At 61.3% G+C, this 52623-nt stretch carries 44 protein-coding genes (1 of these 44 running past the window's edge); 18 read left to right on the plus strand and 26 right to left on the minus strand.

The window, feature by feature from the left end; genetic code table 11:
- From ACM6HV_RS00800 to mnmH, 3 genes are all read left to right on the plus strand, one after another.
- Positions 1-4269: the final stretch of an autotransporter-associated beta strand repeat-containing protein gene (locus ACM6HV_RS00800; RefSeq protein ID WP_414902970.1), read on the plus strand. 6252 nt of this gene lie to the left of the window's left edge; only the last 4269 of its 10521 coding nucleotides appear in the window; the start codon falls outside the window, past its left edge; its stop codon occupies positions 4267-4269.
- 281 nt (positions 4270-4550) lie between these two features.
- Positions 4551-5585 (plus strand): selenide, water dikinase SelD, encoded by a 1035-nt coding sequence (gene selD / locus ACM6HV_RS00805; RefSeq protein ID WP_041074189.1) that lies wholly within the window; start codon positions 4551-4553, stop codon positions 5583-5585.
- Positions 5585-6688, plus strand: coding sequence for a tRNA 2-selenouridine(34) synthase MnmH (gene mnmH / locus ACM6HV_RS00810; protein WP_414902972.1), 1104 nt, complete (start codon positions 5585-5587; stop codon positions 6686-6688). The genes selD and mnmH overlap by 1 nt, the downstream gene beginning before the upstream one ends.
- A 119-nt stretch (positions 6689-6807) precedes the next feature.
- On the opposite strand, the gene ACM6HV_RS00815 is transcribed toward mnmH, so the two are convergent.
- Positions 6808-7482 (minus strand): histidine phosphatase family protein, encoded by a 675-nt coding sequence (locus ACM6HV_RS00815; protein ID WP_414902974.1) that lies wholly within the window; start codon positions 7480-7482, stop codon positions 6808-6810.
- Between the two features lie 225 nt (positions 7483-7707).
- Here ACM6HV_RS00815 and ACM6HV_RS00820 point away from each other — a divergent pair, with 225 nt between their 5' ends.
- Both ACM6HV_RS00820 and hemB read left to right on the plus strand, forming a co-directional pair.
- Entirely contained in the window at positions 7708-8406 is a 699-nt protein-coding gene (locus tag ACM6HV_RS00820; RefSeq protein WP_047291489.1) for a glutathione S-transferase family protein, read from the plus strand.
- 240 nt (positions 8407-8646) lie between these two features.
- Complete coding sequence (gene hemB / locus ACM6HV_RS00825) at positions 8647-9621, plus strand: porphobilinogen synthase (protein WP_041074196.1); 975 nt, start codon at positions 8647-8649, stop codon at positions 9619-9621.
- A gap of 124 nt (positions 9622-9745) precedes the next feature.
- On the opposite strand, the gene ACM6HV_RS00830 is transcribed toward hemB, so the two are convergent.
- Positions 9746-11281 (minus strand): FAD-dependent oxidoreductase, encoded by a 1536-nt coding sequence (locus tag ACM6HV_RS00830; protein WP_414902977.1) that lies wholly within the window; start codon positions 11279-11281, stop codon positions 9746-9748.
- 209 nt (positions 11282-11490) lie between these two features.
- Positions 11491-13695 carry a TonB-dependent receptor gene (locus ACM6HV_RS00835; protein ID WP_414902979.1) on the minus strand — a complete coding sequence of 735 codons (2205 nt, stop codon included), beginning with the start codon at positions 13693-13695 and terminating at the stop codon, positions 11491-11493.
- Positions 13696-13974: 279 nt separating this feature from the next.
- Here ACM6HV_RS00835 and ACM6HV_RS00840 point away from each other — a divergent pair, with 279 nt between their 5' ends.
- The gene (locus tag ACM6HV_RS00840; RefSeq protein ID WP_145596473.1) at positions 13975-15057 is read left to right on the plus strand and encodes a DUF1615 domain-containing protein; all 1083 of its coding nucleotides are present in this window, start codon (positions 13975-13977) and stop codon (positions 15055-15057) included.
- A 7-nt stretch (positions 15058-15064) separates the two neighbouring features.
- On the opposite strand, the gene ACM6HV_RS00845 is transcribed toward ACM6HV_RS00840, so the two are convergent.
- The 11 genes from ACM6HV_RS00845 to ACM6HV_RS00895 all read right to left on the minus strand — a co-directional run bounded on the left by ACM6HV_RS00845 (position 15065) and on the right by ACM6HV_RS00895 (position 27788).
- Positions 15065-15766 carry an anti-sigma factor domain-containing protein gene (locus tag ACM6HV_RS00845; protein ID WP_414902981.1) on the minus strand — a complete coding sequence of 234 codons (702 nt, stop codon included), beginning with the start codon at positions 15764-15766 and terminating at the stop codon, positions 15065-15067.
- Complete coding sequence (locus ACM6HV_RS00850; protein ID WP_145596476.1) at positions 15763-16296, minus strand: sigma-70 family RNA polymerase sigma factor; 534 nt, start codon at positions 16294-16296, stop codon at positions 15763-15765. The genes ACM6HV_RS00845 and ACM6HV_RS00850 overlap by 4 nt, the downstream gene beginning before the upstream one ends.
- Before the next feature lie 162 nt (positions 16297-16458).
- Positions 16459-16980 (minus strand): DUF3455 domain-containing protein, encoded by a 522-nt coding sequence (locus tag ACM6HV_RS00855; RefSeq protein ID WP_414902983.1) that lies wholly within the window; start codon positions 16978-16980, stop codon positions 16459-16461.
- A 195-nt stretch (positions 16981-17175) separates the two neighbouring features.
- Positions 17176-18780 (minus strand): ABC transporter ATP-binding protein, encoded by a 1605-nt coding sequence (locus ACM6HV_RS00860; RefSeq protein ID WP_414902985.1) that lies wholly within the window; start codon positions 18778-18780, stop codon positions 17176-17178.
- Between the two features lies 1 nt (position 18781).
- Positions 18782-19804 carry an ABC transporter permease gene (locus ACM6HV_RS00865; RefSeq protein ID WP_414902987.1) on the minus strand — a complete coding sequence of 341 codons (1023 nt, stop codon included), beginning with the start codon at positions 19802-19804 and terminating at the stop codon, positions 18782-18784.
- The gene (locus ACM6HV_RS00870; protein WP_145596484.1) at positions 19804-20868 is read right to left on the minus strand and encodes a microcin C ABC transporter permease YejB; all 1065 of its coding nucleotides are present in this window, start codon (positions 20866-20868) and stop codon (positions 19804-19806) included. Before ACM6HV_RS00870 ends, ACM6HV_RS00865 begins: the two co-directional genes overlap by 1 nt.
- Position 20869: 1 nt before the next feature.
- Positions 20870-22735 carry an extracellular solute-binding protein gene (locus ACM6HV_RS00875; protein ID WP_414902990.1) on the minus strand — a complete coding sequence of 622 codons (1866 nt, stop codon included), beginning with the start codon at positions 22733-22735 and terminating at the stop codon, positions 20870-20872.
- A 153-nt stretch (positions 22736-22888) separates the two neighbouring features.
- On the minus strand, positions 22889-25600 hold the full coding sequence (locus tag ACM6HV_RS00880; protein ID WP_414902992.1) for a TonB-dependent receptor: 2712 nt from the start codon (positions 25598-25600) through the stop codon (positions 22889-22891).
- Between the two features lie 207 nt (positions 25601-25807).
- Positions 25808-26209, minus strand: coding sequence for an ExbD/TolR family protein (locus ACM6HV_RS00885; protein WP_003223575.1), 402 nt, complete (start codon positions 26207-26209; stop codon positions 25808-25810).
- Positions 26209-26916 carry a MotA/TolQ/ExbB proton channel family protein gene (locus ACM6HV_RS00890; RefSeq protein WP_007966644.1) on the minus strand — a complete coding sequence of 236 codons (708 nt, stop codon included), beginning with the start codon at positions 26914-26916 and terminating at the stop codon, positions 26209-26211. The genes ACM6HV_RS00885 and ACM6HV_RS00890 overlap by 1 nt, the downstream gene beginning before the upstream one ends.
- A gap of 47 nt (positions 26917-26963) precedes the next feature.
- Complete coding sequence (locus ACM6HV_RS00895) at positions 26964-27788, minus strand: energy transducer TonB (protein ID WP_414902994.1); 825 nt, start codon at positions 27786-27788, stop codon at positions 26964-26966.
- Positions 27789-28870: 1082 nt separating this feature from the next.
- Between ACM6HV_RS00895 and ACM6HV_RS00900 the strand changes: the two genes are divergently transcribed.
- The gene (locus ACM6HV_RS00900; RefSeq protein WP_041074054.1) at positions 28871-29494 is read left to right on the plus strand and encodes a glutathione S-transferase N-terminal domain-containing protein; all 624 of its coding nucleotides are present in this window, start codon (positions 28871-28873) and stop codon (positions 29492-29494) included.
- 92 nt (positions 29495-29586) lie between these two features.
- Here ACM6HV_RS00900 and ACM6HV_RS00905 read toward each other — a convergent pair whose 3' ends face one another.
- Positions 29587-30027, minus strand: a complete 441-nt coding sequence (locus ACM6HV_RS00905; protein ID WP_041074056.1) for a CBS domain-containing protein — start codon at positions 30025-30027, stop codon at positions 29587-29589.
- Between the two features lie 329 nt (positions 30028-30356).
- Between ACM6HV_RS00905 and ACM6HV_RS00910 the strand changes: the two genes are divergently transcribed.
- Positions 30357-32717: a DNA polymerase II gene (locus tag ACM6HV_RS00910; protein WP_414902997.1), complete on the plus strand. Its 2361-nt coding sequence runs from the start codon at positions 30357-30359 to the stop codon at positions 32715-32717.
- Here the strand turns inward: ACM6HV_RS00910 and ACM6HV_RS00915 are convergent.
- From ACM6HV_RS00915 to ACM6HV_RS00925, 3 genes are all read right to left on the minus strand, one after another.
- A complete protein-coding gene (locus ACM6HV_RS00915) occupies positions 32682-33152 on the minus strand; it encodes a DUF1810 domain-containing protein (protein WP_414902999.1) in 471 nt (156 codons plus the stop codon). The two genes, ACM6HV_RS00910 and ACM6HV_RS00915, sit on opposite strands and share 36 nt — an antisense overlap.
- A gap of 28 nt (positions 33153-33180) precedes the next feature.
- Complete coding sequence (locus ACM6HV_RS00920) at positions 33181-34002, minus strand: aldo/keto reductase (RefSeq protein ID WP_414903001.1); 822 nt, start codon at positions 34000-34002, stop codon at positions 33181-33183.
- Positions 34003-34208: 206 nt separating this feature from the next.
- Positions 34209-35357, minus strand: coding sequence for an aldose epimerase family protein (locus ACM6HV_RS00925; protein ID WP_414903003.1), 1149 nt, complete (start codon positions 35355-35357; stop codon positions 34209-34211).
- Between the two features lie 359 nt (positions 35358-35716).
- Here ACM6HV_RS00925 and ACM6HV_RS00930 point away from each other — a divergent pair, with 359 nt between their 5' ends.
- From ACM6HV_RS00930 to ACM6HV_RS00940, 3 genes are all read left to right on the plus strand, one after another.
- A complete protein-coding gene (locus tag ACM6HV_RS00930) occupies positions 35717-36466 on the plus strand; it encodes a hypothetical protein (RefSeq protein ID WP_414903005.1) in 750 nt (249 codons plus the stop codon).
- 175 nt (positions 36467-36641) lie between these two features.
- A complete protein-coding gene (locus tag ACM6HV_RS00935) occupies positions 36642-37856 on the plus strand; it encodes an MFS transporter (RefSeq protein ID WP_414903007.1) in 1215 nt (404 codons plus the stop codon).
- Between the two features lie 208 nt (positions 37857-38064).
- Positions 38065-38850, plus strand: coding sequence for a sulfite exporter TauE/SafE family protein (locus tag ACM6HV_RS00940; protein ID WP_414903009.1), 786 nt, complete (start codon positions 38065-38067; stop codon positions 38848-38850).
- 80 nt (positions 38851-38930) lie between these two features.
- On the opposite strand, the gene ACM6HV_RS00945 is transcribed toward ACM6HV_RS00940, so the two are convergent.
- Positions 38931-39404, minus strand: a complete 474-nt coding sequence (locus ACM6HV_RS00945; protein ID WP_414903011.1) for a GNAT family N-acetyltransferase — start codon at positions 39402-39404, stop codon at positions 38931-38933.
- A gap of 209 nt (positions 39405-39613) precedes the next feature.
- On the opposite strand from ACM6HV_RS00945, the gene ACM6HV_RS00950 reads away from it, so the two are divergent.
- The gene (locus tag ACM6HV_RS00950; protein ID WP_414903013.1) at positions 39614-40186 is read left to right on the plus strand and encodes a DUF4174 domain-containing protein; all 573 of its coding nucleotides are present in this window, start codon (positions 39614-39616) and stop codon (positions 40184-40186) included.
- A 136-nt stretch (positions 40187-40322) separates the two neighbouring features.
- Here ACM6HV_RS00950 and ampC read toward each other — a convergent pair whose 3' ends face one another.
- Positions 40323-41489 (minus strand): class C beta-lactamase, encoded by a 1167-nt coding sequence (gene ampC, locus ACM6HV_RS00955; RefSeq protein WP_414903015.1) that lies wholly within the window; start codon positions 41487-41489, stop codon positions 40323-40325.
- Positions 41490-41649: 160 nt separating this feature from the next.
- Here ampC and ACM6HV_RS00960 point away from each other — a divergent pair, with 160 nt between their 5' ends.
- Positions 41650-42522: a LysR family transcriptional regulator gene (locus tag ACM6HV_RS00960; RefSeq protein WP_414903017.1), complete on the plus strand. Its 873-nt coding sequence runs from the start codon at positions 41650-41652 to the stop codon at positions 42520-42522.
- A gap of 130 nt (positions 42523-42652) precedes the next feature.
- Here the strand turns inward: ACM6HV_RS00960 and gudD are convergent, their stop codons facing one another.
- Together gudD and ACM6HV_RS00970 are read right to left on the minus strand one after the other, a co-directional pair.
- Complete coding sequence (gudD, locus tag ACM6HV_RS00965; protein WP_414903019.1) at positions 42653-43996, minus strand: glucarate dehydratase; 1344 nt, start codon at positions 43994-43996, stop codon at positions 42653-42655.
- Positions 43997-44030: 34 nt separating this feature from the next.
- Complete coding sequence (locus tag ACM6HV_RS00970; RefSeq protein WP_414903021.1) at positions 44031-45377, minus strand: MFS transporter; 1347 nt, start codon at positions 45375-45377, stop codon at positions 44031-44033.
- 368 nt (positions 45378-45745) lie between these two features.
- Here ACM6HV_RS00970 and ACM6HV_RS00975 point away from each other — a divergent pair, with 368 nt between their 5' ends.
- Together ACM6HV_RS00975 and ACM6HV_RS00980 are read left to right on the plus strand one after the other, a co-directional pair.
- Complete coding sequence (locus ACM6HV_RS00975; protein WP_145596511.1) at positions 45746-46459, plus strand: FadR/GntR family transcriptional regulator; 714 nt, start codon at positions 45746-45748, stop codon at positions 46457-46459.
- Between the two features lie 92 nt (positions 46460-46551).
- Positions 46552-46782, plus strand: a complete 231-nt coding sequence (locus tag ACM6HV_RS00980; RefSeq protein WP_414903024.1) for a hypothetical protein — start codon at positions 46552-46554, stop codon at positions 46780-46782.
- A gap of 216 nt (positions 46783-46998) precedes the next feature.
- Here ACM6HV_RS00980 and yegQ read toward each other — a convergent pair whose 3' ends face one another.
- Positions 46999-48342, minus strand: coding sequence for a tRNA 5-hydroxyuridine modification protein YegQ (gene yegQ / locus ACM6HV_RS00985; RefSeq protein WP_414903026.1), 1344 nt, complete (start codon positions 48340-48342; stop codon positions 46999-47001).
- Positions 48343-48591: 249 nt separating this feature from the next.
- Between yegQ and ACM6HV_RS00990 the strand changes: the two genes are divergently transcribed.
- Positions 48592-49653, plus strand: coding sequence for an AI-2E family transporter (locus ACM6HV_RS00990; protein WP_041074089.1), 1062 nt, complete (start codon positions 48592-48594; stop codon positions 49651-49653).
- Here the strand turns inward: ACM6HV_RS00990 and ACM6HV_RS00995 are convergent.
- The 3 genes from ACM6HV_RS00995 to ACM6HV_RS01005 form a co-directional block, all read right to left on the minus strand.
- Complete coding sequence (locus ACM6HV_RS00995) at positions 49650-49832, minus strand: hypothetical protein (RefSeq protein ID WP_041074091.1); 183 nt, start codon at positions 49830-49832, stop codon at positions 49650-49652. The two genes, ACM6HV_RS00990 and ACM6HV_RS00995, sit on opposite strands and share 4 nt — an antisense overlap.
- Positions 49833-49934: 102 nt before the next feature.
- Positions 49935-50129 (minus strand): hypothetical protein, encoded by a 195-nt coding sequence (locus ACM6HV_RS01000; RefSeq protein ID WP_025108897.1) that lies wholly within the window; start codon positions 50127-50129, stop codon positions 49935-49937.
- A gap of 229 nt (positions 50130-50358) precedes the next feature.
- Positions 50359-50709 (minus strand): hypothetical protein, encoded by a 351-nt coding sequence (locus tag ACM6HV_RS01005; protein WP_007965394.1) that lies wholly within the window; start codon positions 50707-50709, stop codon positions 50359-50361.
- Positions 50710-50966: 257 nt separating this feature from the next.
- Between ACM6HV_RS01005 and ACM6HV_RS01010 the strand changes: the two genes are divergently transcribed.
- Entirely contained in the window at positions 50967-51785 is an 819-nt protein-coding gene (locus ACM6HV_RS01010) for a shikimate 5-dehydrogenase (protein ID WP_414903030.1), read from the plus strand.
- A 215-nt stretch (positions 51786-52000) separates the two neighbouring features.
- The gene (locus ACM6HV_RS01015; protein WP_414903032.1) at positions 52001-52519 is read left to right on the plus strand and encodes a cupin domain-containing protein; all 519 of its coding nucleotides are present in this window, start codon (positions 52001-52003) and stop codon (positions 52517-52519) included.
- Positions 52520-52623: the final 104 nt, after the last annotated feature.

Raw genomic sequence — 52623 nt, forward strand, 5'->3', positions numbered from 1 at the left:
GAATTGGACAAACTTGGCAGCGGCACGCTGACCCTGACCGGCCTCAACAGCCTGACCGGCAACACCACGGTCAACGCTGGTACCTTGAGCGTCAACGGTTCGCTGGACAGCGCTAGTGTGCTGGTCAACAGCGGCGGCACCCTGACTGGCGGCGGCTCACTGGGCGGTGCCGTGACCGTGGCCGATGGCGGTCACCTGGCCGGCGCCACCGGCAGCACCCTGTCGGTGAACTCGCTGGTGTTCAACGCCAATTCCAACTTCGATGTCGGCCTCGGTGTGCCGGTTTCCGGTGGCGGCAATGCGCTGGTCAACGTCGGTGGCAACCTGACCCTCGACGGCACCCTCAACGTCAGCGACATCGGCGGTTTTGGCAGCGGCGTGTACCGGTTGATCAACTACACCGGCGGCCTGACCGACAACGGCATGCTGATCGGCACGGTGCCGGGCAGCGTCACCCCGGGGGATCTGACCCTGCAAACCGCGCTGGCCAACCAGATCAATTTGCTGGTCACCGCACCGGGCGTCACCGTGCAGTTCTGGGACGGCAACCAACTCGTCGCCAACGGTTCGGTCGATGGCGGCAGCGGCACCTGGGGCACCGGCACCACCAACTGGACCGACGTCAACGGCACCACCAATCAGGCCTGGACCAATAATTTCGCAGTGTTCCAGGGCACAGCCGGCACGGTCACCGTCAACGGCGCGCAAACCATCACCGGCCTGCAATTCGTCACCGATGGCTACACCCTGCAAAACGGCACGGCCGGTGCGCTGAACCTGGTCAACGGTTCGCTGGGTAACGCCACGGTGCGAGTCGATCCGAACGCCACCGCGACCGTTGGCGTAGCGCTCAACGGCAGCGGCACCCTCGGCAAATACGACAGCGGTACGCTGGTGCTCAATGCCGCCAACGGCTACACCGGAGGCACCGCGCTCAACGGCGGCAAGATTGTCGTCGGTAATAACGCGGCGCTGGGCACTGGCGTCTTGACTGCCGCAGACGGCACCGCACTGGACAGCAACGCGGCCGTCACGCTGGGCAACGATGTGGTGGTGAACGGTGGCCTGAGCGTCGCTGGCAGCAACGCCTTGACCCTCGACGGTGTGGTCAGCGGTGCAGGCAGCCTGATCAAGTCCGGCGCTTCGAGCCTGACCCTCAACGGCAGCAACACCTACAGCGGCGGCACGCAACTCGCTGGCGGTACGCTGGTGCTGGGCAACAACAGCGCCATCAGCAGCGGTGCATTGAGCGTGACCGGCAACGGCAGCCTCGACAGCACCTCGGCGCTGCAACTGGCCAATGCCGTCAACCTTGGTGGGCAACTGACCCTGGCCGGCAACCAGAACACCACGTTGCTCGGCGCCATCACCGGCACTGGCAGTCTGGTGAAAAACGGCAACGGCGATCTGCTGCTTCGCGGCGCCAACACCTACAGCGGCGGCACCACGCTGAACGCTGGCACGACCACTGGCGACACCAGCAGCCTGCAAGGCGCGATCGTCAACAACGCGGCGCTGACCTTCGCGCAAAACGCCGACGGCAGTTACACCGGCAACCTCACCGGCAGCGGCACGCTGAACAAAACCGGTACCGGCCAGTTGCTCCTGACCGGCAACAATACCTTCACCGGCAACACCTCGGTGCAGGCCGGCGACCTGATCGTCAACGGTGTGCTCAACAGCGCCAACGTCAACGTCGCCAGCGGTGCGCAAATCGGCGGCAGCGGGCAACTGGGTGGCAACGTGCAACTGGCCAGCGGTGCAACGCTGAGCGGTGGCGGCTCGGCCACGCCGTTGTCGGTCGGTGCGCTGGCGCTGTCCTCGGGGACCAACCTGGACTTCAGCCTCGGCTCGGCCGCCAGTTCGACCACGGTGGTCAACGTCGCCGGCAACCTGACCCTCGACGGTACGCTGAATATCAGCAACGCCGGCGGCTTCGGCACTGGGGTCTATCAACTGTTCCGCTACGGTGGCAGCCTGACCGACAACGGTCTGGTCTACGGCAGCCTGCCGGTGTCGGCGGCCAACCTGACCCTGCAAACCGCGATCGCCAATCAGGTCAACCTGCTGGTGCAGGGCACACCGGGTGAAGTGCAGTTCTGGAACGGCGGCACCACCAATCCTGACGGCAGCATCGGCGGCGGCAGTGGCGTGTGGGGCCCGGGCACCAACTGGACCGATCCGAGCGGCACGCAGGCGCTGGCGGCCAATGGTCAGTTCGCGGTGTTTGGCGGTCAGCCAGGTGTGGTCACCGTGCAGGGCAATCAAAATTTCACCGGCCTGCAATTCCTCGTCGGTGGCTACAGCCTGGTGCCGGATGCCGGTGACACGCTGACCCCGGTCAATGGTCCTGGCGGCACGCCCGCACCGATCCGCGTGAATGCCGGTGCCAGCGCCCAAATCGATGTGCCGCTGATCGGCACTGGCGGGATCGAAAAACTCGATTCCGGCACGCTGGTGCTGACCGGTGCCAATACTTACAGCGGCGGCACCACCGTCAGTGGCGGTACGCTGATCGGTAACACCACCAGTCTGCAAGGCAACATCACCGACAATGCCACGCTGGTGTTCCAGCAGAATACCAATGGCCAGTTCAACGGCGTCCTCAGCGGACTCGGGGCGATGGCCAAACGCGGCGCCGGCACGTTGCTGCTGACCGGCAATCAACCGTTCAGTGGCACCGTCTCGGTCGATCAAGGCCTGCTGCAAGTTGGCAGCCGTGCGGCCCGGGCTTCGCTGGGGGCACAAGTCACGGTCGCCAACGGCGCAGGCCTGAGCGGTAACGGCAGCGTCGGTTCGGTGGTCAACCACGGTGTGGTGGCTTCCGGTGGTGCTGACGGCACCTTGAGCGTGGCCGGCAACCTGACCAACAGCAGTGATGGTGTGCTGGCGCTGACGGTCAGCTCGCCAACCGCGACACCGTTGGCGGTGGGTGGTACGGCAGCCTTGGGTGGCGGTCTGGTGGTCAACAGTCTCGCGCCGTTCACCGGTAATACCACTTACTCGCTGATCACCGCGGGCGGTGGTGTAACTGGCACCTTCAGTGCCGCCGATCTGCCGCAGTACGCGTTCCTCGACAGCTCGCTGGTCTACGGTGCCGATTCGGTCACCCTGGCCGTCAGCCGCAACGGCAACTCGTTCGCCGACGTCGCCGCCACGGGCAACCAGCGCGGCACCGCCACGGCACTGTCCAATAACGGTGCGGCTGGCGCGGCGTTGCAGAACCAGATCGTCAACCTCAGCGTGGCCGGTGCGCGCAATGCGTTCGACAGCCTCTCCGGGGAAATCCACGCCAGCACCGCCAGCGCCATGCTTGAGGACTCGCGCTTCATCCGCGAGGCGGTCAACGACCGCATGCGCCAGCCATCGTGCAGCGCCGCGGATGATCCACGCAAAACCCTGGCACCGAGCGACACGCAACTGAGCAGCAACGGCTGCCACGGGGAAATGATCGGCTGGATCCGGGCCATCGGTGCCTGGGGCGACATGGGCGGCGACAGCAACACAGCCAAAGTCGATCGCAACCTCGGCGGTTTCATGCTCGGCACCGACAAGGCGCTGGATGACAACTGGCGTGCCGGGATGGCTGCCGGCTACACCCGCAGCAATCTCAACGCGCATGATCGCAACTCGGACGCCAAGGTCGACAGCTACCACTTGGCCGGTTATCTGAACTCGCAATTCGATGCACTGGCGGTGCGCCTCGGAGCGGCTTACAGCTGGCACAGCATCGAGACCAAACGCGACGTCAGCGTCGGCAGCTACAACGATCGTCTGAAGGCCGATTACGACGCACGCAGTGCGCAGGTGTTCGGTGAAGTGGGTTACGCGATCAACGCGGCAGGCGTTGCCATCGAACCGTTCGCCGGGCTGGCCTACGTCAATTACGACAGCGACACCGGCAAGGAAAAAGGGGGAGTGGGGCGCCTGAAGGCCGACGCCGATCAGGACATCACCTACTCGACCCTCGGCGTGCGCGTCGGCAAGTTGGTGACCCTGGCCAACGGCAGCCAGCTGACACCACGCGCGGCCATCGGTTGGCGGCACGCTTACGGCGACACCAAACCTGACGCCGACCTGACCTTCATCGACGGCGGCGCCTCGTTCAGCACCCAGGGCGTACCGATTGCCAAGGACAGCGCACTGCTCGAAGCCGGCATCGACTTCCAGGTCACCCCGACCGGCAAGCTGGGCATCGGCTACTCGGGCCAGGTGTCGAGCGACAACAACGACAGCGCGTTCAACATCAGCTTCAGCCAAAGCTTCTGAATCATGGTCGAAGTACTTTAGCCGCCCGAAAGGGCGGTTTTTTTTGGGAGGCAGAATAGAGCGGCTTTATATGTCCGGCGATGAAGTGGCGGTGACCGCTCGATAGCCTTCGCGAGCAGGCTCGCTCCCACATTGGCTCTCTGTCACCCACCGACTCTGTGTCCACTGGAGATCCCGTGTGGGAGCGAGCCTGCTCGCGAAGAGGGCCAGACAGTCAGCGCAAAAATCTGCCGGCTCGCGCTCTGCTAGAATCCGCCCCATCAACTGCCAGAGACTCTCCCATGAGCGAGCCGATTCGCCTGACCCAATACAGCCACGGTGCCGGTTGTGGCTGCAAGATTTCCCCGCAGGTGCTGGAAGTGATTCTGGCCGGTAGCGGTGCGCAGAACCTTGACCCGAAACTGTGGGTGGGCAATGCCTCGCGTGATGACGCGGCGGTGTACGAGATCGATGCCGAACGCGGTGTGGTGTCGACCACTGACTTCTTCATGCCGATTGTCGACGACCCGTTCGATTTCGGCCGGATCGCCGCGACCAACGCGATCAGCGACATCTATGCCATGGGCGGCGATCCGCTGATGGCGATTGCGATCCTCGGCTGGCCGGTGAATGTGCTGGCGCCGGAAGTGGCGCGGGAAGTGATTCGCGGCGGGCGTGCTGTGTGCGACGCCGCAGGTATTCCGCTGGCCGGCGGGCATTCGATCGATGCGCCGGAGCCGATCTTCGGCCTGGCGGTAACCGGTCTGGTGGAAAAGCGCCACATGAAGCGCAACGACACTGCCACCGCCGGTTGCCTGCTGTACCTGACCAAGCCGCTGGGCATCGGCATCCTCACCACCGCCGAGAAGAAGGGCAAATTGCGCCCCGGCGACATTGGTGTGGCCCGCGACTGGATGTGCACCCTGAACAAACCCGGCAGCCGCTTCGGCAAACTGGCCGGCGTCACCGCAATGACCGACGTCACCGGTTTCGGCCTGCTCGGGCACCTGGTGGAAATGGCCGATGGCAGCCACCTGACCGCTCGCATCGGCTACAACCACGTGCCGCGTCTGGACAGCGTCGAGTACTACCTCGAACAAGGCTGCGTGCCCGGTGGCACCCTGCGTAACTTCGACAGCTATTCGAGCAAGCTCGGCCGTCTGCAGGAGTTGCACAAACGCGTGCTGTGCGACCCGCAGACCAGCGGTGGTCTGCTGATTGCGGTCACCCCTGAGGGTAACGACGAGTTCCTCGCCGTGGCTGCCGAACTGGGCCTGGACCTGGCGCCGATTGGCGAGCTGGTTGAGCGACAGACCCACGCAGTCGAGGTGATCTGATGTACCGCGACTGCACCGATTACCGCGACATTTTCCTCAACGACCGGCCGATGATGGACGCCCGCGCCCCGGTCGAATTTGCCCACGGCGCGTTTCCCGGCGTGGTCAACCTGCCGCTGATGAACGACCGCGAGCGCGAGCAAGTGGGCACTTGCTACAAGCAACATGGACAACAAGCCGCCATCGCTCTGGGTGAGCGGCTGGTGTCTGCCGAGGTCCGGGAGCAGCGTATTCAGGGTTGGGTCGAGTTTGCCCAGGCGCACCCCGACGGCTACCTGTATTGCTTTCGCGGCGGCTTGCGTTCGCAGATCGTCCAGCAATGGATCAAGGAGGAGGGCGGGATCGATTACCCGCGTGTCGGCGGCGGCTACAAGGCCATGCGCACGTTCCTGCTGGAGACGATCGATCAGGCCGTGGCCGAGTGCGATCTGGTGTTGCTGGGCGGGATGACCGGTACCGGCAAGACCGAACTGCTGGTGCAGTTACGCAATGGTCTGGATCTGGAAGGCCACGCCAATCATCGGGGATCGAGTTTCGGCAAACGCGCCACCGGGCAACCGACCAATATCGATTTCGAAAACCGTCTGGCCGTTGATGTGTTGAAAAAACGCGCCGGCGGCGTCCAGCAGTTTGTGCTGGAAGACGAGAGCCGGGTAGTCGGCAGTTGTGCCTTGCCACTGCCGTTGTACCGAGGCATGCAAGTGGCGCCGATGGTCTGGCTGGAAGACAGCCTGGAACAGCGGGTCGAGCGGATTCTGCAGGACTATGTGATCAACCTGCACGCCGAGTTCGTCGCCGTGCACGGCGAGCAGGGCTTTGCGCTGTATGCCGAGCGGTTGATTGCAAGTTTGAACAATATCCAGCGCCGGCTGGGCGGCGAGCGCCATCAGCGGATGTTCCTGCAGATGGAAGAGGCCTTGGCCGAGCAGGCGCGCAGCGGATCGGTCGAGCAGTTCCGTGACTGGATCAGCGTGTTGCTGCGTGAATACTACGACCCGATGTATGCGTTCCAGCGGGAGAAGAAGGGCGGGCGGATCGAGTTTGCCGGGGAGCGCGGGGCGGTGCTGGAGTATTTGCGTGAGCGAGCCAGCCAGAAAGATTGAGGTTGTAGCGGCTGGCCTCTTCGCGAGCAAGCTCGCTCCCACAGGGTATTTGTATTCAACGCGGATCAAATGTGGGAGCGAGCTTGCTCGCGAAGGGGCCGGGTCAGGCCACACAACACTCAAGTCGGGCACGTCGCCTTGCCGTTATCCAGCCCCTGCTTGTAGCTGTGACTCTGCAGGCTGGCCTTGCCGTTGTGCCAGGTCAGGGTCAGCACATACAACGAATCGAAATCGCCTGAGGCCCAGTCATCGGTGATCGTCTGCTTTTCGCCGACCGCGTTGCCCGCGACCTTGTTGATCAGCTCCGGCAGATAACCGTGGGACCACGCGGTGTAGATCGTCGCGTTGTGGTACTTGTCTTCGGTCAGTTCCCGCGCCAGGTCGCTGGTATCGTTGGCAGAGAATTCGATGTTCACCGGCAGGCCGAGCTTGATCGCGGCGGGGCTGATGGTCATCAGCGGGCGAATGTAGCTGTAGGAGTTGTCCAGCTCGCCTTCCTCGACATTGCGTGTCGGGTCGGCAGCGAACACGTAATCGGCCTTGCCGAATTTTTCCGGCAGCAGGGTCGACAGCTCGATCGCCCGGTTCAGGCCCTGGCAGTTGAGCTGGCCGAGGCCGCCTGCGGGCTTTTCCGCGTGGCGCAGGAAAACCAGGGTCTGGGTGCCGTCTACCGGCTGGGCGCGAATCTGGCTCGATTCGAGCGACAAGGTCAGCGCACTGACCGCCAACAGGGAGGGCAGGGCCACGCAGGCGCGATGTTTGAAGCGTTTGGCGAAACTCATGAGGTTCGTCATTGAGTACAGGATTCTTCAGCAAATTCGGTTGGGGCTGACCAACCCTTGCACCACGGGCTCCCTGCACCGGGTGTTGTCCATGTCGTGTGTCGCGCTTCCGTTACGAAGGGCATAGCTCAGAGTCCTCTGAGACCGGTTTGGTTCATGCACATTACCCGCAGGATGTTACGGTTCGTGTAGCTCCTACATTATGATCAGTGCTTTCCATGTGACTGGATGTTTCCCATGACCGATCTGTCCGCGTTCCCGATCACCCAGAAATGGCCGGCGCAGTACCCCGACTGGATTCAGCTCTATTCCCTGCCGACCCCCAACGGCGTCAAGGTCTCGATCATGCTCGAAGAGATCGGCCTGCCGTACGAGCCGCACCGTGTGGGCTTCGACACGCAGGATCAGATGTCACCGGAATTCCTCTCGCTGAACCCCAACAACAAGATCCCGGCGATCCTCGATCCGCACGGCCCCGAGGACCAACCGCTGGCGCTGTTCGAGTCCGGCGCGATCCTGATCTACCTCGCCGACAAGAGCGGCCAGTTGCTGGCGCAGGAGGGCGCGCTGCGTTACGAGACGATTCAGTGGCTGATGTTCCAGATGGGCGGTATCGGCCCGATGTTCGGCCAGCTCGGTTTCTTCAACAAATTCGCCGGCAAGGACTACGAGGACAAGCGTCCGCGTGACCGTTATGTTGAGGAGAGCAGACGCCTGCTCAACGTGCTCGACAAACGTCTGCAAGGTCGCGACTGGATCATGGGCGAGCGCTACACCATCGCCGACATCGCCACGTTCCCGTGGGTGCGTAACCTGATCGGCTTCTATGAGGCCGGGGATCTGGTGGGGATCAGCAATTTCCCGAATGTGACCCGGGTGCTGGAGCGCTTTCTGGCTCGCCCGGCGGTCGTTCGAGGCCTGACCATTCCCTCGTAATCAACACCAATCCCTGTAGGAGCTGCCGCAGGCTGCGATCTGTTGATCTGGTTTTCTAAAAACAAAGTCAAAAGATCGCAGCCTGCGGCAGCTCCTACAGGGGAATGTGGGTTGTCTGACGGATTATTGCACCGCCGGTAATGCTGTCTTGATTGATCCAGGTTTGTACCTGCGCCCAGCGAAGGCATAAGCTTCGCCCCCTACGACTTTCGTCTCATCTTCCGATTTCAGGAAAGCCTCATGTCCAGCCAGTTCCCCGAAGCACGTCCCCGCCGTCTGCGCCGCAATGCGAGCCTGCGCAGCCTGTTCCAGGAAACCGAGTTCAGCCTGAATGATCTGGTGCTGCCGATTTTCGTCGAAGAAGAGATCGACGACTTCGTGCCGATCAAGAGCATGCCGGGGGTGATGCGCATTCCCGAACGCAAGCTGGCCAGCGAAATCGAGCGTTATGCCCGTGCCGGGATCAAGTCGGTGATGACCTTTGGTGTGTCCCATCACCTGGACGCCAATGGCAGCGACACCTGGCGTGAAGACGGCCTGGTCTCGCGCATGTCGCGAATTGCCAAGGACGCAGTGCCGGAAATGATCGTGATGTCCGACACCTGCTTCTGTGAATACACCGATCACGGCCATTGCGGTGTGATGCACAACCACGAAGTCGACAACGACCAGACCCTGATCAACCTCGGCAAGCAAGCCGTGGCGGCGGCGCGTGCCGGTGCTGACGTGATCGCGCCGTCGGCAGCGATGGACGGTCAGGTGCGGGCGATCCGCCAGGCGCTGGACGCCGCCGGTTTCACCCAGATTCCGATCATGGCCTACTCGACCAAATTCGCCTCGGCGCTGTATGGCCCGTTCCGCGAGGCCGGCGGCAGCGCGCTGAAGGGGGATCGCAAAAGCTATCAGATGAACCCGATGAACCGCCGCGAAGCCCTGCGCGAATCGCTGCTCGACGAGCAGGAAGGCGCCGATGCGCTGATGGTCAAACCGGCCGGTGCGTACCTCGACATCATCCGCGACATCCGTGAAGCCTCGAACCTGCCACTGTCGGCTTATCAGGTCAGCGGTGAGTACGCGATGATCAAGTTCGGCGCACAGGCCGGTGCAATTGATGAGGACCGCGTGGTGCGCGAGAGCCTGGGCGCGATCAAGCGCGCGGGGGCGGACCTGATCTTCACCTACTTTGCGATGGATCTGGCGCTGGCCGGGATCTGACGCCCAACATTTAGCCCCTGTGGGAGCGAGCCTGCTCGCGAAAGCGGTCTTTCAGCAGACATCCATGTTGACTGACACGACGCATTCGCGAGCAGGCTCGCTCCCACATTTGATTTGTACTGAGTCAGGGGCAGTTAAAGTAGGGGCGGATCCCGTGATCCCGGAAATACCGCTCGATCACCTTCGGATCCGCGCTGTTGTCGGCAATCGCCACATAGGTATCCGGGCGCAGCAGATAAAACCCGTTACGCCCCAACCCCGCCGTGTCAAACGCCGGCCGCCAGTCGAACACGTGCAGTGGCAGATGGTGTTCATTGCACCAGGCGATCATCTCGTCGCTGGTGTCGCCGTACACATGCACCTGCCAGCAGGGCTGGCGTAGCGGCTCGTAATTATCGCCCTCACCATCATGCGCCCACGGCAAGCGGTCGCCGCCGTGCACGTGGCCGGCGCTGCCCTGGCTCAGCGGCATGCCGCGGTAGTTGAGGGTGACTTGCGAGACGGTGCGAAAGAGGAACTCGCGGCTGGCCTCGAACGTGGCTATTTTCGGGATCAGAAACGGTGCGAGGCGCGTGCGCAGCAGATCGGCGATACGCCCCTCGGCGGTGACGAAAGTGAACACTTTGTCGGTGGTCGACACCAATCGGCGGGCGAAGGCGATGCGCTCGGTTTCGTAAGTGTCGAGCAGTTGCGCCGTGGCGCTGCCGTTGAGCACGGCGGCGAGTTTCCACGCCAGGTTGATTGCATCGCCAATCCCGGTGTTCATGCCCTGGCCGCCGGCGGGGCTGTGCACGTGCGCCGCGTCACCGAGCAGAAACGCCCGACCGCTGCGAAAGTGCTCGGCCACGCGGTGATGCACACGGTAGGTGGAGAACCAGTTGACCTCGTCGATGTGTACGTTCAGGTGTTCGATGGCGCGGCGGCTGACGTCGGCGAATTGCAGGGTTTCGGCGCGATCGGCACGTTCATCGCGCACCGTGCCGATCAATCGCGCACGGCCTTCGCCGGCCAACGGGAAGACGGCGAGAAAATCCGCTTCGTCCAGATCCAGGTGCAAATCGCCGTTAAGCGCCGGGCCGCTGGCCTGCACATCCGCGACGTAAAAAATCTGCTGATAGGTGCCGCCCGGGAAACCGCTGTCGAGGGTTTTGCGCACCACCGAACGCGCGCCATCGCAGCCCGCGAGAAAGCATGCCTGACAGATTTCCTGCTGCCCGTCGGGCAAGCGCAGATGCGCGGTGAGGCCGTCGCCGAGTTCTTCAAAACTTTCGAGTTCGGTGTTGCGCTCAACCACCACGTCATAGTCTTCGAGGCGTTCGAGCAGCAGCCGTTCGTGCTGGTCCTGGGGGAAGATTTCGATGAACGAGTAGGGCGTCAGGCCTTCGCCGATGCGCTGCAGCGGCAACTGCGCAACCGGTTTGCCCTTGACCCAGAAATGCGCCGCCGCGACCTTGTGCCCGTTGCGCACCACGGTGTCGGCCAGATCCAGCTGGCGATACAACTCCAGCGTGCGCGCCTGCACCGCCAGCGCCCGCGAGGTGGTGCCGGGCGCGGTGGTCTTGTCGATGATGCGCACGCGCACGCCCAGTTTGCTCAGCCACAGGGCCAGCACCAGACCGGTCGGGCCGGCGCCGATGATCAGTACGTCGCTGCGGTGCATGAGCCTGTCCTCCGTTGGCTGTGGAGCAAGTATGGATCAGATGGAAAGGCTAGCCAGTGCCGGCCTCTTCGCGAGCAGGCTCGCTCCCACAGTAGAACGCATTCCGATGTGGGAGCGAGCCTGCTCGCGAAAAGGCCTTTTCAGGCACCCAAAAACCAAAAAGGCCCCACAGCGCTGAAGCTGCGGGGCCTTTTCAATTTGGCAGCGTTTTAGAAATCGATTGTCCCCGACAACTTCGCCACCCGCGGCTCTCCTTGAGTCAGATAACCACCCTGCGCCGATTCCCAATACTTCTTGTTGGCCAGGTTCTCGACGCCCAGGCGCAACGTCACGTCTTTCTGCGAGACCTTGAACGCGTAACGCGCACCGGCATCGAAGCGGTTCCAGGTTGGCAGGCTAAGGTTGTTGGCCGCGTCGGCGTACTGGCCGCCGGTGCGCAGCATCCGCGCATTCAGCGCCACGCCTTGCAGGCCCGGTACATCCCAGTCGGCGCCAGCGTTGAACTGGAAGCTCGGCACGCCAATGGCACGGTTGCCGTCGTTGGCGCCGTTCTGGGTGTTGCGCAGTTCGGTGTCCATCAGGGTCAGGCCGCTGATCAGGCGCAGGCCGTTGATCGGCTCGCCGAACACGTTCATTTCTACGCCTTTGTTGATCTGCTCACCTTCTCGCACATAAGTGCAGGTGGTGGCGCTGTTGATTTCGCAGTAACCGTCGCTCGGCTGCTCGATGCGGTACACGCCCAGGCTCGCGCCGTAAGTGCCCATGTCGACCTTGACCCCGGCCTCGGTCTGCTTGGAGCGTGCCGGTGCGTAGACTTCGTTGCCGTTGGTCACGCGCAAACCGCCGGTGCTGGTCGGCGAAGTCGGGCCTTGCGCCAGACCTTCGATGTGGTTGGCGTAGAACGACACGTGCTCCCACGGTTTGAAGACAATGCCGTAGACCGGTGTGGTGATCGATTCGTCGTAGCTCGACTTGCGGCTGCCGCTGCCGTAACTGGCGTAGTTGTAGCCTTGCACCACCAGTTGCTGACGACGCAGGCCAGCGGTGATCAGCAGGCGATCATCGAAGAAACCGAGGGTGTCGGAGAGCGCGAGGCTGCGGTTGAAGGTCTTGCCGACGATGCCCGGATCGCTGAGGTCGCCACCGGAAAAGTTGCCGACCGGCGACGGCGTTTCCACCGGGTGGTAGATATTGTTGGCGTACTGGGTCAGGTCGAAATCGTAGGCGCTGCGCTGTTCGGCCCACAGGCCGCTCAAACCGAAATTGAGCTTGTGGCTGACCGCGCCGGTGTTGAATTTGCCGTTCAGGCCGGCCATCAGGCTGGTGTTGTCCTCGTCGTGGGGGATGAACGAGCCGGTGGTGTACGAGGCGCCGTTGTTGCCCACCAGCGTGGTCGAGTTGTAGCGTCCGACTTCGCGGGTGTGCTTGGCGCCGCCAGCAACAAAAGCGGTCCAGTTGTCGTTCAGGTCGTATTCAGCTCGGAGCATGCCGAAGGTGTCTTCGATGTCGGTGTAGCCCCACTTTGGCGCGTAGTTGGTGTCGGCCGACGGCGCGTCCGGAATGTGCGTGGCGGTGCCGAGGTTGACTGAGTTGCGGCCACCGTTGACGCGTTCTTTCTGGTAGGCGAAGTCACCGGAAAGGCGCAGCGCGTCACCGCGATAATCGAGGCCGATGGCGAACAGTTTCGAACGCTGGTTTTCGTGGTCGATGCCGGTGTCGCCTTCGCGCTGGGACAGGTTGACCCGCGCGCCAAAGCGGTTGTCTTCGCCGAAACGCTGGCCGATATCGAGGTGCTGACCGATCCGGCCTTCACTGTTGATGTCGGTGGTGTAGCGGCGCAGCGGCTCGTCGCCGGCACGCTTGGGCTGCAGGTTGACGCCACCGCCGATGCCGGAGCCGGTCGGCGTCACGCCGTTGATGAAGGCGTTCGGGCCTTTGAACACTTCCACGCGCTCCAGGGCGTCGCTGGAAATGATCTGCCGGGGCAGCACGCCGTACAGGCCGTTATAGGAAATGTCGTCACCGTTCAGCGGCAGGCCGCGGATCATGAACACCTGCGCCTGGTTGGAGTAGCCCGAAGCCTGACGCACGGAGGCATCGTTAAGCAGGACGTCGGCGACGTTTTCCGCTTGCTGGTCTTGAATCAGCTGTTCGGTGTACGACGCGGCGCTGAACGGCACGTCCATCATGTCCTGATTGCCGAGCACGCCGAGTTGACCACCACGGGCGACCTGACCACCGGTGTAGACCGAGGGCAGGGCGTTCGGCGTCGGTGCCTGGGCGTTGACGTTGACATTGTCGAGCACCAGCGCCTTGCCGTTTTCATCGGCAGCGTGGGCGGTGACCGTCAGGGAGCACAGCAGGGCGAGAAGCGTCGGGCGGAACGGGACAGCGAGGCGAACTGAAGCGGGCATGTGTTCGTACCTGGAGGCGCAGGGCCAGTAAGAAAAAACAGGGCGGCGCGGGGAACTCCTTGCGCAAATACGACTCCAGGTGCAAATGATAGGAGTTCGCAGTAACGTTTTGCAATCAGTTTGTCATCAATCCGGAAAACACATTCCCCTGTAGGAGCTGCCGCAGGCTGCGATCTTTTGACTTGGTTTTTAAAAGACAAGATCAAAAGATCGCAGCCTGCGGCAGCGCCTACACGGATTGTGTATGGTGTCCGGGCTTAATGGACTGGATGGAGCAACATGCGATTACTCATTACCCTCGCTGCGCTGCTGGCGCTCGCCGGTTGCGCCGGCCAGCGCAGTCAGGAGCCGGCGCCGCGTGCGCCGGCTGAAGTGAAGGCCGAAATCGTGCGGCTGATGCCGGCCAAAGTGCCCGACCGCGAGGGCTGGGCCACCGACATCTACGCCGCGTTCGCCGCTCAGCACATCAGCCCGACCACACAGAATCTCTGTTCAGTGCTGGCCGTGGCCGAGCAGGAATCGACCTATCAGGTCGACCCGACGGTGCCGGGGCTGGGCAAGATTGCCCGCGACGAAATCGACCGTCGTGCCGCCAAAGTGCATATCCCCGGCCTGTTGGTCAGCGGCGCACTGCAAGTGCGCTCCACCAACGGCAAGACCTACAGCGAACGCTTGAACGCGGCGCGCAGTGAAAAAGAACTCAGCGCCATTTTTGACGACTTCATCGGCAGGGTGCCGATGGGCCGCACCTTGTTCGGCGGCTTCAACCCGGTACACACCGCCGGACCGATGCAGGTCAGCATCGAATTCGCCGAGCAGCACGCCAAGGACTATCCATACCCGGTAGACGGCACAATCCGCCACGAAGTGTTCACCCGCCGAGGCGGCATGTACTTCGGCATCGCGCATTTGCTTGGCTACCCGGTGAGTTACCGCGAGCCGCTGTATCGCTTCGCCGACTTCAACGCCGGTTGGTACGCCAGCCGCAATGCCGCGTTCCAGAACGCCGTCAGCCGAGCCTCGGGCATCCCGCTGGCGCTGGATGGCGACTTGATTCGCTACGACTCGATCATGCCCGGCAGCACCGAACTGGCGGTGCGCACCCTCGGCAAGTCGCTGGGCCTGCGCAACCCGACGATTCGCGATCAACTGGAGAAGGGCAAGACCCTGGAATTCGAAGAAACCAAACTCTACCAGCGCGTGTTCGAACTGGCCGAGAAGGCTGAAGGCAAGACCTTGCCACGTGCCGTGTTGCCGGGGATCGTCCTGCAGAGCCCGAAAATCACCCGCAAACTGACCACAGCGTGGTTCGCCAAACGCGTGGATGAGCGCTACAAGCGCTGCATGGCCAAGGCCGGTTGACGCCGGTTCAAAGCACTTTGACGGCTCGGCCAATGGCTTGAATCGGCCCGGTCGGTTTACCGATCGGCGAGCCATTGGCGCCTTCCAGCGTCAGCTCGAACAGCTGATTCGGTTGCAGCGGCGGCAGCTTGTCCAGCGGCACCGACAGCGCCTGGCCCGGCTTGACCAGCCCCAGCGACACCGGCCCTTGCCAGCCGTCAGCCTTGGTCCAGAACTCCAGCGCCTTGTCCGCCGGCACTTCGACCACGCCCAGCGGGATCAGCTGAATTTCCCGCGGATTGCTGGCCTGGATCACCCAGCCCGGTGCCTTGTCCTGCGGCGCGACCAGCACCACCAGATAATTGGGTTTCGGTGTGGTCTGGGTCAGCAGAATCGAGCCCAGGATCAGCGTCGCGGCCAGTCCGACCGCACTCAGCCCGCGCCACAGCGGCAGCAGATTCCACCATGAGGTGGGCGCCGGAGCCGGTGTTTTTCGTGAGAGTTGCTCGACACTGCGCTCGATACGCGGCCACAAGTGCGACGATGGCTGCTGCGTCCCGGCGAGATCGGTCAGGTCGAGCAAACGCCGCTCCCAGGCGTCCACCGCCGCTTGCAGTTCGGGCTCGTGGGGCAAGCGCCGTTGCACCGCTTCACGCTCCGGCGCCGACAGGGTGCCGAGCACGTATTCACTGGCCAGTTCATCGCGTTCCTGCGCCGATTCAGTGGTCATCCCATGCACTCCCGCAAAGCGTTGAGGCTGCGTTTGATCCAGGCTTTGACCGTGCCCAGCGGCGTGTCCAGGCGCGCGGAAATCTGTGCATGACTGTAGCCGTCGACATAGGCGTGGAGAATGCAGCTTCGCCGCTGCGGGTCGAGTTGTTCCAGACAACGATGGATCCGCGCCGAATGGCCCTGCACATCGAAGGCGTCCTCGTCAGGCTCGGCATCGTGTTCTTCGTTGAACGGCGTCTCCCGGCTTTGATCACGCAGCTGGTTCAACGCCAGATGTCGGGTCACGCTGAACATCCAGCCGCGCGCTGAACCGCGCGCCGGATCAAATTGTGCCGCACCGTTCCAGATCTTGATGAACGCCTCATGCACGATGTCTTCGGCCAGCGCCGTGTCACGTACCAGTCGCTTGGCCACGCCGAGCAGGCGCGGGCCTTCCTGCACGTACAAATCGCGCAGGGCCGACTGCTCGCCGCGGGCACAGGCAGCGAGACGGGCGTCGTAATCGAATTCAGATTCGGGTAAGGACATCTGGTGCAATCTAGTTCACATTCCGCAAACATCCAGAGAGTGCATTAGCTGTGTGGGAGCGAGCCTGCTCGCGAAGGCGTCGTATCAGTCAACTTAACCTTCATTGATATACCGCCTTCGCGAGCAGGCTCGCTCCCACCTTTGATTTCAGTGATCCAAAGATCAGTTCGCCGCCCAGAAAATGTAGTCGGCCTGATACTTCACCACTTCCTGCTTGCCCTTGTTCGCTGCTGTGCATTCACTGCCCGGTGCCACGCCGCCCTTGAGCGCGACACGCTGGATGTAACTCACGCCACTCATCGCGCCTTTGCCTTCGGCGGGGTTGGCCTTGACCAGTTGATAGGGCAGGTTACCCGGGCTCGACGGGGCGACGGCCAATTGCGTGCCGGTGACTTTCGAACCGTCCTTGGCCTGCCAGGTGGCTGGCGGGCCGAAGTAGGTGCCGACCTGCTGGCCGCTGCGATCGTTGAGCACCGCTTTCGGGCCGACGAAGGTCCATTCGGTCTGCCCAGCCGCGTTGGGCTTGTCGCGGCATTCATAGGTGATTTCGCCGACGCCGGTGGTTTCCATGGCGATCTTGTGGCCTTCCGGGACTTTGATCGCGTCGGGATAGCTGCTCTGGGCGAAGGTTGCCGAGGACAGGGCGAGCAAACCGGTGAGGCCAATCAGTTGAGTGATGTTCATCTGTGTTATCTCCGAAAGGGGTAAACCGCTGACAGCCGAAGAGGGCTGCTACAGGAACTACCCGTGACGGAGGCGTTTGGATGCAGTGCCCGAAAAATATTCTCCAGCCCCCACCAATCCCCTGTAGGAGCTGCGCAGGCTGCGATCTTTTGCTCTTGAAAAACAACATCAAAAGATCGCAGCCTGCGGCAGCTCCTACACAAGCTCGGCAGTTTTACGCGGGACGCTCAGGCCGGAGGCTTTCAGCAGTTCCTGGGTGTAGGGATGCTGCGGCGCAGCAAAGATCTCCCGCGACGCCCCTTGCTCGACCACCTGGCCATCCTTGATCACCAGCAAGTCATGAGCCAGCGCCTGCACCACCGCCAAGTCATGGCTGATGAACAGATAGGTCAGCCCATGCTTGATCTGCAATTGTCGCAACAGCTCCACCACTTGTTTCTGCACCGTGCGATCCAGCGCCGAGGTCGGTTCGTCGAGCAGGATCAGCGCCGGCTCCAGCACCAGCGCGCGGGCGATGGAGATGCGCTGACGCTGGCCGCCGGAAAACTCGTGGGGGTAGCGATGACGGCTCTTGGGGTCAAGGCCGACTTCTTCGAGTACGCGAATCACCGCCGCCTCGCGCTCGGCTTCGGTGCCGATGCCGTGAGTCAGCAGGCCTTCGGCAATGATCTGCTGCACCGACATGCGCGGGCTCAGGCTGCCGAACGGGTCTTGGAACACCACCTGAATCTGCCGCCGCAACGGGCGCATCAAGCGCTGATTGAGCAGGCTCAGTTGCTTGTTGCCGAAGCGGATCTCGCCCTCGGATTCCACCAGCCGCAGGATCGCCTGGCCCAGCGTGGATTTGCCCGAACCGGATTCGCCGACAATCCCCAACGTTTTGCCGCGTTGCAGGCGGAAGCTGACGCCGTCCACCGCTTTGATGTACGCCTGCGAACGACTGAACAGCGCCTTGGGCAGTGGAAACCAGACCTTCAGATTATCGACCTCCAGCAGATTGTGTTGATACGCACTCGGCACCGGTACACCGCTGGGTTCCGCTTCGATCAACAAGCGGCTGTAAGGATGTTGCGGGGTGCGAAACAGCGTCTCGCAGTCGGCCTGTTCGACGATTTCACCGTGGCGCATCACGCACACCCGTTGCGCGATGCGCCGTACCAGATTCAGATCGTGACTGATCAGCAACAGTGACATGCCCAGGCGTTGTTGCAGTTCGATCAACAGCTCAAGAATTTTCTGCTGCACGGTCACGTCCAGCGCCGTGGTCGGTTCATCGGCGATCAGCAGTTCCGGCTCGTTGGCCAGCGCCATGGCGATCATCACCCGTTGCCGTTGTCCGCCCGACAGCTGATGCGGATAGGCTTTCAAACGCTGCAAAGGCTGGCGAATACCGACCAGTTCCAGCAGTTCCAGCGTCCGCTCACGTGCCGCGCGACCCTTCAGGCCTTTATGAATCTCCAGCACTTCACTGACTTGCTTTTCCACCGTGTGCAACGGGTTCAGCGAGGTCATCGGCTCCTGGAAAATCATCGCAATCCGGTTGCCGCGTAAACCGCGCAGGTGTTGCTCGCTGGCCTGCAGCAAGTTCACCCCGTTGTAAGTAATCGAACCGCTGCTGCTGACGCTTTTACCCGGCAGCAAACGCAGGATCGAATGCGCCGTGACCGACTTGCCCGAGCCGGACTCGCCGACCAGCGCCAGACATTCACCCCGGCGAATGTCGAGGTTCAAACCGTGCACCACGGCCTGCTCGCCAAAGGCTACGCGCAGGTCGCGAATCTCGATCAAATGGTTTTGCATGTCAGTTCCTCGGATCAAACGCGTCTCGGCAAGCCTCACCGATGAACACCAACAACGACAGAATCAGCGCCAAGGCAAAAAACGCCGTCAGGCCCAGCCACGGCGCTTGCAGATTGCGCTTGGCCTGGCCAATCAGTTCGCCCAGTGAGGCGGTGCCCGCCGGCATGCCGAAGCCAAGAAAATCCAGCGCGGTGAGGGTGGCGATGGCGCCGGTCAGAATGAATGGCAAATAGGTCAGGGTGGAGGTCATTGCGTTGGGCAGGATGTGCCGGCACATCAGCTCACTGTCGGTCAGCCCCAGCGCCCGCGCGGCTTTGACGTATTCCAGATTGCGTCCACGCAGGAACTCGGCGCGCACCACGTCCACCAGCGCCAGCCAGGAGAACAGCGCCATGATCCCCAGCAGCCACCAGAAACTCGGCGAGACAAACCCGGACAAAATGATCAGCAGATACAGCACCGGCAGTCCCGACCAGATCTCCAGCAGCCGTTGCCCGAGCAAATCCACCCAACCGCCGTAATAACCCTGCAACGCGCCGGCAACGATACCGACCAACGCACTGATGCCGGTGAGGATCAGCGCAAACAGGATCGAAATCCGTGTACCGAAAATCACCCGCGCCAACACGTCCCGCGCCTGATCGTCGGTGCCCAGCCAGTTGCTGGAAGAGGGTGGGCTGGGTGCCGGTTCAGTCAGGTCGTAATTGACGGTGTCGTAGCTGAACGGAATCGGCGGAAACAGCATCCAGCCGCCCTGATCCTCGATCAGCCCGTGCACGTAAGCGCTGGCGTAATCCGGCTGGAACGGCAGCTCGCCGCCGAAATCGGTTTCCAGGTAATCGCTGAGGATCGGGAAGTACAAAGCGCCGTGGTAGCGGATCACCAAGGGTTTGTCGTTGGCAATCAGTTCGCCGCCAAGGCAGATCAGGCACAGGCCAATGAACAGCCACAGCGACCAGCGCCCACGGCGGTTGGCCTTGAACTGCGCGACCCGGCGCTGACCCAGAGGAGAGAGTGTGAACATCAGGCAGTCCTCGCCGAGAAGTCGATGCGCGGGTCGAGCAGGGTGTAGCTGAGGTCGCCGATCAGCTTGATCAACAGGCCGAACAGGGTGAACAGGAACAACGCGCCGAACACCACCGGATAGTCCCGCGACACCGCCGCTTCGTAACTCATGCGCCCGAGGCCATCGAGGTTGAAAAGGGTTTCGATCAGCAAGGAGCCAGCGAAAAACACTTCGATCAGCGCCGACGGCACACCGGCCACCACCAGCAGCATGGCGTTGCGAAACACGTGGCCGTAAAGCACGCGGCGTTCGGTCAAACCCTTGGCCCGTGCGGTAATCACGTACTGGCGGCTGATCTCGTTGAGGAAGCTGTTTTTGGTGAGGATGGTCAGGGTGGCGAAGCCACCGATGACCAGCGCCGTGACCGGCAACACCAGGTGCCAGAGGTAGTCGCCGACCTTGCCCAAGGTGCTGAGGCTGTCGAAGTTATCCGACACCAGCCCCTGCACCGGGAACCAGTTGACGTAGCTGCCGCCGGCGAACACCACGATCAGCAGAATCGCAAACAGAAACGCCGGCATCGCGTAGCCGATGATGATCGCGGTGCTGCTCCAGACATCGAATGCGCTGCCGTTGCTGATCGCTTTGCGAATGCCCAGCGGGATCGAAATCAGGTAGGTGATCAGCGTCGCCCACAAGCCGAGCGACAACGACACCGGCAGTTTCTGCAGGATCAGATCGGTGACCTTGGCACCGCGAAAGAAACTGCTGCCCAGATCCAGCTGCGCGTAGTTTTTCAGCATCAGCCACAGGCGTTCGTGCATCGGTTTGTCGAAGCCGTAGTGGTGTTTGATTTCCTCGATCAGCGCCGGGTCCAGCCCGCGACTGCTGCGCCCGGCACCACCCGTCGCGGCGACTTCGCCACCACCGCCTATGCTGTGCCCGCCGAAACCTTGCAGACGCGCGATGGCTTGTTCCACCGGGCCGCCCGGCGCGGCCTGCACGATAAGGAAATTGACCACCAGGATGCACAGCAGCGTGGGGATGATCAGCAGCAAACGTCGACTCAGATAACGCAGCATGTCACTGGCCCCCCGCGAGCTGGGTGTGCATCTGTTGCGTGGTCAACGGCTTGGCCGAGACCTCCCACCAGGTGTTGAGGCCTTCGTCGTAAGCCGGTTGCACCGACGGCATGCCGAAGCGGTTCTGATACACCGTCGGCGTGCCTTTGGAGTAGTAGTTGGGAATCATGTAGTAACCCCATTGCAGCACCCGGTCGAGGGCGCGGGCGTAATGCACCATGGCATCGCGGGTGTCGGCCTTGACCAGCCCGTCGATCAGTTGATCGACCGCCGGGTTGGCCAGCACCATTGAGTTCGAACTGCCGACCTGCGTGGCACTTTGCGAGGCGTACAGGCTGTACAGTTCGCGGCCGGGGGAGACGATCGGATCGCCACTGCGCGGGAAACTGGTGACGATCATGTCGTAGTCGCGGGCGTTGAGCCGATTGACGTATTGCGCCGAATCAATCCGGCGCAGATTGAGGGTGATGCCGATCTGCGCGAGGGTGCGTTTGAACGGCAGCAGCATGCGATCAAAACCGCCCTGACCGTCGAGGAAGGTGAACGCCAGCGGCTCGCCAGCGGCGTTGACCAGTCGGCTGTGTTGCGGCGTCCAGCCCGCCTCGGCGAGCAGCTTCAGCGCCTGCACCTGCTTGTCGCGTATGTAACCGCTGCCGTCGGTTTTCGGCGCCTGATAGACCTCGGTGAACACCTCGTCCGGGATCTGCCCGCGCAACGGTTCGAGGATCTTCAATTCCTCGGCGTCGGGCAGGGCGGTGGCGGCCATTTCACTTTTGGGCCAGAAGCTGTTCTGACGCACGTAGAAGCCGCGCATCATCTGCTTGTTGGTCCATTCGAAATCCCACAGCAGGCTGATCGCCTGACGCACGCGGCGATCCTGAAAGGTCGGGTTTTGCAGGTTGAACACGAAGCCTTGGGCGGCGGTGGGTTTTTCCGGAGCGAGGATCGCCTGCTGCAAGCGACCGTCACGCAGTGCCGGACTGTCGTAACCCACCACATAACCGGACGAGGAAAACTCGCGGTTGTAGTCGAACGCCCCGGCCTGCAGCAGTTGGCGAGCGACGTCGGTGTCGCCGTAGAAATTCACCGTGAGCGTGTCGAAGTTGTACATCCCGCGACTGACCGGCAGGTCCTTGCCCCACCAGTCCGGGTCGCGCTGGAAACTGATGCTGCGCCCGGCGTCGACCTTGCTCACGCGATACGGGCCGCTGCCCAGCGGCGGTTCGAAGCCGCCGCCGTTGGCGAAATCGCGCGTCTTCCACCAGTGTTCGGGCACCACGCGCAGCGTCGCCAGGTCCAGCGCCAGGGTGCGGTTGAGGTTGTTCTTGAAGGTGAAACGCACCTGCCGTGGACCTTCGATCAGCACGTCCTGCACGTCGGCGTACTGCTGGCGATAACTGAGGCTGCCCTTGGTCATCAGCAGGTTGAAGGTGTAGCGCACGTCTTCGGCGGTGATCGGCGTACCGTCGGCGAAGCGGGCCTTGGGGTTGAGGGTGAAGCGCACCCAGAGCCCCTCGGGATCGCGTTCCATTTGTTGCGCGACCAGTGCGTAAACGGTGTAGGGCTCGTCGAGCGAACGGAACGCCAGCGGCGCATACACCCAGTCGTTGACCTGCACCACGGAAATGCCTTGATCGGCATACGGGGTGATGTAGTTGTACTGGCCGATTTCCATCGACGCGCGACTGAGCGAACCGCCCTTGGGCGCGTCGGGATCGACGAAATCGAAATGCTGGAAACCCGCCGGATACTTCGGCGCCTCGCCGTACACCGTCAGTGCGTAGCTACCGGTGGCCATTGCTGAGGTGCCGGTGCATAGCAGCGCACTGCCCAAAAGCAGGCCCGCCATGTTGAGCAAAAAACTCATGAGGTCACTCCTGAAAATCCCTGAAAGTCCACGGACCCAATGTGGGAGCGAGCCTGCTCGCGAAGGCGTCTTGTCAGCCGACATCTCTCTTGCTGATCCACCGCTTTCGCGAGCAGGCTCGCTCCCACAGGGGGAGATGTGTTTTGTTTCCGGTTAGAAGTGATACGTCATGCGCGCAAACAGCGTGCGGCCCAGCGGGTCGGTGTAGCGCGGGTCATAGCCGCTCTGGAAGTTGTAGGCCTGGTTGGAGAACGGTGGGTTGCGGTCGAACATGTTCTTCATCCCGGCATCGACATCCAGCACCTTGTTGAAGGTGTATCCGGCCGACAGGTCCCACACCGAATACGACGCGACGCGCGCATGGGTATCGCGGTCGTAGTCGTTGTAACCGGTGGTGAAACGGTTGGTCAGCGACGCCCTTGCGGCGCCGAAGGTCCAGCTGCCGGTGAGGTTGTGCTTCCAGCGCGCGATCACGCCGTCCCCTTCGAAGTCGCCGACCTTGTCGGTGAACGGGCCTTTGATGGTGCTCTGGAAGTCGTACTCGTCAACGTAGGTGCCTTGCAGGCCTAGACCGAACTGACCGTACGGGGTGTTCGGGAAGCGGTAATCCAGCGATACATCGACACCGTTGGTTTCGACGATGCCGAGGTTGGCGTTGCCGGTGACGATGTAGTTGAGCGTGCCGTCGGCGTTGCGCACGAAGCGATCCGGGTAGCTGCCGGCCTGATCGAACACGGTGGACTCGGGGAACGGCTGGATCTGGTTGGAGATGTGAATCCACCAGAAATCCAGACCCACCGACAGGTTGCTGACCGGTTGATAGACGAAGCCCAGCGTCACGTTGCGCGCTTTCTCCGGAGCCAGATCTTCATTGCCGCCGATCTGATTGAGGAACTGCTGACCGCAATCGCGCCCGCCGTTGCCGCCCGGTTGCACGACGCCGCTGGTGCACAGCACCGGGTCGTTGTAGTAGCCCTGGGTGTAGGTGATGCTGCGCGGCGAATACAGCTCGTACAGCGACGGCGCCCGGAAACCTTCGCTGTACGCGCCACGCACCACCAGCTCTTTGAGCGGCTGATAACGGAACGAGTATTTCGGGTTGGTGGTGCTGCCGAAGTCGCTGTATTTGTCGTGACGCACAGCGGCGGACAGTTCGAGGCTGTCGAGCACCGGCACGTTGATTTCGGCGTACGCGGCTTTCACGCTGCGGTCGCCCTCGACGCTGCCGGCCGGGTCGATACCGAGGCTCTGGATGTCGCCGGCAAACGGCTCGAAATCCTGATGGAATTTCTCTTTGCGGTACTCGCCACCCAGCGCCAGACCGGCCGGCCCGGCACCGAACCAGTCACCGATTTCGCGGCTGACCCGCCCGTCAAAACCGGCCACGCGGCCAACGGCGGTGGAGTAGGCGCCGTGGTACATCGCGGCGTCGATGTACTGCTGACCGGCGGCGGATTGCGGGCCGAACGGGTTGAGCAGACCACTGGCCAGACCGTTGATCATCGCCTGATCGCTGACATAGCCGCTGGTGACGCTGGAGACGATTTTGTTCTGGTTGTACGAGGCGCCGACGTTGTAATCCCAGCCGCCGACCAAGCCGTCGAAGCTCAGCAGAAAGCGCTGGCTGGTGTTCTGGTCTTTCGATTCCCGTGGGCCGGCGGCGGTTTCGCGCCAGTTCACATCGACCGGTTGCGTCGGGTCGAGGGCGAAGCCCGTCGGGCCAGGCGTGATGCCGTTGCCGGGGTAGTACGGCGACGAGGAATCCAGGCTCAGGCCGGTGAGCGGGGCCGGGCCGACCGCCGTGGCGTTGTTGTTGCGTGACCAGAAGTATTCGAGGTTGACGTTGTGATCGTCGCCCAGTTTGCCGGTGGTCTTGCCGAAGAACGAGGTCTTTTCGGTTTGCGGAATCAGGTCGATGTATTCGCGGGTGCTGAAGCGGCACAGGCCATCGCGCGCGACCAGGTTCGGCCCGTTGCAATTGCTGTTGGCCAACGGGTTGGTGGCGTTGCCGTTCTGGCTGTAGTTGCCGGGGAACGCGGTGCCGGAGGTCTGATCGAGGCCACGACCAGGATCGTAGTCGCGGGCGAAGGAGCGGTCGTTGGCGTCGAGGTTCTGCTGCTTGTTGTAGTTGAACACGCCGAGCACGTTGAAGCGGTCTTCTTCCAGATCGCCATAGCCCCAACTGGCGCTCATGTCTTTGGTGGCACCGCCGCCGCTGTGGGTCGGGGTTTCGCCACCGAGGGTGAGCTGGCCGTCGGTCAGGGATTTTTTGGTGATGAAGTTGATCACACCGCCGATGGCGTCGGTGCCGTACAGGGCTGATGCGCCGTCGCGCAGAACCTCCACGCGCTCGATGGCGGCAAACGGGATCATGTTCAGATCCACCGCGCCACCGGCCGAGTTGGTGCCCGACAATGCGTTGTTGGCCAAGCGTCGGCCGTTGAGCAGCACCAGCGTTTTGTTCGCGCCGATGCCGCGCATGTCGGCAAACGAAGCGCCACCGGTGGCGGCGCCGACCGAGCCTGCGCTGTTGTTGATCGACTGGCTGCCGGTGATCCGCTGCACCAGTTCGGCGGTGGTGGTCACGCCCTGTTTGCGCAGCTCATCGGCTTTCAGAATGGTGATCGGCACGGCCGTTTCCGCATCGACCCGGCGAATCGCCGAGCCGGTCACTTCCACCCGTTGCAGTTGTGTGGTCGGTGCCACCACTGCGGCTGCAGCGGGGACGGCGGCGTTGTCGTCCTCGGCGGCTTGCACGGTCCCGGCGCCCATCCCCATGGCCACCAGGTACAACGGAACAAAACGGTGACGAGAAATCGTTGCCACCAAAGGTTTGAGCGTGAAGCGTGGAGTGTTCATCAGCATGGTTGTTTCCGACTTGATCAGACGTTATCGAATTGGCCTTGTGAGCCCCTCATTGCTCCGCTTTCGGTGATACCGCATGCGGAAAGCCACTTTCTTCAAGCAAGCCGATCCCCTCCGAAGACGTCTGGCGTTTTTCGGTCGGCTGATTGCGACGGGAAGCGGTTCGCGGTGTCGGGCGCGTTTCTCAACGCGCGCCCGACACCGCACTCAGTGGGTGGTCATCACCGAAATCTTGCTGATGCCCGAGCGTTCGATGGACGCCATGGCCTTGGCCACCTGGCCGTAATTGACGTTGGCGTCGGCCTGCAGCTGCACGCGCACCTCGGCATCCTTGGCCTTGACCTCCTTGAGGCTGGCCTCCAGCGATTCCGGCGCCAGTTCGGTTTTCGCCAGGTAGAACTTGCCGTCCTGATCGACGCTGACCACCACTGGGTCTTTCTTTTCGGCGGGGGCGACGGCGTCGGTTTTCGGCAGGTTGACCTTGATCGCGTTGGTCATCAGCGGCGCGGTGACGATGAACACCACCAGCAGCACGAGCATCACGTCCACCAACGGCGTGACGTTCATTTCGCTGAGCACTTCATCGCTGTCTTGAGTGGAAAAGGACATCAGCTGGCCTCCCGCACGGCCGCAGTGGTTTTGCTGGCGATGGCCTGGCGGCTGATGGAAAACGCGCTGCGCGAGGCGAGGGCGTCGAAGTCGTGGGCGAAGTCGTCCATGTCTGCCGAGGCGAGTTTCAGGCGGCGCAGAAAGAAGTTGTAAATCAGCACCGCAGGGACCGCGACGGCGATCCCGACGCCGGTGGCGATCAGCGCGTGACCGATCGGCCCGGCGACCGCTTCAAGGCTCGCCGAACCGGTTTCGCCAATGCTTTGCAGGGCTTCCATGATCCCCCACACGGTGCCGAACAGACCAATGAACGGCGCGGTGCTGCCGATACTGGCGAGGATCGCCTGGCCGTTTTCCAGCGAGCGGCGTTCTTTCTGGATCTGCTGGCGCAGGTTGCGTTCCAGGCGATCGGAACGGTTGATGGTGTGCGCCAGTTGTTGCGTGGTCCGCGGCGATTCTTCCACCAGCAAGGCTTCGAAACCGCTGCTGGCGATGCGCGCCAGCGAGCCCGGATACTGGCTGGCATGTTCGGCGGCAGTCAGCAGATCCGGCGCGCCCCAGAAGGCTTTGCTGAATTGTTTGTTCTGGGCTTTCTGGCGCAGGTATTGCGCCGACTTGACCAGCAGGATCGCCCAGCTGACCACGGAAAACAGCACCAGGCCCCAGAGCACACCGGGGACAATCATCGAAGACAGTGAATTGTTCATCGCTACACCTCGCTTGCATTAAGTCGGTTATGAGTTGGGTTGCGCCGTTATTGCGGCAATTTGAAATCGATGGTCTGGGTGGCGAAGCCGTCAATCGGCGTGTCACCACGTTTGGCCGGAATGAACTTCCAGTTCTTTACCGCCGCGACGGCGGCGTCATCCAGTTGCGGCTTGCCGCTGGACTTGGTGACCGTTACCGAACCGGCACGTCCGTTGGCCAACACCTGAATGCGCAGCACCACGCTGCCTTCCCAGTTGCGCCGCAGCGCCAGTGACGGGTATTCCGGCGGCGGGTTGCCGAGGCTGGCAAGGCCGGAAATCGCGGCCGATTCCTTGACCGGACCCGGCGCGGCGGCTGGGGCCGGTGGCGCACTCGGCGTGGTTGGCGCTGCCGGGGCGGCGGGTTGTGCCGGGGCGGGCGGGGCTTTTGGCGGCTCGACTTTCTTCACCGGTTTGGGCTTCTCGAGCGGTTTCGGTTTTTCGATCGGCTTGGGTTTCTCCACCGGTTTGGGCGGTGGCTTGACCGCGTCTTCGTCCTCCACCGGTTGTTCCGGCTCCGGAGGTGGAGGGGGCGGCGGTGGCGGTGGTGGTTCCGGTGTGGGCGGTGCCGGTGGCGTCGGGCTGGTCAGCTCGACGGTCATTTCCGGAATCTGCGGCGGCGTCGGCAGGGGTTCGGGCCGGGTCTGCTGGAAAAACCACCAGGCACCGCCGTGTATCAGCGCCGACACCGCCACCAGCAACAGCATGTGCTGTTTGTTCAACCCGCCGGGCTGCGAAGTGTTGGCCGTGAAGGCCGGTCTGCCCGGTGGTGGCGGGACTGGCGCGTCCCGTAACGGCCCCGGCAGGGTTCTGTGCTTTACCGCATCGTTCATTAAAGCTCCCTCGGGTTGATGAAGGGCAATAAGGTGCCGTCCGAACATTTCGGTGATGTTCGAGTGGGTGGGTGTAACTTTCTTTTGGGTGTACGCAAGCTGATAGTTGAACTATCTATTGAATAGGCTTGTGCAGGCTTACTGGCTTAACGCCAATGACTTCGTTTGTTCATTCGCCATTCCCTGGTGTTGTTCTGTATCGGTACGGATTGTTTCAATGGTCGTGATTCATTTTGCAACCGCTGTGCCAAATATTGCTGAAATGTAGCGCGGTTATTTCATGGCTGTTACCCATGTCGCATTTATATAAGTTTTACAGAGTGTCCCGGTTTTCTTTAGTGCATGACTGTCCGCGGCCCCGAACGCCGGGGCTTTTTTGCAGGCGAGTCAGACCGGGCGCTGTATCGGCCGGATTAGCCAGATAGAGCCGCTGAGCTCGAGTCCTCCAGGGCGCTTGATGGTGCGCGACGGACTGATTTGGTGCGGGTCAATGTTTTAGCGGGTCACGGCGCATGTTCCTTGTTTTTGTTTAAATGAAATCAGTATTTCGGATCTGCGTTAGTTGCGTGTGCAGGAACGCTTTTGGTGCAATTAAAAAATCAGTTGAAATTATTGTTCGACAATTCGGCAATCGTTGATTGACGCAGTGCTTGCGCAATAACTTCATGGGTCTTATTTAAAAAATAAATACTACGCTGCCGTCGGCACATTACTCAGCGCCAACACAGTGGTCGGTTGTCAGGTTCAGGTAATGACGTAAATGCGCGGATGGCCGGTGCTGTTCAGGTGAACTCGACATTGCGCGGATGGATATAAACAGGCCGTGAAGCGGCAGAACGATTGAAGATTCACGCAGTGACCTCCTTGTTGCCAGTTCGGATACGCGAACTTTTGGTCCGGTATCGCACCTTACAAGAACGCGGATAGCGTTCGATGATTGCTCTTGGTGCGGGATGGGCACCGCCAGCGCAGTTTTGCGGGGTTTGAATTCGCAAGTCGCGAATGCATGGGAAAAACGTGCCAAAGCCGATACACCCGCTATAAATAGGGCTACACAGATCCGTCGAGATCGAGGAGGGGGCATGTATCAACTGTACGGACATCGCAATTCGGGTGCTGCAGCCATCGAAGCAGCGCTGGAGTTATGCCAGATCGCCTATCGCTTCATCGATATCGAAGCTTCGAGCGAGGCGGCCGAAGCCCTGGCGCGCCTCAATCCACTGAAACAGGTGCCGACCCTGCAGTTGCCCGATGGCAGTGCGATCACCGAGAGTGTGGCGATTCTGATTCACCTGGGCCTGCGCTTTCCCGGATTCGGCCTGTTGCCGGCCGAGGCCACTGATCGCGATCAGGCGATTCGCGGCATGGTCTACATCGCAAGCAATTGCTACGCGGCCATCGGCGTCATCGATTACCCCGAACGCTGGCTGGTGATGCCGGACGAAGCCTCACGACAGAATCTGATGGCCGGTGCCCGCGAGCGCTTGCACTGGAGTTGGGAAGTGTTTGCCGACCAGTTTTCCGCCGAGTTGTACCTGGACGACGAGACGCCCGGCGCCCTGGACGTGCTGGCAGCGGTGGTGACGCGCTGGTCGGGGAGTCGCGAGCACCTGCGCCAGACCCGCCCCGGGTTCTACGCGTGGTTGCAGCGCATTGACCGGCACCCGGTGCTGGCGCCGGTGTTTGCCCGGCATTGGCCGGTTTAAGAGTGTAAAGATCAAAAGATCGCAGCCTCTGGCAGCTCCTACACTGTTCTCTGTAGGAGCTGCCGGAGGCTGCGATCTTTTGATCTTGGGGATTATTCCCCGCGAATGTACTGCTCCAGCTGCTTGATCAGCTCGGCCTGTTCGGCAATCGCCTCTTTCACCAGGTCGCCGATCGACAGCAAGCCGATCAGTTTGCCGTTCTCCACCACCGGCAAGTGGCGCAGGCGTCTGTCGGACATGATGCCCAGGCAGGTGTCGACGGTCTGGTGGGTGTCCACGGTGATGACATCCTTGACCATGATGTCGCGCACCGGTGTACCGACCGAGGAGCGCCCGTGCAGTACCAGTTTGCGCGCGTAATCACGCTCACTGATGATGCCGACCACTTTTTCGTCTTCCACCACCAACAGGGCCCCGACGTTTTTTTCGGCCATCTTCATCAGCGCTTCGAGCACCATGTGATCGGGTTTGATCTGATGCACTTCCTGATTTTTCTGATCTTTGAGCTTGAGCAGTTGGGCGACGGTCTTCATGGTGGTTACTCAGGTGTTGTCGTTGTTCTCCAAGCATCGTAGACGCTGGCGTGCAGGGCAAGGTGGCAAAGCGGCAGATAGCACGCAAAAAACGTCATTTGCCGGTTTTTTCGGGCTTACCTCTAACCCGTGGCGAGGGAGCTTGCTCCCGCTGGACTGCGTAGCAGGCCCAAACCCTGAGAATTCGGTTTGCCTGATGCACGGCATTGCCTGGTTTTGCGACTGCTGCGCAGCCGAGCGGGAGCAAGCTCCCTCGCCACAGGGGATGGGGTTATCCCCTGAATGGCAGCGTAGAATGCCCCTCTGATTCAATTTCTGAGGTTGCAGTGGTGGATTTACAGCAGGGCTTCGTCCTGACCCGGCATTGGCGCGATACCCCGGCCGGCACCGAAGTCGAGTTCTGGCTGGCGACCGACGCCGGGCCGCGCCGTGTGCGTCTGGCGCCGCAGACGTCAGTGGCGTTTATCCCCGCTGCACAACGCGAAGCGGCCGAACGTCTGCTGCACGATGAAAAGAATGTCGAACTGCGCCCGCTGGCCCTGCAGGATTTCGAACATCGCCCGGTGCTGGGCCTGTATTGCCAGCAACACGGTCAATTGATGCGCCTGGAAACCGCGCTCAACCGCGCTGGGGTCGACGTCTTTGAAGCCGACGTGCGTCCGCCGGAACGCTACCTGATGGAGCGCTTCATCACCGCGCCGGTGCTGTTCAGTGGCAGTGCCGATGACGACGGCGTCTTGCTCAATGCCCAACTGAAACCCGAACCCAACTACCGACCGCAACTGCGGCTGGTCTCGCTGGATATCGAAACCACCGAAACCGGCGAGCTGTATTCCATTGCCCTGGAAGGCTGCGGCCAGCGTCAGGTGTACATGCTCGGCGCACCGAACGGTGATGCGAGCATGGTCGACTTCGACCTTGAATACTGCGACTCACGCACCGTCCTTCTCAAAAAGCTCAACGACTGGTTCGCCCGGCATGACCCCGACGCGATCATCGGCTGGAATGTCGTGCAGTTCGACCTGCGCATCCTCCACGAACACGCGCGGCGCCTCGGCGTGCCGCTGAAAATCGGCCGTGGCGGCGAAGAGATGCAGTGGCGCGAACACGGCAGCCGCACGCACTACTTTGCCTCGGCAGCAGGGCGGCTGATCATCGATGGCATCGAATCGCTGCGTTCGGCGACCTGGAGTTTCCCTTCGTTCAGCCTGGAAAACGTCGCCCAGACCCTGCTTGGCGAGGGCAAGGCGATCGACAACCCATACCAGCGCATGGACGAAATCAACCGCATGTTCGCCGAGGACAAACCGGCGCTGGCCAAGTACAACCTCAAGGACTGCGAACTGGTCACGCGGATCTTCGCCAAGACCGAGCTGCTGACGTTTCTCCTGGAACGCGCCAGCGTCACTGGCCTGCCGGCGGACCGCAGCGGCGGCTCGGTGGCGGCGTTCACCCACTTGTATATGCCGCTGATGCATCGCCAGGGTTTCGTAGCGCCCAACCTGGGCACCAATCCGCCGCAGGCCAGCCCGGGCGGCTTCGTCATGGATTCACAGCCGGGGCTGTACGAGTCGGTGCTGGTGCTTGATTACAAGAGCCTGTACCCATCGATCATCCGCACCTTTCTGATCGACCCGGTGGGGCTGATCGAAGGTTTGCAGCACCCGGACGATGCCGATTCGGTTCCGGGTTTTCGCGGCGCGCGTTTCTCGCGCACCCGACATTGCTTGCCGTCGATTGTCGCGCGGGTCGCCGAAGGTCGCGAGACCGCCAAACGCGAGCACAACGCGCCACTGTCGCAGGCGCTGAAGATCATCATGAACGCGTTCTACGGCGTGCTCGGTTCCAGCGGCTGCCGGTTTTTCGATACGCGCCTGGCATCATCAATCACCCTGCGCGGCCACGAGATCATGCTGCGCACGCGCCAGCTCATCGAAGCGCAGGGCCATGCGGTGATCTACGGCGATACCGACTCAACCTTCGTCTGGCTGCGTCGCGCGCACGGTCAGGAGGAGGCGGCGCAGATCGGCCAGGCGCTGGTCAAGCACGTCAACGACTGGTGGCGCGAGCACGTGCGGGAAGCATACGGCCTGCAAAGCGCCCTCGAATTGCAGTACGAAACCCACTACAAACGCTTTCTGATGCCGACCATTCGCGGCGCCGAGGAGGGCAGCAAGAAACGCTACGCCGGACTGGTGACCCGCGCCGACGGCAGTGAAGAAATGGTCTACAAAGGCCTGGAGACCGTGCGCACCGACTGGTCGCTGCTGGCCCGACAGTTTCAGCAGGAACTCTACGAACGGATCTTCCAGCGCAAGCCGTATCAGGATTACGTGCGCGATTACGTGCGCAAAACCCTGGCCGGCGAGTTCGATGAACGACTGGTCTACCGCAAGCGCCTGCGCCGCACCCTCGACGACTACGAACGCAACGTGCCGCCGCATGTGCGGGCGGCGCGGCTGGCCGATGATTACAACGCGCAGCAGGGTCGCCCGCGGCAGTACCAGAATGGCGGCTGGATCAGTTACGTCATCACCCTGGCCGGGCCGGAACCGCTGGAAGTGCGCCGCGCCGCGATCGACTACGACCACTACATCACTCGCCAACTGCAACCGGTGGCGGATGCAATTCTGCCGTTCGTCGATGACGATTTTTCAACCCTGATCGGGGGGCAACTGGGCTTGTTTTGAGTCCAGTAGCTGCAACGTCCATTCGTCGAGGATGCCGTGGAAGTAGCGCTCCAGGGCCTGAGCGAACGGGCAGTCGTCGGCACTGAACTGCGCAAACAGGGTCATCGAGGAGTGGAATTTCAGGTCGTCAGGATGGCCGAAAATCTCGGCAATCGAGCGCTGGCGGATGTTCAGCACCAGTTGCGTGCAGGTGCGCAGCCGTGCGCCAAGCAGGTCGTGGGCCAGATAGGCCTGCGCCTCTTCGGCTGACTGAATGGCGAAGCGTCGAGACATCTCGCTGCCACCCAGCCCGGCGAACTGCGGGAACACAAACCACATCCAGTGACTGCGTTTGCGCCCCTCATCGAGTTCGCGCTGAACCCGTTCGAACACCGGATCCTGCGCCTGGACGAAACGCTGCAGATTGAACGGATCGTACTGATCAGTGCTTCTCATGACGAAGCCCTCGCCAACGGCCAGCGACTCAGACCATCGCCAGCCGTTGCTTGCGTTGTGGCGCTTTGAATACCTGATCCAGCGCCGCCAGATCCCCGGCATCCAGTTGCAACTGCGCCGCTTGTGCATTGAGTTGCACGTGTTCCGGTCGCACAGCCTTGGGAATCGCAATCACACCATCCTGACGCAGAATCCACGCCAGTGAAACCTGTGCCGGGGTCACCTTGTGACGAGTGGCAATCGTGTTCAGCACCGGTTCAGCCAGCATCGCACCGCCCTGACCGATCGGGCAGTACGCCATCAACGGCATGCGTTGCTGTTGGCACCATGGCAGCAAGTCGAATTCGACGCCGCGCTCTTCCAGGTTGTATAACACCTGATTGGTGGCGCAGGCCGGATTGGCCAGCTCTTCGAGGTCATCGACGTCGAAGTTCGACACGCCCCAACGGCCGATCTTGCCGTCCTCGCGCAGGCGTTCGAAGGCTTCGACGGTTTCTTCCAGCGGATACTGGCCGCGCCAGTGCAGCAGATAGAGGTCGATGTAATCGGTGTCGAGCCGGCGCAGACTGCGCTCGCAGGCTTGCGGAATGCCTTTGCGGCTGGCGTTGTGCGGATAGACCTTGCTCACCAGAAACACCTGATCGCGCAGGCCGGCGATGGCTTCGCCGACGACAGATTCGGCACCGCCTTCGGCGTACATTTCTGCGGTATCGATAAGGGTCATGCCCAGTTCGATGCCTTGGCGCAGCGCGGACACTTCACGCGAGTGCGCCGAGCGGTCTTCGCCCATGCGCCAGGTGCCCTGGCCGATCACTGGAACCTGCACGCCTGCCAGTTCAAGGGTACGCATTCAAACCTCCTGTGCTGATGGTCATACCTTAGTGGGCAGCAGGATAGCGCAGGGGTTCCAATGGATGGGGATGAACCTGTGGCGAGGGCGCTTGCTCCCGCTGGGGCGCGAAGCGGCCCTCGCTTTTCATTCAGTTGGAAAGCAGGGGCCTGCTGCGCAGTCCAGCGGGAGCAAGCTCCCTCGCCACAGGAGATGCGTGAGGTCAGTTATTTTGTGGTGAATTTCAAGACGACGCTTTGTGTATAAGCCTGCCCCGGATCGAGACGCGTACTTGGGAAGTCCGGCTGATTCGGCGCATCCGGATAGTGCTGCGTTTCCAGGGTAAACGCGCCCCAGTGCGGATAGACCTTGCCGCCCTTGCCTTTGACTGTGCCGTCGAGGAAGTTGCTGGTGTAGAACTGCACGCCCGGCTCGCTGGTGAACAGCTGCAGATGCCGTCCGGATTGCGGATCGCTGACCTCGGCGGCGACTTTGCTCACATCACCTTTTGTGTCCAGCACCCAGTTGAAATCAAAGCCGCCCTGTTTCGGTTCGGCGAATTTCAGCTGCGGGTGATCAGCCTTGATGTGGGTGCCGATGGCAGTGGGCTGGGTGAAATCCATCGGCGTGCCGGCCACGGGCGCCAGTTCGCCGGTCGGGATCAGTTTGCCGGTGACCGGGGTGTAATGGCTGGCGTGCAAGGTGGCAACCTGCTTGAGGATGTCGCCATTGCCGGCGCCGGCGAGGTTGAAGTAGCTGTGGTTGGTCAGGTTCAGCACCGTCGGTTTATCGGTGCTGGCCTTGTAGTCGATGCGCAACTCGTTGCTGTCGGTCAGGCGGTAGGTCACTTCGGTGGTGAGATTGCCGGGGAAGCCCATTTCACCGTCCGCCGACAGATAGGTGAGGGTCACGCCGACGGAATCCTTGTCCTTGGTTTCCTGCGCTTTCCAGACTTTCTTGTCGAAACCCTGGGTGCCGCCATGCAAGGCGTTGGACTTGTCGTTCTGCGGCACTTGATAGCGCTTGCCGTCGAGTTCGAATGCACCCTCGGCCAGGCGATTGCCGAAACGGCCGATGGTCGCGCCGAAATACGCCGTGCCTTTCTGGTAACCCTGCACGTCGTCGAAACCGAGCACCACGTCAGCGGCTTTGCCGTGCTTGTCTGGCACCAGCAGCGATTGCAGGGTGGCGCCGTAGGTGATGACGGTCGCCTGCATGCCATGGCTGTTGCGCAGGATGTACTGCTCGACGGGCGTGCCGTCATTGGTTTTGCCAAAGGCTTTGTGTTCGGCGGTCAGGCCGGCTGCGTTGGCGGAGAGGGTGGCGATCATCAGGGACAGTCCGAGGCCGGAGAGCAGGTGACGGGATTGAAGCATGGTTGACCTTCCTTTTTGTTGTTGTTTTGAAAACACCACAATTCCCCTGTAGGAGCTGCCGAAGGCTCGGGCCGCGTTCGGACGATCTTTTGACTTTTGTTTTTCAGGATCAAGATCAAAAGATCGCAGCCTTCGGCAGCTCCTACACGGAACTAGTCAATCTATTTACGCGTGTGGAAAAGATTTATAGCTGATTGAACGTGTATTTCAACAATAAAGACTGACTAATTAGCTTGGCGCTCATTCGCCGCCAATCAACCGGGCAGATCCGCCACTGCACTTTTTTGCAATTGCCGGCTCTATCCTTGGCCAGGATGCGGCGACGCCCGCCGCACGGGAATGTGCCTGTTCGAGAATTCATGCCGAGAGTTTTTCATCAGATCGCCCGATTTGTTCACCGCCCGTGCCTGTTGCTGGCCTGTCTGTCATCGCTGTTTGTCAGCGGTTGCACGCATCAGGACGGCAATGGGTTCATCGCTCAGATGCGTGACGGTCAACCGCAGGAATTCCTGCAGACCAGCGTCGACCGCATGGCCACGCTGGCGATGCGCGACAACCTCAACAGTCTTTATCGGTTGATGGGCAAGCTGTATTTGCGCAACCCGGAAGAACTGCGCAAATCGGGGTTCCTCGACATCAACACCGCGGTGAAACAGGTGCGCCTGGCGGTCGAGCAGCAGCAACCGTTGCCGGTGCTGGGCGGGCGCAAGGATCTGGCGGCGCTCAGCTATGCGATGAGTCCGGAGTTTCTTGGGGATCGGGTCGGCGCCTTTATCTATGCCATCGGCAGCATGCTGGTCACCGCCCACGGCAACCGCGTCGAGTTCTACATGACCGACGCAATCAACCCGACCTTCGTCCACAACGCCGCGCGCAACATCGAGAAAGCCACGTGGATCCTGGCCCAGCGCCAGAACAAGGAAGGCCAGCCACTGCTGTTCTCCAATGAAATCTCGGAGGAGGGCAGCAACCTGAGTTTCGCCACCGAGTTCGGCAAGATCGTCGCGCGGCTCGACTTGCTGACGCAGATGCTCGATGAGCGTTACCGGCGTATTGGCCTGAATTACGCGCAGAGCTTGCTGTTCCTGAATTTCCTCCCGGTGCAGTAAGTGCGGAGATCCAATGTGGGAGCGAGCCTGCTCGCGAAAGCGATCTGCCAGGCGCTGAATCTCTGATAGATCCACCGCATTCGCGAGCAGGCTCGCTCCCACATTGATCAAATTGTGAGTTGGATTTTGTATACAATCAATCGCTACTATTGATCCAAAGGGAGCTGCACCTGTCATGACCGACTCCGCAAGCACCGACTTCAACCGCATCGACCGCGTCGCTCGTACAGAAAAACTGCCGTACGCCGCGTTACTGGCGTTCGCCATGACCGGCTTCATCGCCATCCTCACCGAAACTCTGCCGGCCGGGCTGCTGCCGCAGATCGGCGCCGGGCTCGGCGTCAGTGAAGTGCTCGCCGGGCAACTGGTGACGCTGTATGCGCTGGGTTCGATTGTCGCGGCGATTCCGTTGACCGTGGCCACCCAGGGCTGGCCACGGCGCCGGGTGCTGCTGATGACGGTCGGCGGTTTCCTGCTGTTCAACACCGTGACCACGTTCTCCAGCCATTACGGCCTGACCCTCGCGTCGCGGTTTCTCGCCGGGATGGCCGCAGGGCTGTCGTGGGGCATCATGGCCGGGTACGCCCGCGGGATCGTGCCGGTGCACCAGCAGGGGCGGGCGCTGGCAATCGCGATGCTGGGCACCCCGGTGGCGCTGTCGCTGGGTACCCCGGCGGGGACGTGGCTGGGTAACCTGATCGGCTGGCGCGCGTCGTTCGGGATCATGTCGGCGCTGGCATTGGTGCTGGCGGCGTGGATTGTGCTGGCGGTGCCTGATCGTCCGGGCCAGGCCAGTGCCGAACGCCTGCCGTTGCTGCAGTCATTGCGCCTGCCGGGCGTGCGGCCGGTGCTGTTCGTGGTGCTGACCTGGATGCTCGGGCACAACATTCTCTACACCTACATTGCGCCTTTCCTGATGCAGGCCGGGCTGGCCGAGCGTGTCGATCTGGTGCTGCTGGTGTTTGGTCTGTGTTCGCTGGTCGGAATCTGGATCATCGGCGTGCTGGTGGATCGCTGGCTGCGCTGGCTGACCCTGATCAGCCTCGCGGTGTTTGCCGTGACTGCACTGGTGCTGGCGTTGATGTCTGCGTCGCCGTGGCTGATCTACACCTGCATGGCGGTGTGGGGCCTGTCATTCGGCGGCTCGGCAACGTTGCTGCTGACGGCTGCGGCGGATTCGGCTGGCGAGCATGTGGACGTGGTGCAGGCAATGCTCACCACGTCCTGGAACGTGGCAATTGCCGGCGGCGGCCTGTTTGGCGGGTTGCTGCTGGATCGGGCGGGAGCGATGTCGTTTCCGTGGGCGCTGTTGATCCTGTCGCTGATTGCGCTGGCGACGGTGTGGATCAACCGGCATCACAGTTTCAAACCGGGCCGCCGCGTGCACTGAACCACACCTCCACTGTAGGAGCTGCCGGAGGCTGCGATCTTTTGATTTTGTCTTTTAATCAAGATCAAAAGATCGCAGCCTCCGGCAGCTCCTACAGTGTTAGATGTAGGAATCTGGCATAACGATAGACCGCATTGATATATGTGGTTATATGAAAAATCGCTATGCTGCGGGCCAGATTTTTCCTGTCGTTTTTCTGGACGTCTTAATGGAATTGGCAAATTTCGGCCTGGTCATCGCCGGGCTGGTGGTGGGTTTTATTGTCGGCATGACCGGTGTCGGCGGCGGTTCGTTGATGACGCCGATCCTGCTGTGGTTCGGTATCAACCCGGCAACCGCGGTGGGTACTGACCTGTTGTACGCGGCCATCACCAAATCCAGTGGCGTGCTGGTTCACAAGAAGAACAACAACATCGACTGGGCCATCACCGGTTGGCTGACCCTTGGCAGCGTGCCGGCAGTCGCCCTGACCTTGTGGTTTCTCAGCAGTCTGCACACCGCGCCCGAGGCGATGAACGCGATCATCAAGCAAGCCTTGGGCTGGGTGTTGTTCGCCACCGCGCTGGCGATTCTGTTCAAGAAGCGCCTGCTGGAATTCGCCCATAACCGCGCGGGCGGCAACTACAACCCGAGCGGCGCGCGCCTGAACGTAATGACCTTGATCACCGGTCTGATTCTCGGCACCATGGTCGCCCTGACCTCGATCGGCGCCGGCGCCCTCGGCACGGTCGCGTTGTTCATTCTCTATCCACTGCTGCCAACCCGGCGTCTGGTCGGCACCGAAATTGCCCACGCCGTGCCGCTGACCCTGGTTGCAGGTCTGGGCCATGCGAGCATGGGCAACATGGATTGGGGCGTGCTGGGTTTTCTGCTGATGGGTTCGTTGCCAGGCATCTGGCTCGGCAGCCACCTGACCGGGCGCATTTCCGATGAATTGCTGCGCCCGTGCCTGGCGACCATGCTGCTGTTGATCGGCTACAAACTGGCGTTCTGATGTAGGAGCTGCCGCAGGCTGCGATCTTTTGATCTTCGTTTTTACAATCAAGATCAAAAGATCGCAGCCTGCGGCAGCTCCTACACTGGGGTATGAAGGATGTTGAATTTCATGACGGTCACCGGCAAATCCTCGTAGACCAGATCCTCGACCACCTCCCAACCCAACCTCGCATACAGCGATTGCGCAGCGTCGGTGTACAGATACAACTCAGTCACTCCAAGCGTCGCCGCTTCGGCGACGATCCTGTTGACCAGTTGCGAAGCAATCCCGCGCCCGCGTTCTTCGGCCTTCACATAAACCCCCGCCAGCCACGGCGTCAGTTGCGGGCGGATCTTCATGTCGCTGTCGATCAACAGCGCGCCACCGAGCAATCGGCCGTCTTCAATGGCCACCACCACGCTGGGAACCGCACCCTTGCCGCAGGCGGCGCGCATCCGCTCGGTGCGGGCTTCAAGGGTATCGCCGTCGCGGAATTCGCCCCATTCCTTGAAATTGAGTTCGGCCAGTTCCTCAATCAAATGCGGGTGATCACACAGGTAGCCGATGTGCATGGGCTGAACTCCTTTTCATGGGCGGAACAGCCAGCCTAATGCGCGCATAAAAGGTAATCAAATCCGCGTCACGATTACGCCGATGCGGTTGCGCAATGACGCGGCTGACCTAAGCTTCTGACAAGGCGAAACATATTTGCCGGGCACAGGTCCGGAACAATCGCCGAGATGCGCAATCATTAGAGCGTGGATATCAAAAGGAGATGCGCATGCTCATCAGGTCACTGACCCTGACACTCTTGCTGGCGATTGCCGGTCCCTTGTTCGCCGCTGACAACGATTCGCCCATAGCCGGGGATATGGGACGGGCCCGACCGTTGATCGTGATCGCACAAAGCACCGTCGACCCCGTGTGGGTGGGACTGAAAAAGTCGCTGGAAGATCCGGCGAACAAGAAAGGTTTGACTGACCGCAACATCAAGGTCTACACCATCCTCAATATGGCCGGTCAGCTCGACGGCAAGGACCTTGGCCAGCAGGACACCATGGCCCTGTTGCGCTCGCTGAAACTCGGTGCAGGGGCGTACCCGAAAGTGTTCTTGTTGGGCAAGGATGGCGAGACCAAACTCTCGGCCTCGGGCGATGAAGCGAAATCGGTGGACCTGAAGAAAATCTTCGACACCGTTGATGCGCTGCCGGCGAGCGAGAAAGAAATCAGCGCACCGACGGTCGCTGAAACCAAGGCCACCACAGCCGAGCCGGCAGCCAAGAAAGGCGAGAAGGGCGCCAAGGCGAGCAAACCGGCGAAACCGAGCAAGCCACCGGAAATGCCGGATGATTGATGGCATGGCCTGAATCAAAAAATGGGCGACCTCTACAGGTCGCCCATTTTTATTGCCCGCCAAAAAGATCGCAGCCTGCGGCAGCGCCTACATGGGGCCGGTGCAGGAGCTGCCGCAGGCGGCGATCATTTGATTTTCAGTCGGTCAAAGCGCTGAGGATCGTGTGAGCAATCTTCACCCGCTCCGGAATCGGAAAGTTCTTGTTCGCCAGAATCACCACACCGACATCCTTCGACGGCACAAACGCCACGTAACTGCCAAAGCCACCCGTAGACCCGGTCTTGTTCAGCAGCACATTATCCGCCTGCGGTTGCGGCGGGTTGAGCCACTTCACCTTATGCGGCTGCATGGCCATTTCCGTACTGTTACCGGCCAGCAAGCGGTCGAGGCTGATCGGGTAACGGTACATCTCCCAACCCAGGCCCTGAGTCATGTCACCGACGCTGTAGTAACCGGTGTGGGTGTTGGCGATGGCTTGTTGCAGTGGAGTATCGAGGCTTGCCGGTTTCAGGTTGGCCTGAACGTAACGCAGCATGTCGGCGGCGCTGGTTTTCACGCCATAGGCTTGCGCATCCATCGCGCCCGGGGTGACGCGCACCGGTTGGTTGTTCTTGTCGTAGCCCTGTGCATACAGGCTCATTTGCGCTTTCGGCACTTGCAGATAGGTGTGTTGCAGGCCCAGTTTCGGCAGCAGGGTTTCACTCATCGCCTGATCATAGGGCTGGCCAAGAGTCTTGGCGGCCAGATAGCCGAACAGGCCCAGGCTCGGGTTGGAGTAAAGACGCTGGCTACCGGCCGGGAAGCTCGGTTTCCACTGTTGGTAATAGTCGAGCATCTTGTCCGCCGAATCCCACTGGTCAGGGAATTGCAGCGGCAGGCCACCAGCGCTGTAGGTGCCCAGTTGCAGCACGCTGATGCCATCGAAGGCGCTGCCCTTGAGCTCTGGCCAGATCTGGCTGGCCGTGGTCGACAGTTCCAGTTTGCCCGTCGCCTGCGCATAGCCCGCCAGGGTCGCGGCGAAGGTTTTGCTCACCGAGCCGATTTCGAACAGGGTGTTTTCGCTGACTTTCTGCCCGGTATCCTTGGCGGCGACGCCGTAATTAAAGTAATGCGGTTGGCCGTGGACGGTGACAGCCACGGCCAGGCCCGGAACCTGTTGTTGCTGCATCACCGGGGCGACGGCTTTATTTACCAGGGCTTGCAATTGCTCGTCGCTGGGTGTGGCGGCCATGCACGTGGTAGCAGCGAAAATCACGCCAAATGCGCTGCAGATATTGACTTTGCTCGGGTTGATGAAGGACATGTGTGACCCACTCTCCATGAGTGTTGAGGGTGATATCCCGCTACACTGCGGGCGATCTTCTTGTTGGGCGACTGATCAGCGCCGTCAATTTAGGCAGTCCGGCGATGATCGACAAACGATGAAATCTCGCATGAGCCATTAGAAAAATTTGGGAATTGGCATGATTCGACCTCAATTGCCGCTCAATGCACTGCGCGCTTTTGAAGCTTCTGCGCGTCATTTGAGCTTCACCCGCGCCGCCGTGGAGTTATGCGTGACCCAGGCGGCGGTGAGCCATCAGGTCAAAAGCCTTGAGGCGCAACTCAACGTCACCCTGTTCAAACGCCTGCCCCGTGGGCTGATGCTGACCAGTGAAGGGGAGACCCTGTTGCCCGTTCTGACCACTTCGTTCGATCACATCGCGCAGTTGCTTGAGCGGCTGGCCGGCGGTCAGTATCGGGAAATGCTGACCGTGGGAGCCGTCGGAACCTTTGCGGTCGGTTGGCTGCTGCCACGGCTGGCAGACTTCCAGGCGAAACATCCGCTCATAGATTTGCGGCTGTCGACTCACAACAACCGGGTCGATGTCGCCGCCGAAGGCCTGGATTACGCGATTCGTTTCGGTGCCGGGGCGTGGCATGGCATCGAGGCCACGCGCTTGCTTGAGGCGCCACTGTCGGTGTTGTGCGTGCCGGAAATTGCCCGGCAGTTGCAATCCCCGGGTGACCTGTTGCAGCAGCGTTTGCTGCGCTCGTATCGCACCGATGAATGGCCGCAGTGGTTTCACGCCGCCGGTCTGGTGACCCACGCCGCGCCGCCGCAGAGCATCGTGTTTGACTCGTCGCTGGCGATGATGGAGGCCGCGCTGCAGGGCAGCGGCGTAGCGCTGGCACCGCCGCTGATGTTCGCCCGGCAATTGGCGGCGGATGTGATTCGTCAGCCGTTTGCGATTGAAATCACCACCGGCAGTTATTGGCTGACGCGCCTGCAGTCACGGCCGGAGACGGTGGCGATGACGGCGTTCAAACAGTGGCTGGTACACCTCTCGGCTTGAAACAAATCCCCCTGTGGGAGCGAGCCTGCTCGCGAAAGCGGTGTGTCAGACGACAAAAATGTTGGCTGTTTTACCGCATTCGCGAGCAGGCTCGCTCCCACAGGGACGGCAGTGGACTGCAGATCACTGTTCAACGCACCAGACACGGCCGCTTGTTATCGAACGTCCACCCCGGAATCAAAAACTGCATCGCCACGCTGTCATCCCGCGCGCCGAGGCCCATGCCTTTATACAGCTCATGAGCCTTGGCCACTTGGTCCATGTCCAGCTCCACGCCCAGCCCCGGTTTCTGCGGCACTTGCACGCAACCGTCGACAATTTGCAGCGGTGCCTGGGTCAGGCGCTGGCCGTCCTGCCAGATCCAGTGCGTGTCGATGGCGGTGATGTCGCCCGGTGCCGCGGCCGCGACATGGGTGAACATCGCCAAAGAGATATCGAAGTGGTTGTTGGAGTGCGAGCCCCAGGTCAGTCCCCACTCGTGGCACAGTTGCGCGACACGCACCGAGCCTTGCATGGTCCAGAAGTGCGGGTCGGCCAGCGGGATATCCACCGACTGCAGCTGAATGGCGTGGCCCATCTCGCGCCAGTCGGTGGCGATCATGTTGGTCGCCGTCTTCAGCCCGGTGGCGCGGCGGAACTCGGCCATGACTTCGCGCCCCGAGTAACCGTTTTCCGCACCGCACGGGTCTTCGGCGTAAGCCAGCACCTTATGTTGATCGCGGCACAGACGGATCGCTTCCTTCAGTGACCAGGCGCCGTTTGGATCAAGCGTGATGCGCGCCTCGGGAAAGCGTTCGGCCAGTGCCGTCACGGCTTCGATTTCCGCGTCGCCGCTAAGCACGCCGCCTTTGAGTTTGAAGTCCTGGAAACCGTATTTCGCCTGGGCCGCTTCAGCCAGGCGCACCACCGCTTCGGCGCTCATGGCCTTTTCGTGACGCACGCGGAACCAGTCGTTATCGGCGTCCGGTTCGCTGCGGTAGGCGAGGCTGGTTTCGCGCTGGTCACCGACGTAGAACAGATAACCGAGCATCTTCACTTGATCGCGCTGCTGGCCTTCGCCGAGCAGCGCCGCGACCGGCACGTCGAGGTGTTGGCCGAGCAAGTCGAGCAGGGCGGCTTCGAGTCCGGTGACCGCGTGGATGGTGATGCGCAGGTCGAACGTCTGCAGGCCACGGCCGCCGGCATCACGCTCGGCGAAGGTCTGGCGCACCTGATTGAGGATCTTCTGATAGTTGCCGATTGTGCTGCCGAGCACCAGGCTGCGGGCGTCCTCCAGCGTTTGGCGGATGCGCTCGCCACCGGGCACTTCACCGACGCCAGTGTGGCCGGCGTTGTCCTTGAGAATGACGATATTGCGGGTGAAAAACGGCCCGTGGGCGCCGCTCAGGTTGAGCAGCATGCCGTCGTGGCCGGCCACGGGAATCACCTGCATTTCAGTGATGATTGGCGCTTTGGCAGTGTCGTGTGCGGTCATGTTTTTATCCTTGTCAGCATCTTTAAAAAGGAAGTCATGCGTGCTTCGGCGCGGCTTCGGCCACGGCAAGGTCAGCAGCAGGTTTCGGGGTGGTTCGTGCAGCGAAGACGATGATCGCGGCGATGATCGAGGTCGCGGCCAGGCCATAGAGGCCGCCCTGAATCGAACCAGTGTGTTCTTCGAGCAGGCCGAAGGTGGTCGGCGCGACGAAGCCGCCGAGGTTGCCTACCGAGTTGATCAGTGCGATCACTGCCGCGGCGATCCGTGCATCCAGATAGGCCTGCGGAATCGGCCAAAACAACGATGAGGCGGACTTGAAGCCCAGCGCGGCAAAACAGATCGCGACAAAGGCGAAGATCGGCCCGCCGGTGGTGGACATGAACATCCCTGCTGCGGCGATCAACAACGCGGTGGCGACCCAGGCTTGCTGGTGCTTCCACTTGGCCGAGAAAGCGGCGAAGGCGTACATGCCGATGATCGACAGCAACCACGGGATCGAGTTGAACAGCCCGACCTGGAAGTCACTCATCTCACCCATTTTCTTGATGATGCTCGGCAGCCAGAACGTCGCGGCGTAGATGGTCAGCTGAATGAAAAAGTAGATCAGGCAGAACAGGATGATTTGCCGGTCCTTGAGCAGTTTGCCCATCGATGGGCGGATCGGCGTCGCGGCTTCGCGGGCCTTCTGTTCATCGTCGATGGCGCTGACCAGTGCGTCCTGTTCGGCGCGGGTCAGCCATTTCGCGTCGTGAGGTTTGGCGTCGAGCCAGAACCAGACGAACACGCACAGCCCGACCGAGAACATCCCCTCGATGAAGTACATCCATTGCCAGCCGTGCATGCCCAGGCCGTTGATCTGCAACAGCAGGCCGGACAATGGGCCGGAGATCAGCGAGGCCACCGCCGAACCACTGAGGAAAATCGCGATGGCCTTGCCGCGTTCGGCGCCGGGTAGCCAGCGGGTGAAGTAGTAGATCACCCCGGGAAAGAATCCGGCCTCGGCCACGCCAAGCAGAAAGCGCAGGATGTAAAAGTGCGTTTCGTTCTGGATGAATGCCATGCCGGCGGCGACCAGGCCCCAGGTGAGCATGATGCGGGTCAGCCAGATACGCGCGCCGACTTTTTGCAGGAGTATGTTGGAGGGCACTTCGAATAGCGCGTACCCGATGAAGAACAGACCGGCGCCGAAGCCGTAGGCGGCCGCCCCGATGCCCAGGTCATGTTCCATGTGAGTGCGGACGAAACCGATGTTCACCCGGTCAATGTAATTGACGATGAACATGATCACGAAGAGCGGCAGGACGTGGCGTTTCACTTTCGAGATGGCGGACGCGAGTGTCGAATCGACGCCCTCGTTGATCCCGGAGACGGAGGTTTTCACTTGGTTTTCTCCCACTGATTATTTTTATGCGGGGTAGGACTGGGGTGCTGCGTTGTTGATAGACATCATACAACTGAGATTTTTTGTCCTACAAGTGGGGTGTGGTGATTAATTTTTTCTGGCGGGCAGGTTTTTTATTGCTTTTTTGTCAGATGATCCCTGTTTGTCGGGGTTTTATGGAGGTTTGGCTGGTTGTCAGTGTTAATGAAACTGCTATCCGCCTTTGTTCCTGTGTCTGCCGGGAATCCTATATTTCCTGTTTTCTTGAATGTTGTCATACAAGTTGTTAGCTGTTCCAAGACTAAAATCAATCTCGTCAGCCACCGCGCAGTGCTACGATCGGCAAGCCCCGATGACCGGAATTGATCATGCAAGAAGACCTTGACGCTCCCGCGCCCAAACGTGCGCACAACCTCGCCTATGATCTGGTGGAGAAACTCACCCAGAGCATCCTGCTCGGCCAGATGTCGCCCGGCGACAAGCTGCCGTCGGAGAACGCCATCGTTCAGGAGCACGGCGTCAGTCGCACGGTGGTGCGCGAGGCGATATCCAAGTTGCAGGCGTCAGGGCTGGTGGAGACGCGGCACGGCATCGGCACTTTCGTCATCGAACGCGCTGCCGAACAGGGCTTGCGCCTGAATGTCGACACCGCACTCGGCGTGCGCAGCATTCTTGAATTGCGCATGGGCCTGGAAACTCAGGCCGCCGCATTGGCCGCGCAACGGCGCAGCGAACAACAATTGCTGCACATGCGCCAGGCGCTGGATGACTATCAGCGTCTGCTGGACAGCAACGACAGTTGCGTCGAGGCGGATCGCCGTTTTCATCTGCTGATCGCCGAAGCCACCGGCAACGTCTGCTTCAGCGAAATCATGCAGCATCTGGGCAGCGCGATGATTCCGCGTCAGCGGCTCAACGCGGCCGAGCGTGGGGCGGCGGATCTGAGCAAGCTGGGGCAGTTGGCGCATCTGGAGCACGAAGCGATCCTGAATGCGATCAAGCGCCAGGACCCGGACGCAGCGCGCGCGGCGATGTGGCTGCACCTGACCAACAGCCGCGACCGCTTCGGTGCGCAGGGCTGATTGCCGTTGGTCTGCTCGATGGCACGGCCCGCGCAGGCCAGCTTCCAAGCGGTATGGCCCGGGTTTTCCGGACCTCCTTGGTGAGGTGTGTCATGGCTAATGATTTGCTGTTTCAGGGTGGTGTGCTGCCGACCGATCCGACCCGTTCGGTGCCCGGCACGGATGAGCCGACACTGGCCGATCACGATGCGCCACCGGGCATGAGTCCCGGGCGTGATCCGTTGAGTGATGCCGATCGGCCGGAAGACTGGAAGGACCCGGCGGTGGACGATGATGTGCCGCCGGCGGATGAGCCGACGCCGTTGTCGGATGATCGCCGGTAGTGAAAAACCCGGCTCTGGTGCCGGGTTTTTTTTTTGGTCGTCAGTGGCGAGGTGTTTTGTTCATGCCGACCTCTTCGCGGGCAAGCCCGCTCCCATAGTAGTTGTTGGTGGCATGGGATTTTGTGTTCAACACAACCCCTGTGGTAGCTGGCTTGCCAGCGATGGCGGCCGCAATGTCGCTGAAGATCAGTGACACCTACAAGGTGTTTCGTGTCCTCAATCCGGATTGGCAGCTACATCACGCATCAGCAACCCAAAGCGCAAATCCACCGCATCCGGAATCGGCAGGTACACCGTGTGCCCATCCCCCGGTGCCACCTCGATCGCCTCACCCTTGGCACTCTGCAACTGGTGCAGATCAAAGTGGAAATTACCCTTGGGCGTCATCAGTTCCAGGTGGTCGCCCAGTGCAAACCGGTTTTTCACCTTGACCTCGGCCAACCGGTCACGGCGTTGGCCGGTCAGTTCGCCGACGAATTGCTGACGTTCCGACACCGAGCTGCCGTTCTGATAATTCTGGTATTCGTCATGCACATGCCGTCGCAGGAAACCTTCGGTGTAGCCGCGCTGGGCCAGTGATTCGAGGTCGGTCATCAGGCTGCGATCGAACTCGCGCCCGGCTACGGCATCGTCGATTGCCCGGCGATAGACCTGGGTGGTGCGCGCGCAATAGAAGTGCGACTTGGTGCGACCCTCGATCTTCAGCGAATGCACGCCCATGCGCGTCAGCCGTTCGACGTGCTGCACCGCGCGCAGATCCTTGGCGTTCATGATGTAGGTGCCGTGCTCGTCTTCAAACGCCGGCATCAACTCGTCGGGACGATTGGCTTCCTGCAGCAGGAACACCTGATCGGTCGGCGCGCCAATGCCCAGGGTCGGCTCGGGCTGGAAGGTCTGCACGATCTCGCCGAGCTGGTTTTCCGTGGCTTCCTGCGCTGAATATTTCCAGCGGCAGGCGTTGGTGCAGGTGCCTTGGTTGGCGTCGCGCTTGTTCATATAGCCCGACAACAGGCAGCGCCCGGAGTAAGCCATGCACAGCGCGCCGTGGACGAACACTTCCAGTTCCATGCCCGGCACCTGTTCGCGGATTTCAGCGATTTCCTCCAGCGACAATTCCCGCGACAGGATGATCCGGCTCAGACCTTGTTGCTGCCAGAACTCGACGCTCGCCCAGTTCACCGTGTTGGCCTGCACCGAAAGGTGGATCGGCATCTGCGGAAAATGCTGGCGCACCAGCATGATCAGGCCCGGGTCGGACATGATCAGGGCATCCGGCGCCATCTCGATCACCGGCGCCAGGTCCTTGAGGAAGGTCTTCAGCTTGGCATTGTGCGGGGCGATGTTGACCACCACGTAGAAGCGCTTGCCCTGGGCCTGCGCTTCGCGAATACCAAGGGCGAGGTTGGCGTGGTCGAACTCGTTGTTACGCACCCGCAGACTGTAGCGCGGCTGGCCGGCGTAGACCGCATCGGCGCCGTAGGCGAAGGCATAACGCATGTTCTTCAGGGTGCCGGCGGGGGCCAGCAGCTCCGGGGCGGCGAGGGGGAGGTCAGGGATCATGGCGGCATCGGTCGCAAAAGCGCGGCAGGGTAGTGCAGCGGCAAGTGCGGTTTATTGATCTGGATCTATCTTTGCGCGGGTGCCGCTGATCTGTGCCGCGCCGGCACCATGACAAGGTCCCGCTGCATCAGGTGCAGCGAGCTGCTTCTACCAGGCGATCTATGCTCCATGAACAAAGATGGCACTCGTGCGCGCCCCGGTGGACTAAGGTTCGAGGCGTGCATGACGCCTGGCTGACATGGATCGGACATGAACGAAAAAACGCTGCAATTCAAATCCCTCACCGTGCTGTTGCTGTTGGTGACGGTCGCCTTCATCTGGATCCTGCTGCCGTTCTACGGTGCGGTGTTCTGGGCGGTGATTCTCGGCATTCTGTTTGCGCCGATGCAGCGCAAGTTACAGCTCAAATTCGGCTGGCAGCGCAACCTGACCGCGCTTTGCACGCTGGGCATTTGTCTGGTGATCGCGATTCTTCCGGTGATCATTCTCAGCATCCTGTTGGTTCAGGAAGGCGCGACGGTGTACAACAACATCGAAAGCGGTCAACTGGACATCGGTGCCTACCTGGCACAGTTCAAACACAGCTTGCCCCCTTACTTTCAGCATTTGCTCGATCGCTTCGGCATGGGCGAACTCAACGGTCTGCGCGAGAAAATCGTCAAGGCGTCGATGCAGGGCAGTCAGGTGCTGGCCAGTCAGGCCTTCAGTTTCGGCCAGGGCACATTCGAGTTTGTGGTCAGCTTCGGCATCATGCTGTACCTGCTGTTCTTCTTTCTGCGCGATGGCGCCGAACTGGTACGCAAGGTACGCACCGCAGTGCCGCTGGAAGAGACCCATAAACGCCGTTTGCAGTTGAAGTTCAACCGGGTGGTACGTGCGACGGTGAAGGGCAACCTGGTGGTGGCGGTCACTCAGGGCGCATTGGGCGGGGCGATTTTCTGGTTTCTCGACATCCCCAGCGCGTTGCTCTGGGCGGTGCTGATGGGCTTTCTGTCGCTGTTGCCGGCGGTGGGCGCGGGAATCGTCTGGGCGCCAGTGGCGGTGTACTTCCTGCTCAGCGGGATGATCTGGCAGGGCGTGGTATTGGGGCTGTTCGGGGTATTTGTGATCGGTCTGGTGGACAACGTGCTGCGCCCGATTCTGGTCGGCAAAGACACGCGCATGCCCGACTACATGATTCTGATCTCGACCCTCGGCGGCCTCGCAGTGTTCGGCCTCAACGGTTTCGTGATCGGGCCGCTGATCGCGGCGCTGTTCATGTCCAGTTGGGCGTTGTTCATCGAGACCAAACCGAAAGTCCAGTTGCCTTAAGCGTGGAACGGCGCGCTGACGATTTTCTGCGACAGTGCCTGCGCTGCCGGGAGCGAAGTCAGCGGGCCGCTGATGGGCTCACCGTCGCGCACCAGATACCAGCAGGCGAGCAATCCCGACGCTCTGAGCGATGCGGGAACAGCGCTGCCGATGACCGACATGATTTGAACCTGAGCCATGACCAGTACCTCCATCAATCTGTGGAGCTACCTTAGGGATTCGCTGTGCTCAGGGACAATCAACGCTTTCGATAGTGGTCATTGATAACAGTGAGGACGGGGTCAGTCGACAACCTGGTCGAGCATGTGCACCACTTCGCGCTCATTGAGCAGGCCCTTGTGCACCAGGTTCTCCGCCAGCAGCGAAAGGAATTTGGCGCAGCGGTGGCCTTCCAGGTGTTTGAGTTCGGTCAGCGCGCTGTACACCTTGCTTGAAGTGCACAGGCCGACGATGCGGTGCGGATTTTGAGTAGGCATGGGTCGTCCTTGTTGTTATCAACCTGTTGTTTACGGACGGATTCAGATTGCGGTTCCGTCATGACAAATCGATGACCGTTCTGTGTTTTGCCCCCAGCGGTCAAGTCCATCATGCCGACTTTAGCCGCTGGAACTGTCCTCACAGCGACCTTGGCGAGATTTTTTCAGACTCTGCCCGACCGACGGTCATAAAAAAGCCCCGCTATAAAGCGGGGCTGTTTGTTGGCGATTACCAGCGCGGGCCACCGTAGTAGCCGTGTGGCCGGCCGTAATAGCCGCGTGGTGGGCCGTAGTAGACCGGGCCAGGCACGTAGACCGGTTGTTGCACGTAAACCGGGGCCGGCTGGTAATAGACCGGTGGCGGCGGTTGTTGCACATAAACCGGTGCCGGTTGAGCGTAAACAGGCTGTTGCACGTAGACCGGCCGGTCCTGGTTGATCAGTGCCGAGCCGATGATGGCCGAGCCGACGATCGCACCAAACACGGCCGGACCCTGCCAGCCACCGCCGTGGGCTTCTGCCTGACCTGTGATCGCGAATGCACCAATCAACAAGGCCACGATGGGGAGTTTACGAATCATGATAATTCCTCGGTTCTTCGACCCGGCGTCCGGGCCTGCACCAGGCCCAAAGTTGTCGCGGGGATACTTCTATGACAGCGAAATTCTGAAAATCAGCACAGCCGCTGGGTAAATTTTGTGTAAGGTCTGTACCGGCTTCTTTACCGGTGGGTCAAAGGGGCTCGCGGCCCGTTGCAGACAGGCGCTTATGATCGTCCAGAACCCGATGGAATGGCTAACTCCGTCCATCCGAAAGTCCGTTTTGAAGGAGAAGTTTCATGCAGATGAATCCCAACAAAGACACCCAGCTGTGCATGTCCCTGTCGGGGCGCCCGGGGAATTTCGGTCTGCGGTTCCATAACCATTTGTATGAGCAGTTGGGCCTGAACTTCTATTACAAGGCGTTCAGCAGTCAGGATTTGCCGGGGGCGGTCGGCGGCATTCGTGCCTTGGGGATTCGCGGTTGCGGCGTGTCGATGCCGTTCAAGGAAGCGTGCATCGCACTGGTCGATGAGCTGGATGCGTCGGCGGCGGCGATCCAGTCGATCAACACCATCGTCAACACCCATGGTCACCTCAAGGCCTATAACACCGACTACATCGCCATCGCGCAATTGCTGGAAACCCACGCGGTGCCAAAGGATACGACGTTCGCCCTGCGTGGCAGCGGCGGCATGGCCAAAGCCGTGGCGAGCGCCCTGCGTGATGGTGGCTACAAGAATGGACTGATCGTGGCGCGTAACGAGCGCGCCGGCCAGGCATTGGCGGATTCGCTGGGTTACCGCTGGCGGGCCGAGTTGGGTGAAGAGCGTCCGCAGATGCTGATCAACGTCACCCCGGTGGGCATGGACGGCGGGCCGGAGGCGGGGCAACTGGCGTTTGAGCCTGAAGTGATCCAGGCAGCCGGGATCGTGTTCGATGTCGTGGCGATTCCGTCGGAAACACCGCTGATCGTGCGCGGCCGGGCCGAGGGCAAGAAAGTGATTACCGGACTGGAGGTGATTGCGATCCAGGCGCTGGAGCAGTTTGTGCTGTACACGGGCGTGCGGCCGACTGAAGAGCAGTTTGCGGCGGCGGTGGCGTTTGCCCGGAGCTGATGAGTTGTGCTGGCTGGGCGGGCCTCTTCGCGAGCAGGCTCGCTCCCACAGTTGAATTTTTGTCATGCACAGATTGTGTGTTCGCTGTAGATCCTCTGTGGGAGCGAGCCTGCTCGCGAAGGATGCACCACGGTCTCAAGCCAGACATCCATGCCTATACTGCCTCCCCAGCCAGCCCAGACTTGCCACCCACAAAACCGTGACCGAGGCCCGCCATGCCCCCACCCATTCTCAACCTGCATCAGGTCGAACTCGAACCCTTACCCGAAGCCCTGGCCCCGGAAGGCGAAACCGCCGGGCGTTATCAGCAGCGCATGGCGCGGGTAGGCCAGCAGCTCGGTGCGCAGAAACTCGGCTATCGGTTGTACGCGTTGCCGCCAGGCATGCGCGGCAGTCCGTTTCACAGCCACCGGGTCAATGAAGAGATGTTCTATGTGGTGGCCGGGGAGGGCGAGGTGCGCTTGGGGGCCGAACGCTTTCCGATTCGCGCGGGCGACGTGATCGCCTGCCCGCCGGGCGGCCCGGAGACGGCGCATCAAATCATCAATACCAGCGAAGCGGAACTGCGTTACCTGGCGGTCAGCACCCAGCAGCAACCGGATATCTGCGAATACCCGGACTCCAACAAATACGCAGTGATGGACAACTTCAAGGTTGATGCCGAGGGCAATGCATCAGGGTTTGTCGCCGTGGCGCGGCAGGCGGATGGGGTGGATTATTGGGATGGTGAGTAAATAGAGACCTTCGGCTTGGTGCAGCCCCTGTGGGAGCGAGCTTGCTCGCGAATGCAATGTGTCATTCACATCATTGCTAAATGACACACCACATTCGCGAGCAA

It is taken from the genome of Pseudomonas sp. IT-P260 (genome assembly GCF_949768395.1).
Lineage (GTDB): Bacteria > Pseudomonadota > Gammaproteobacteria > Pseudomonadales > Pseudomonadaceae > Aquipseudomonas > Aquipseudomonas parakoreensis.

What these genes read in the sequence shown, in the direction of transcription:
- ACM6HV_RS00855 (WP_414902983.1), bottom strand. Translation starts at nt 16,980, where the DNA reads ATGAACATCACTCAACTGATTGGCCTCACCGGTTTGCTCGCCCTGTCC.
- ACM6HV_RS00890 (WP_007966644.1), bottom strand. Translation starts at nt 26,916, where the DNA reads ATGAACAATTCACTGTCTTCGATGATTGTCCCCGGTGTGCTCTGGGGC.
- ACM6HV_RS00995 (WP_041074091.1), bottom strand. Translation starts at nt 49,832, where the DNA reads ATGGCTCAGGTTCAAATCATGTCGGTCATCGGCAGCGCTGTTCCCGCA.
- ACM6HV_RS00925 (WP_414903003.1), bottom strand. Translation starts at nt 35,357, where the DNA reads ATGCTTCAATCCCGTCACCTGCTCTCCGGCCTCGGACTGTCCCTGATG.
- ACM6HV_RS00870 (WP_145596484.1), bottom strand. Translation starts at nt 20,868, where the DNA reads ATGCTGCGTTATCTGAGTCGACGTTTGCTGCTGATCATCCCCACGCTG.
- hemB (WP_041074196.1), top strand. Translation starts at nt 8,647, where the DNA reads ATGTCCAGCCAGTTCCCCGAAGCACGTCCCCGCCGTCTGCGCCGCAAT.
- yegQ (WP_414903026.1), bottom strand. Translation starts at nt 48,342, where the DNA reads ATGATCCCTGACCTCCCCCTCGCCGCCCCGGAGCTGCTGGCCCCCGCC.
- ACM6HV_RS00845 (WP_414902981.1), bottom strand. Translation starts at nt 15,766, where the DNA reads ATGACCACTGAATCGGCGCAGGAACGCGATGAACTGGCCAGTGAATAC.
- ACM6HV_RS00940 (WP_414903009.1), top strand. Translation starts at nt 38,065, where the DNA reads ATGGAATTGGCAAATTTCGGCCTGGTCATCGCCGGGCTGGTGGTGGGT.
- ACM6HV_RS00835 (WP_414902979.1), bottom strand. Translation starts at nt 13,695, where the DNA reads ATGCCCGCTTCAGTTCGCCTCGCTGTCCCGTTCCGCCCGACGCTTCTC.
- ACM6HV_RS00880 (WP_414902992.1), bottom strand. Translation starts at nt 25,600, where the DNA reads ATGCTGATGAACACTCCACGCTTCACGCTCAAACCTTTGGTGGCAACG.
- ACM6HV_RS00820 (WP_047291489.1), top strand. Translation starts at nt 7,708, where the DNA reads ATGACCGATCTGTCCGCGTTCCCGATCACCCAGAAATGGCCGGCGCAG.
- ACM6HV_RS00960 (WP_414903017.1), top strand. Translation starts at nt 41,650, where the DNA reads ATGATTCGACCTCAATTGCCGCTCAATGCACTGCGCGCTTTTGAAGCT.
- ACM6HV_RS00990 (WP_041074089.1), top strand. Translation starts at nt 48,592, where the DNA reads ATGAACGAAAAAACGCTGCAATTCAAATCCCTCACCGTGCTGTTGCTG.
- gudD (WP_414903019.1), bottom strand. Translation starts at nt 43,996, where the DNA reads ATGACCGCACACGACACTGCCAAAGCGCCAATCATCACTGAAATGCAG.
- ACM6HV_RS00980 (WP_414903024.1), top strand. Translation starts at nt 46,552, where the DNA reads ATGGCTAATGATTTGCTGTTTCAGGGTGGTGTGCTGCCGACCGATCCG.
- ACM6HV_RS00900 (WP_041074054.1), top strand. Translation starts at nt 28,871, where the DNA reads ATGTATCAACTGTACGGACATCGCAATTCGGGTGCTGCAGCCATCGAA.
- ACM6HV_RS00975 (WP_145596511.1), top strand. Translation starts at nt 45,746, where the DNA reads ATGCAAGAAGACCTTGACGCTCCCGCGCCCAAACGTGCGCACAACCTC.
- ACM6HV_RS01005 (WP_007965394.1), bottom strand. Translation starts at nt 50,709, where the DNA reads ATGATTCGTAAACTCCCCATCGTGGCCTTGTTGATTGGTGCATTCGCG.
- ACM6HV_RS00865 (WP_414902987.1), bottom strand. Translation starts at nt 19,804, where the DNA reads ATGTTCACACTCTCTCCTCTGGGTCAGCGCCGGGTCGCGCAGTTCAAG.
- mnmH (WP_414902972.1), top strand. Translation starts at nt 5,585, where the DNA reads ATGTACCGCGACTGCACCGATTACCGCGACATTTTCCTCAACGACCGG.
- ACM6HV_RS01000 (WP_025108897.1), bottom strand. Translation starts at nt 50,129, where the DNA reads ATGCCTACTCAAAATCCGCACCGCATCGTCGGCCTGTGCACTTCAAGC.
- ACM6HV_RS00830 (WP_414902977.1), bottom strand. Translation starts at nt 11,281, where the DNA reads ATGCACCGCAGCGACGTACTGATCATCGGCGCCGGCCCGACCGGTCTG.
- ACM6HV_RS00875 (WP_414902990.1), bottom strand. Translation starts at nt 22,735, where the DNA reads ATGAGTTTTTTGCTCAACATGGCGGGCCTGCTTTTGGGCAGTGCGCTG.
- ACM6HV_RS00920 (WP_414903001.1), bottom strand. Translation starts at nt 34,002, where the DNA reads ATGCGTACCCTTGAACTGGCAGGCGTGCAGGTTCCAGTGATCGGCCAG.
- ampC (WP_414903015.1), bottom strand. Translation starts at nt 41,489, where the DNA reads ATGTCCTTCATCAACCCGAGCAAAGTCAATATCTGCAGCGCATTTGGC.
- ACM6HV_RS01010 (WP_414903030.1), top strand. Translation starts at nt 50,967, where the DNA reads ATGCAGATGAATCCCAACAAAGACACCCAGCTGTGCATGTCCCTGTCG.
- ACM6HV_RS00840 (WP_145596473.1), top strand. Translation starts at nt 13,975, where the DNA reads ATGCGATTACTCATTACCCTCGCTGCGCTGCTGGCGCTCGCCGGTTGC.
- ACM6HV_RS00815 (WP_414902974.1), bottom strand. Translation starts at nt 7,482, where the DNA reads ATGACGAACCTCATGAGTTTCGCCAAACGCTTCAAACATCGCGCCTGC.
- ACM6HV_RS01015 (WP_414903032.1), top strand. Translation starts at nt 52,001, where the DNA reads ATGCCCCCACCCATTCTCAACCTGCATCAGGTCGAACTCGAACCCTTA.
- ACM6HV_RS00860 (WP_414902985.1), bottom strand. Translation starts at nt 18,780, where the DNA reads ATGCAAAACCATTTGATCGAGATTCGCGACCTGCGCGTAGCCTTTGGC.
- ACM6HV_RS00950 (WP_414903013.1), top strand. Translation starts at nt 39,614, where the DNA reads ATGCTCATCAGGTCACTGACCCTGACACTCTTGCTGGCGATTGCCGGT.
- ACM6HV_RS00915 (WP_414902999.1), bottom strand. Translation starts at nt 33,152, where the DNA reads ATGAGAAGCACTGATCAGTACGATCCGTTCAATCTGCAGCGTTTCGTC.
- ACM6HV_RS00945 (WP_414903011.1), bottom strand. Translation starts at nt 39,404, where the DNA reads ATGCACATCGGCTACCTGTGTGATCACCCGCATTTGATTGAGGAACTG.
- ACM6HV_RS00850 (WP_145596476.1), bottom strand. Translation starts at nt 16,296, where the DNA reads ATGTCCTTACCCGAATCTGAATTCGATTACGACGCCCGTCTCGCTGCC.
- ACM6HV_RS00930 (WP_414903005.1), top strand. Translation starts at nt 35,717, where the DNA reads ATGCCGAGAGTTTTTCATCAGATCGCCCGATTTGTTCACCGCCCGTGC.
- selD (WP_041074189.1), top strand. Translation starts at nt 4,551, where the DNA reads ATGAGCGAGCCGATTCGCCTGACCCAATACAGCCACGGTGCCGGTTGT.
- ACM6HV_RS00895 (WP_414902994.1), bottom strand. Translation starts at nt 27,788, where the DNA reads ATGAACGATGCGGTAAAGCACAGAACCCTGCCGGGGCCGTTACGGGAC.
- ACM6HV_RS00885 (WP_003223575.1), bottom strand. Translation starts at nt 26,209, where the DNA reads ATGTCCTTTTCCACTCAAGACAGCGATGAAGTGCTCAGCGAAATGAAC.
- ACM6HV_RS00935 (WP_414903007.1), top strand. Translation starts at nt 36,642, where the DNA reads ATGACCGACTCCGCAAGCACCGACTTCAACCGCATCGACCGCGTCGCT.
- ACM6HV_RS00905 (WP_041074056.1), bottom strand. Translation starts at nt 30,027, where the DNA reads ATGAAGACCGTCGCCCAACTGCTCAAGCTCAAAGATCAGAAAAATCAG.